This window comes from Pseudomonas sp. PS02302, assembly GCF_029959585.1.
Taxonomy (GTDB): Bacteria; Pseudomonadota; Gammaproteobacteria; order Pseudomonadales; family Pseudomonadaceae; genus Chryseomonas; species Chryseomonas aestiva.
This window is the reverse complement of the sequence record NZ_JASCON010000026.1, coordinates 1-56320: the sequence shown is the minus strand read 5'-3', so window position 1 is coordinate 56320 and position 56320 is coordinate 1. Positions and strand designations below refer to the sequence as shown.

General features: G+C 59.1%; 54 protein-coding genes, 1 tRNA gene, 4 pseudogenes and 1 riboswitch (1 of these 60 cut by a window edge). Of the genes and pseudogenes, 30 read left to right on the top strand and 29 right to left on the bottom strand.

The window, feature by feature from the left end; all coding sequences use genetic code 11:
- From copC to QMX82_RS11175, 5 genes are all read right to left on the bottom strand, one after another.
- Positions 1–111 carry the 5' portion of a copper resistance system chaperone CopC gene (gene copC / locus QMX82_RS11195; RefSeq protein ID WP_058786663.1) on the bottom strand. It extends 267 nt beyond the left edge of the window, so 111 of the gene's 378 nt are visible here — the first part of the coding sequence; its start codon is at positions 109–111; the stop codon falls past the left edge of the window.
- A gap of 53 nt (positions 112–164) precedes the next feature.
- A complete protein-coding gene (locus tag QMX82_RS11190; RefSeq protein WP_258196363.1) occupies positions 165–1034 on the bottom strand; it encodes a copper resistance protein B in 870 nt (289 codons plus the stop codon).
- 122 nt (positions 1035–1156) lie between these two features.
- Positions 1157–3001 carry a copper resistance system multicopper oxidase gene (locus tag QMX82_RS11185; protein ID WP_058786664.1) on the bottom strand — a complete coding sequence of 615 codons (1845 nt, stop codon included), beginning with the start codon at positions 2999–3001 and terminating at the stop codon, positions 1157–1159.
- A 127-nt stretch (positions 3002–3128) separates the two neighbouring features.
- The gene (locus tag QMX82_RS11180; protein ID WP_058786665.1) at positions 3129–3323 is read right to left on the bottom strand and encodes a co-regulatory protein PtrA N-terminal domain-containing protein; all 195 of its coding nucleotides are present in this window, start codon (positions 3321–3323) and stop codon (positions 3129–3131) included.
- A 316-nt stretch (positions 3324–3639) separates the two neighbouring features.
- Positions 3640–3906, bottom strand: coding sequence for a hypothetical protein (locus tag QMX82_RS11175; protein WP_241493296.1), 267 nt, complete (start codon positions 3904–3906; stop codon positions 3640–3642).
- A gap of 323 nt (positions 3907–4229) precedes the next feature.
- On the opposite strand from QMX82_RS11175, the pseudogene QMX82_RS11170 reads away from it, so the two are divergent.
- Positions 4230–5162 (top strand): annotated as a pseudogene (locus QMX82_RS11170) (ISNCY family transposase); the annotation flags it as partial.
- Between the two features lie 495 nt (positions 5163–5657).
- On the opposite strand, the gene QMX82_RS11165 reads toward QMX82_RS11170, so the two are convergent.
- The 4 genes from QMX82_RS11165 to QMX82_RS11150 form a co-directional block, all read right to left on the bottom strand.
- Positions 5658–5867 (bottom strand): hypothetical protein, encoded by a 210-nt coding sequence (locus QMX82_RS11165; protein WP_058786667.1) that lies wholly within the window; start codon positions 5865–5867, stop codon positions 5658–5660.
- A gap of 91 nt (positions 5868–5958) precedes the next feature.
- Positions 5959–9096 (bottom strand): CusA/CzcA family heavy metal efflux RND transporter, encoded by a 3138-nt coding sequence (locus QMX82_RS11160; protein WP_058786668.1) that lies wholly within the window; start codon positions 9094–9096, stop codon positions 5959–5961.
- A 9-nt stretch (positions 9097–9105) separates the two neighbouring features.
- Positions 9106–10374 carry an efflux RND transporter periplasmic adaptor subunit gene (locus QMX82_RS11155; RefSeq protein WP_391564147.1) on the bottom strand — a complete coding sequence of 423 codons (1269 nt, stop codon included), beginning with the start codon at positions 10372–10374 and terminating at the stop codon, positions 9106–9108.
- Between the two features lie 47 nt (positions 10375–10421).
- Positions 10422–11630 carry a TolC family protein gene (locus QMX82_RS11150; RefSeq protein ID WP_058786669.1) on the bottom strand — a complete coding sequence of 403 codons (1209 nt, stop codon included), beginning with the start codon at positions 11628–11630 and terminating at the stop codon, positions 10422–10424.
- A 265-nt stretch (positions 11631–11895) separates the two neighbouring features.
- Between QMX82_RS11150 and QMX82_RS11145 the strand changes: the two genes are divergently transcribed.
- Together QMX82_RS11145 and QMX82_RS11140 are read left to right on the top strand one after the other, a co-directional pair.
- Entirely contained in the window at positions 11896–12570 is a 675-nt protein-coding gene (locus QMX82_RS11145; RefSeq protein ID WP_058786670.1) for a heavy metal response regulator transcription factor, read from the top strand.
- 5 nt (positions 12571–12575) lie between these two features.
- Complete coding sequence (locus QMX82_RS11140) at positions 12576–14003, top strand: heavy metal sensor histidine kinase (RefSeq protein ID WP_184286725.1); 1428 nt, start codon at positions 12576–12578, stop codon at positions 14001–14003.
- A gap of 372 nt (positions 14004–14375) precedes the next feature.
- Here the strand turns inward: QMX82_RS11140 and QMX82_RS11135 are convergent, their stop codons facing one another.
- Positions 14376–16586 carry a heavy metal translocating P-type ATPase gene (locus tag QMX82_RS11135; RefSeq protein WP_425326784.1) on the bottom strand — a complete coding sequence of 737 codons (2211 nt, stop codon included), beginning with the start codon at positions 16584–16586 and terminating at the stop codon, positions 14376–14378.
- A gap of 292 nt (positions 16587–16878) precedes the next feature.
- On the opposite strand from QMX82_RS11135, the gene cadR reads away from it, so the two are divergent.
- Complete coding sequence (gene cadR / locus QMX82_RS11130) at positions 16879–17310, top strand: Cd(II)/Pb(II)-responsive transcriptional regulator (protein ID WP_442969383.1); 432 nt, start codon at positions 16879–16881, stop codon at positions 17308–17310.
- A gap of 265 nt (positions 17311–17575) precedes the next feature.
- On the opposite strand, the gene QMX82_RS11125 is transcribed toward cadR, so the two are convergent.
- A complete protein-coding gene (locus tag QMX82_RS11125; protein ID WP_241493298.1) occupies positions 17576–17827 on the bottom strand; it encodes a helix-turn-helix domain-containing protein in 252 nt (83 codons plus the stop codon).
- A gap of 234 nt (positions 17828–18061) precedes the next feature.
- Positions 18062–18691, bottom strand: a complete 630-nt coding sequence (locus QMX82_RS11120) for a recombinase family protein (protein WP_058786674.1) — start codon at positions 18689–18691, stop codon at positions 18062–18064.
- A 240-nt stretch (positions 18692–18931) separates the two neighbouring features.
- Between QMX82_RS11120 and QMX82_RS11115 the strand changes: the two genes are divergently transcribed.
- The gene (locus QMX82_RS11115; protein WP_153007513.1) at positions 18932–20539 is read left to right on the top strand and encodes a hypothetical protein; all 1608 of its coding nucleotides are present in this window, start codon (positions 18932–18934) and stop codon (positions 20537–20539) included.
- 8 nt (positions 20540–20547) lie between these two features.
- Here QMX82_RS11115 and QMX82_RS11110 read toward each other — a convergent pair whose 3' ends face one another.
- Together QMX82_RS11110 and QMX82_RS11105 are read right to left on the bottom strand one after the other, a co-directional pair.
- Entirely contained in the window at positions 20548–21816 is a 1269-nt protein-coding gene (locus QMX82_RS11110) for a Y-family DNA polymerase (protein ID WP_058786675.1), read from the bottom strand.
- Positions 21809–22243 (bottom strand): LexA family protein, encoded by a 435-nt coding sequence (locus QMX82_RS11105; RefSeq protein WP_282283398.1) that lies wholly within the window; start codon positions 22241–22243, stop codon positions 21809–21811. The genes QMX82_RS11110 and QMX82_RS11105 overlap by 8 nt, the downstream gene beginning before the upstream one ends.
- A gap of 287 nt (positions 22244–22530) precedes the next feature.
- Here QMX82_RS11105 and QMX82_RS11100 point away from each other — a divergent pair, with 287 nt between their 5' ends.
- Positions 22531–23649, top strand: coding sequence for an HNH endonuclease (locus tag QMX82_RS11100; RefSeq protein ID WP_058786676.1), 1119 nt, complete (start codon positions 22531–22533; stop codon positions 23647–23649).
- A gap of 162 nt (positions 23650–23811) precedes the next feature.
- Here QMX82_RS11100 and QMX82_RS11095 read toward each other — a convergent pair whose 3' ends face one another.
- Both QMX82_RS11095 and QMX82_RS11090 read right to left on the bottom strand, forming a co-directional pair.
- The gene (locus QMX82_RS11095; RefSeq protein WP_282283395.1) at positions 23812–24063 is read right to left on the bottom strand and encodes a hypothetical protein; all 252 of its coding nucleotides are present in this window, start codon (positions 24061–24063) and stop codon (positions 23812–23814) included.
- A gap of 176 nt (positions 24064–24239) precedes the next feature.
- Positions 24240–24629: a hypothetical protein gene (locus QMX82_RS11090; protein WP_058786678.1), complete on the bottom strand. Its 390-nt coding sequence runs from the start codon at positions 24627–24629 to the stop codon at positions 24240–24242.
- 504 nt (positions 24630–25133) lie between these two features.
- Between QMX82_RS11090 and QMX82_RS11085 the strand changes: the two genes are divergently transcribed.
- The 10 genes and pseudogenes from QMX82_RS11085 to QMX82_RS11040 all read left to right on the top strand — a co-directional run bounded on the left by QMX82_RS11085 (position 25134) and on the right by QMX82_RS11040 (position 34023).
- Positions 25134–25838, top strand: a complete 705-nt coding sequence (locus QMX82_RS11085; protein ID WP_153007514.1) for a methyl-accepting chemotaxis protein — start codon at positions 25134–25136, stop codon at positions 25836–25838.
- Positions 25839–26018: 180 nt separating this feature from the next.
- Positions 26019–26648: pseudogene (locus QMX82_RS11080) on the top strand (TIGR03759 family integrating conjugative element protein); the annotation flags it as partial.
- A pseudogene (locus QMX82_RS11075) lies at positions 26633–27138 on the top strand (transglycosylase SLT domain-containing protein). The pseudogenes QMX82_RS11080 and QMX82_RS11075, both read left to right, overlap by 16 nt.
- Positions 27135–27635, top strand: coding sequence for an integrating conjugative element protein (locus QMX82_RS11070; RefSeq protein WP_058786682.1), 501 nt, complete (start codon positions 27135–27137; stop codon positions 27633–27635). The pseudogene QMX82_RS11075 and the gene QMX82_RS11070 overlap by 4 nt, the downstream one beginning before the upstream one ends.
- An 8-nt stretch (positions 27636–27643) precedes the next feature.
- Entirely contained in the window at positions 27644–27901 is a 258-nt protein-coding gene (locus QMX82_RS11065) for a hypothetical protein (RefSeq protein ID WP_058786683.1), read from the top strand.
- A 2-nt stretch (positions 27902–27903) separates the two neighbouring features.
- Entirely contained in the window at positions 27904–30069 is a 2166-nt protein-coding gene (gene traD / locus QMX82_RS11060) for a type IV conjugative transfer system coupling protein TraD (protein WP_058786684.1), read from the top strand.
- Entirely contained in the window at positions 30066–30548 is a 483-nt protein-coding gene (locus QMX82_RS11055) for a hypothetical protein (protein WP_058786685.1), read from the top strand. Before traD ends, QMX82_RS11055 begins: the two co-directional genes overlap by 4 nt.
- Positions 30548–31294, top strand: coding sequence for a TIGR03747 family integrating conjugative element membrane protein (locus QMX82_RS11050; RefSeq protein ID WP_058786686.1), 747 nt, complete (start codon positions 30548–30550; stop codon positions 31292–31294). The genes QMX82_RS11055 and QMX82_RS11050 overlap by 1 nt, the downstream gene beginning before the upstream one ends.
- A 108-nt stretch (positions 31295–31402) precedes the next feature.
- A complete protein-coding gene (locus tag QMX82_RS11045) occupies positions 31403–32863 on the top strand; it encodes a UvrD-helicase domain-containing protein (RefSeq protein ID WP_058786687.1) in 1461 nt (486 codons plus the stop codon).
- Positions 32864–32985: 122 nt separating this feature from the next.
- Complete coding sequence (locus QMX82_RS11040) at positions 32986–34023, top strand: toxin-antitoxin system YwqK family antitoxin (protein WP_153007516.1); 1038 nt, start codon at positions 32986–32988, stop codon at positions 34021–34023.
- A 61-nt stretch (positions 34024–34084) separates the two neighbouring features.
- Here the strand turns inward: QMX82_RS11040 and QMX82_RS11035 are convergent, their stop codons facing one another.
- On the bottom strand, positions 34085–34396 hold the full coding sequence (locus tag QMX82_RS11035) for a hypothetical protein (protein WP_058786688.1): 312 nt from the start codon (positions 34394–34396) through the stop codon (positions 34085–34087).
- Between the two features lie 150 nt (positions 34397–34546).
- On the opposite strand from QMX82_RS11035, the gene QMX82_RS11030 reads away from it, so the two are divergent.
- From QMX82_RS11030 to QMX82_RS11005, 6 genes and pseudogenes are all read left to right on the top strand, one after another.
- A complete protein-coding gene (locus QMX82_RS11030) occupies positions 34547–34876 on the top strand; it encodes a hypothetical protein (protein WP_058786689.1) in 330 nt (109 codons plus the stop codon).
- Positions 34877–35040: 164 nt separating this feature from the next.
- On the top strand, positions 35041–35337 hold the full coding sequence (locus QMX82_RS11025) for an integrative conjugative element protein, RAQPRD family (RefSeq protein ID WP_241493299.1): 297 nt from the start codon (positions 35041–35043) through the stop codon (positions 35335–35337).
- A 45-nt stretch (positions 35338–35382) separates the two neighbouring features.
- Positions 35383–35733 (top strand): annotated as a pseudogene (locus QMX82_RS11020) (TraU family protein); the annotation flags it as partial.
- A gap of 17 nt (positions 35734–35750) precedes the next feature.
- The gene (locus QMX82_RS11015) at positions 35751–37124 is read left to right on the top strand and encodes an integrating conjugative element protein (protein WP_153007518.1); all 1374 of its coding nucleotides are present in this window, start codon (positions 35751–35753) and stop codon (positions 37122–37124) included.
- Positions 37125–37126: 2 nt separating this feature from the next.
- On the top strand, positions 37127–37489 hold the full coding sequence (locus QMX82_RS11010; RefSeq protein WP_153007519.1) for a hypothetical protein: 363 nt from the start codon (positions 37127–37129) through the stop codon (positions 37487–37489).
- 9 nt (positions 37490–37498) lie between these two features.
- Positions 37499–39055 (top strand): conjugal transfer protein TraG N-terminal domain-containing protein, encoded by a 1557-nt coding sequence (locus QMX82_RS11005; protein WP_058786701.1) that lies wholly within the window; start codon positions 37499–37501, stop codon positions 39053–39055.
- 39 nt (positions 39056–39094) lie between these two features.
- Here the strand turns inward: QMX82_RS11005 and QMX82_RS11000 are convergent, their stop codons facing one another.
- A complete protein-coding gene (locus QMX82_RS11000; protein ID WP_196411634.1) occupies positions 39095–39439 on the bottom strand; it encodes a DUF3742 family protein in 345 nt (114 codons plus the stop codon).
- A 262-nt stretch (positions 39440–39701) separates the two neighbouring features.
- On the opposite strand from QMX82_RS11000, the gene QMX82_RS10995 reads away from it, so the two are divergent.
- The 3 genes from QMX82_RS10995 (at position 39702) to QMX82_RS10985 (ending at position 42136) form a co-directional block, all read left to right on the top strand.
- Positions 39702–41072 (top strand): IS3 family transposase, encoded by a 1371-nt coding sequence (locus tag QMX82_RS10995; protein ID WP_081321763.1) that lies wholly within the window; start codon positions 39702–39704, stop codon positions 41070–41072.
- A gap of 151 nt (positions 41073–41223) precedes the next feature.
- Positions 41224–41284, top strand: a riboswitch (Fluoride riboswitch).
- A gap of 107 nt (positions 41285–41391) precedes the next feature.
- Positions 41392–41775, top strand: a complete 384-nt coding sequence (gene crcB / locus QMX82_RS10990) for a fluoride efflux transporter CrcB (RefSeq protein ID WP_058786702.1) — start codon at positions 41392–41394, stop codon at positions 41773–41775.
- A gap of 10 nt (positions 41776–41785) precedes the next feature.
- The gene (locus QMX82_RS10985) at positions 41786–42136 is read left to right on the top strand and encodes a DUF190 domain-containing protein (RefSeq protein WP_058786703.1); all 351 of its coding nucleotides are present in this window, start codon (positions 41786–41788) and stop codon (positions 42134–42136) included.
- A gap of 165 nt (positions 42137–42301) precedes the next feature.
- Here QMX82_RS10985 and QMX82_RS10980 read toward each other — a convergent pair whose 3' ends face one another.
- From QMX82_RS10980 to QMX82_RS10965, 4 genes are all read right to left on the bottom strand, one after another.
- Positions 42302–43465, bottom strand: coding sequence for a TDT family transporter (locus QMX82_RS10980; protein ID WP_058786704.1), 1164 nt, complete (start codon positions 43463–43465; stop codon positions 42302–42304).
- Between the two features lie 129 nt (positions 43466–43594).
- Positions 43595–43969 carry a COG4315 family predicted lipoprotein gene (locus tag QMX82_RS10975; RefSeq protein ID WP_027597935.1) on the bottom strand — a complete coding sequence of 125 codons (375 nt, stop codon included), beginning with the start codon at positions 43967–43969 and terminating at the stop codon, positions 43595–43597.
- A gap of 22 nt (positions 43970–43991) precedes the next feature.
- Complete coding sequence (locus tag QMX82_RS10970; RefSeq protein ID WP_206595560.1) at positions 43992–45455, bottom strand: YncE family protein; 1464 nt, start codon at positions 45453–45455, stop codon at positions 43992–43994.
- 5 nt (positions 45456–45460) lie between these two features.
- Complete coding sequence (locus QMX82_RS10965) at positions 45461–45814, bottom strand: DUF305 domain-containing protein (protein ID WP_058786705.1); 354 nt, start codon at positions 45812–45814, stop codon at positions 45461–45463.
- 130 nt (positions 45815–45944) lie between these two features.
- Between QMX82_RS10965 and QMX82_RS10960 the strand changes: the two genes are divergently transcribed.
- From QMX82_RS10960 to QMX82_RS10940, 5 genes are all read left to right on the top strand, one after another.
- Complete coding sequence (locus QMX82_RS10960) at positions 45945–46457, top strand: RNA polymerase sigma factor (RefSeq protein WP_081321764.1); 513 nt, start codon at positions 45945–45947, stop codon at positions 46455–46457.
- Between the two features lie 29 nt (positions 46458–46486).
- Positions 46487–47209, top strand: a complete 723-nt coding sequence (locus QMX82_RS10955) for an anti-sigma factor family protein (protein WP_153007520.1) — start codon at positions 46487–46489, stop codon at positions 47207–47209.
- Between the two features lie 193 nt (positions 47210–47402).
- A complete protein-coding gene (locus tag QMX82_RS10950) occupies positions 47403–48017 on the top strand; it encodes a LysE family translocator (protein ID WP_241493297.1) in 615 nt (204 codons plus the stop codon).
- Between the two features lie 138 nt (positions 48018–48155).
- Positions 48156–50021, top strand: coding sequence for a MobH family relaxase (gene mobH, locus QMX82_RS10945; protein ID WP_058786708.1), 1866 nt, complete (start codon positions 48156–48158; stop codon positions 50019–50021).
- A gap of 317 nt (positions 50022–50338) precedes the next feature.
- Positions 50339–51151: a site-specific integrase gene (locus QMX82_RS10940; protein WP_336619069.1), complete on the top strand. Its 813-nt coding sequence runs from the start codon at positions 50339–50341 to the stop codon at positions 51149–51151.
- Between the two features lie 176 nt (positions 51152–51327).
- On the opposite strand, the gene QMX82_RS10935 is transcribed toward QMX82_RS10940, so the two are convergent.
- The 7 genes from QMX82_RS10935 to tolA form a co-directional block, all read right to left on the bottom strand.
- Positions 51328–51403: transfer RNA gene (locus QMX82_RS10935), tRNA-Lys, on the bottom strand.
- Between the two features lie 60 nt (positions 51404–51463).
- Entirely contained in the window at positions 51464–52138 is a 675-nt protein-coding gene (gene queC / locus QMX82_RS10930) for a 7-cyano-7-deazaguanine synthase QueC (protein WP_208691960.1), read from the bottom strand.
- A gap of 2 nt (positions 52139–52140) precedes the next feature.
- A complete protein-coding gene (queE, locus tag QMX82_RS10925) occupies positions 52141–52791 on the bottom strand; it encodes a 7-carboxy-7-deazaguanine synthase QueE (protein ID WP_282283334.1) in 651 nt (216 codons plus the stop codon).
- A 71-nt stretch (positions 52792–52862) separates the two neighbouring features.
- Positions 52863–53690 carry a tol-pal system protein YbgF gene (gene ybgF / locus QMX82_RS10920; RefSeq protein ID WP_282283332.1) on the bottom strand — a complete coding sequence of 276 codons (828 nt, stop codon included), beginning with the start codon at positions 53688–53690 and terminating at the stop codon, positions 52863–52865.
- Positions 53691–53696: 6 nt separating this feature from the next.
- The gene (gene pal, locus QMX82_RS10915) at positions 53697–54218 is read right to left on the bottom strand and encodes a peptidoglycan-associated lipoprotein Pal (RefSeq protein WP_007160328.1); all 522 of its coding nucleotides are present in this window, start codon (positions 54216–54218) and stop codon (positions 53697–53699) included.
- A gap of 59 nt (positions 54219–54277) precedes the next feature.
- Positions 54278–55576 (bottom strand): Tol-Pal system beta propeller repeat protein TolB, encoded by a 1299-nt coding sequence (tolB, locus tag QMX82_RS10910; protein ID WP_282283309.1) that lies wholly within the window; start codon positions 55574–55576, stop codon positions 54278–54280.
- Positions 55573–56320: cell envelope integrity protein TolA (gene tolA, locus QMX82_RS10905; RefSeq protein ID WP_282283307.1), on the bottom strand; the 748-nt coding region annotated here is incomplete at its 5' end. The genes tolA and tolB, both read right to left, overlap by 4 nt.

The window sequence follows — 56320 nt, the reverse complement described above, 5'->3', positions numbered from 1 at the left end:
TTCAGCTCCTTCGGCAGGCGTCGAAGACACCAGCTTGGGATGGGCTTGAGCCAGGACGCTAAACAGCATTCCAGCGGCAAAGAGCGTTATGAAAGGTGCACGATTGAACATGCGAACTCCTACAGCCCAAGGGGCGTTCGTGGGGAATGAGATTTGGTGTCTGGTTAGAACCACATACGTACACCCAGGACCAGTCGGGCTTCGCTGCGGTCTTCCCCTTCCTCCCGGGCAAAATCGGCAGTGTTGCCATAGGAGCGGTTCCAGCTGACACCAATGTACGGGGCGAACTCTCGGTAGATTTCGTACCGCAAACGCACTCCGACTTCCGTCTCGGACAAGCCAGAGCCGATTCCGCGTTTTGGGTCGTTCTGCCCGTAAAAATTGGCTTCGGCGGTGGGCTGCAAGATCAGGCGATTGGTCAGCAGGATGTCGTAGTCGCCCTCCAGCCTCAACGCCGTTTGGCCACCCTCTCCGAGGAAAGCAGTCGCTTCGGCCTCGAAGTTGTATAAGGCCAGGCCTTGGAGGCCAAACGCGGCCCACGTCTGTGACGGTCCTGGTTTGAAGTCCTGCCGTACGCCACCAACCACGTCCCACCACGGGCCGATGGAGTGGCCCCACAACGCTTGTAGCTCGGCGGATTCGGTTTTGCCGTTGGAGCGCTCCCCCTCGGAGCGAATCCACAGCCGGTCAATATCCCCCCCTACCCAACCATTGACGTCCCAATTCAGCACACTGCCGTTATCAGCGTTCTGCCACTCAAGCTGATCGAACAACAGGAAGTAGTTGAGGGCATCGTCATGGACCGTATGACCTTTACCACTTTGATAGACGGCCGCCCGGTTGGCATCCGTAATGGGCGGAATAGGTGTGCGGCTTTGCGTGGGGGCTGCTGGCTTGCTGGGCGCCATGGTGGTCATTCCAGAGTCCATACCCTGCATCTGGCTGTGGTCCATGCCCTGCATCTTGGAGTGATCCATACCCTGCATCTGGCTGTGGTCCATGCCCTGCATCTTGGAGTGATCCATCCCCTGCATTTGGCTGTGGTCCATGTCAGAACTGACCGCTTCAGCAGCAAAGGCATAAACCGGTGCGATGGTGAAGCTGGTAACTGCAAGCAGCGAACAAACGTGGAGTCGATTCAACACGGTCACTGGCTTCACTCCTCTACCCGGACTTCGCGGAACATACCCATCTCCATGTGGTACAGCAGATGGCAGTGGTAGGCCCATCGCCCCAGGGCGTCGGCGGTGACGCGATAGCTGCGCTTGGATCCGGGTGGCATGTCGATGGTGTGCTTGCGAACCAGGAAGTTGCCTTCCTCGTCCTCCAGGTCGCTCCACATGCCGTGCAGGTGAATTGGGTGCGTCATCATCGTGTCGTTCACCAGCACGATCCTCACACGCTCCCCGTATTTGAGAACCAGAGGGTGAGCTTCGGAGAACTTGATCCCATCGAAGGACCAGGCAAACTTCTCCATGTGTCCTGTCAGATGTAGCTCGATGGTACGGCTTGGCTCGCGGCCATCAGGGTCTTCGAAAGTGCTTTTGAGGTCGGCGTAGGTGAGTACCTTGCGTCCGTTGTTACGCAGGCCCAGGCCGGGGTCATTCAATTTGGCGGTAGGCGTCATCGCCTGCATGTCGACCAGCGGGTTGTTCTTCTCACTCGCAGGATGACTTTGCATCGTCATGCCGCCCATTCCAGACATCGAACCATGGTCCATCCCCGCCATAGCGCTGTGGTCCATGCCCTGTACGGAGGACATCTTGCTGTGGTCCATGGCTGGCATGGGGCTGCCTCCCATGCTGCTCATGGTCTGCATATCATCACCGGCCGCCGAATTCGTACCCTTCATGCTGCCGTGGTCCATGCCGCCATGGTCCATACCGCCCATACCCATGTCGTCCATCGTGACCAAGGGGCGAGGATCAAGCGGAGGGACTGGAGCCACCAAGCCATCCCGCACGGCAAGGGTGCCGCGGGCATAGCCGGTACGATCCATTGACTGGGCGAAGACCGTGTAAGCCTCGCCTGTAGGCTCGACGATGACATCGTAGGTTTCGGCCACGGCGATACGAAGCTCGTCGACCTCAACCGGGTTCACGTAAAGACCATCAGACGCTACTACGGTCATTTTCAGGCCTGGGATACGGATGTCGAAGTACGTCATGGCGGAGCCATTGATGAATCGAAGCCGTAGCTTCTCACCAGGACGGAACAGGCCTGTCCAATTCATGTTCGGAGCCTGGCCATTGAGCAGGTAGGTGTAGGTTGCGCCGCTTACATCCGCAAGGTCCGTGGGATTCATCTTCATCTCAGCCCACATCTTGCGATCCGCCAGCGTCGCGGCCCAGCCCTTGTCAGCGACGTCGTTGACGAAGTCGCCAACGGTGCGCTTGTGGAAGTTGTAGTAGTCGGACTGTTTTTTCAGCGTGCGCATCAGCGAAGCCGGATCTTCATCCGTCCAGTCCGTCAGCATCACCACATGCTCACGATCGTATTTGAAAGGCTCGGGCTCCTTCGCCTCGATGACAAGGGGGCCGTAGACCCCTACCTGTTCTTGGAAGCCTGAGTGGCTGTGATACCAGTAGGTCCCGTTCTGTTGGAGCTTGAATTGATAAACGTACATCCCGCCCGGCTCAATGCCTGCGAAACTCAGGCCCGGCACCCCGTCCATGTTTGGCGGAAGGATGATGCCGTGCCAGTGAATCGAGGTGGCCGCATCAAGCTTGTTGCGCACGCGAAGCGTCACCGTGTCGCCCTCCTTCCATCGCAAAAGGGGCCCTGGCAATCCGCCGTTGATCACCATCGCTGTGCGACGCTTGCCGGTAATGTTCACTGGCATCTCGCCAATCGACAGGTCGAACTCCGTGCCCGTCAGAGTGCTGAGCGCCGTTGAGCCAGCTGCTGCCCAACTGGGAGAACGCCACAAGCCCAGTCCCCCCAGCATGCCTGCAGCCGCGAGGCCTTTGACGAAGGTACGTCGAGAGGTTCTTGATTCCATACGAGCAGGCCCTGGTAGGGAGGACGGCAGTGGCGCCGTGCACAGGAGTTAGAAGATTAGGCGGAAAGATGTCATAGCGCTTTGTAGGGCGCGATTACATTTCTGTAAGCATTAGGTGGCCGCTCCACTAGCAGCAAACCTTGCCGCCCTCATCCTTTTTTTCTTTAGACATCCCGGCTAGCCTCGGCTCGGCTTTTTCGCTTTGCGCTGCTTGTTGGGCGTCCATCATGCGAGTGAAGACGCGATCGGCGCCCCCTTCAGCAAAAGCAGACGAGGAAAGGGTGAAAGCAAGAGCGAGGAACACAGCTTTAGAAAGGTTCATGACGAAGCACCTCAGGCAAACACAGCGGCACATGCCGCGGACCACAAGGTAGCGCTGGAAAGCTTTCAGTAGACTGAGCCGAGGATTACAAAGTAGTCAGCTTTCGACCCGGAACCCTCGTATTCCAATGCCCTGTGCATACCTGTTGAGCGTATCGAGTGACCGAAATACCCTTACTACTTCGCGTCTAGAGCGGAGAGGAAAATGTCGGCTCTCTTTGCTGTAACGCACCTGCAATTGCCACCCATGGCCGTCGGGACCTGGAATTGCGCGCACGTCGTATGCGGCCCCGGCCGCTACAAGCGCACTGAGCCCTTCAGCGCTGATTGACTGACGCATGACGGCTACGCTTCGGAGGCCGGCTTTTATCGAGGGCAGCCACGATATCCTCCGGCATGAAATCTTTCGCCTTCTTCTTCGGCGGCTCTTGGCGCTGCGCTTTGGTTGGCTTTGGATTGCGAGGTACCGCTTGGGACCGACGGCTATCGCGCTGCTCTTGCATCCGCTGCGCGACCTGCAAGACGTGGCCCAGCCGCTTGTTTTCCACGATGGTGCCTTGGCTGACCTCAGGCAACTGATCCAACGTCTCGTAGGAAAAGAGAATCCCTGCTGAACGGACCTCAATCCGGCCGTCAGGGTAGTGATAGATCTCTGCGTATCGGCCTGCTAAAGCTCGTGCTTGTAGCGTGTCGTGCAGGACATAGAGACGTCTGTCGTACTGCAGCGTGAGGCTTTTCGATACCCGCCGCGGTTCCCGCCATGTGAAGGTTAGAGACAGGTCCTAGTCGTCGCGTACTGGCCGGTGTTACGGCCAAATAGTAATGTCGTGATCCAGCCAGATAGAAATGTCCCGATCACGTATGGCAGCTAGCCTAGCGGCTTTGCAGCCGATGCGGAGCGATCAGGATGTCAGCCTACGAGCGGATCACGATGAGCCTACGCGAAGTCGATCGCCTCAAGGTCATCCAGGCGGTGACCGAGGGTTTCCTTACGCCCACACGCGCCGCCCAGCGCCTGCAGCTGAGTACCCGGCAGGTTCACCGCCTGGTGCAGCGTTACCGGGACGCCGGCGTTTCGGGCCTGACCTCACGTAAGCGCGGCCAGCCCAGCAATCATCAGCTGCGGCCTGGCCTTGAGCAGCGTGCCGCCGCTCTAATCCGGCAGCACTACCAGGATTTCGGTCCCACGCTTGCGGCCGAAAAGCTCGTTGAATGTCACGGCTTACGCCTGGCCAAGGAAACCGTCCGGCGCATCATGATGGATGCCGGGTTATGGACGCCGCGTCGGCAGCGACCGCCCAAGGTGTACCAGCCACGCAATCGCCGGGCCTGCCTGGGCGAGCTGATCCAGATCGATGGCAGCGATCATCGATGGTACGAGGACCGAGCACCGGCATGCACCCTTCTGGTCTACATCGACGACGCCACCAGTCGCCTGATGCACCTAGCCTTCACCCGCAGCGAATCGACCTTCAGCTACTTCCAGGCTACCCGGGCCTACTTGGAGCACCACGGTAAGCCCTTGGCGCTCTACAGCGACAAGGCCAGTGTGTTTCGAGTCAACAGCAAAGATGCTCAGGGTGGCAATGGCCACACGCAGTTCGCCAGGGCCATGTTCGAGCTGAACATCGATACCTTCTGCGCCAACTCCAGCCAGGCTAAGGGCCGCGTGGAGCGAGCCCATCTCACCTTGCAGGATCGCCTGGTCAAAGAATTGCGACTACGAAACATCAGCACCGTCGACGCCGCTAACGCTTATCTGCCGCTTTTCATGGCCGATTACAATCGCCGCTTCGGTAAAATTGCCCGCTCGGATTTCGATGCGCACCGGCCTGTCAAGGCTAAATAGAAATGTCGCTCTGGTGACTAAGTAGAAATGTCTGTCTCACCGGCGCAGTAATCTTGTTGTGGACCGCTGACGAAAGTGCGCAGGCGCAAACGTCCACTGTGCAGGTCACGGTTGCAACGTTCAACGCGCTGGGTGGTGGTAGGTGGTGTTCGATTCGGGCTGCTCAACTTGCTACAAGGGGATGATGAGTGCCTGAAAGCAATCAAAACATTCGCCTCACCTACCTCCGCGTTAGGAGTTGAGCTGGACCGCAGCTTTTTCTAATGCTTTAGATTCTGGCTCGAGTTTTCCTTCTTCCTTCTGTCGCGCGCGGGGTGGGTGAGTAGGAAGTTGGAGCGCGGGCAAAAGGGGGGCAGGTGGTGCCTGTGAAGCTGGTTTTTTCTAGGGCAGTATATTTTTAGGTGTGCAGAAAGCGCCACAGGGCGCTTTCTGTCCGAGCCTCAGATGCGCGGCATCAATCGTCTACGGCCAAACAGACGCGTAGCCTCAGTTGGTCGCTTTGACGTTGGATGCTTTATCCGGCTGACGCCCTTCCTGCGCCAGCGTTTCATGCATCTCTCGATGCTGCTGGAGCGCCGCCTGGCTATCGCGGAAATCTTCGTTGTGCGAGATCGAGCGCTCGCTGCCATCTGCGGCATAGCTGAGGCCCGCAACGGCGAGGGTGGCGGCAAACAGGGCAGTTTTAAGGAACGTCATGGTGTTTCTCCTTCTAGAGTGCAGCGTGGGTATAAGAGCCACTCTAGAGGGGCGCGGCTAACGCCAGGATGAGCCGCCCATTACAATCCTGTCATCCTGCCGGGGGCTGTTCGCGACGGCGCAGGACGCTGTGGTAGAGCGCAGGCAAGACCAGCAGTGTCAGGGCAGTGGAGGACAGGATGCCGCCGATCACCACGGTCGCTAGCGGGCGCTGTACCTCCGCCCCGGTGCCTGTCGCCAGGGCCATGGGAATGAAGCCCAACGAGGCCACCAGCGCCGTCATCAGCACCGGCCGCAGGCGGACCAGCGCGCCCTCGCGCACGGCGATATCCAGCGGCTTGCCCTCCTCCAGCAGGCCACGGATGAAGGAGACCATCACCAAGCCATTGAGCACCGCGACGCCTGACAGTGCGATGAAGCCCACACCGGCCGAGATCGACAAGGGAATGTCCCGCAACCACAACGCCAATACCCCGCCTGTCAAGGCGAAGGGAATGCCGGTAAAGACCACGAGGCCGTCGCGCAGATTGCCGAACATCATGAACAGCAGCACGAACACCAGCAGCAAGGCCACCGGCACCACGAGTTGCAGGCGGGCGGCGGCGGCCTGTAGCTGCTCGAATTGGCCGCCCCAACTGGTCCAGTAGCCTACGGGAATTCGCACCTGGTCCGTGATGGCGGCAGTGGCATCCGTCACGAAGCTACCCAGGTCCCGATCGCGCACATTGGCACTGACGATCACCAGACGCTTACCGTCTTCACGGCTGACCTGATTCGGCCCCAGCACCGTTTCCAGGCGCGCCACATCGGCCAGGGGAATGAACTCGACGCGCCCTTCCACCGCCGGCAATGGAATGGGCAAGCGCGCCAGCACCGCCGGATCGCTACGCAGGGCTTCCGGGAGGCGGATCATCAGATCGAAGCGGCGATCGCCCTCGAAAAGCGTGCCGGCCTTGCGTCCGCCGAGCGCAGTTGCGACCACATCCTGGATGTCACCGACATTGAGGCCGTAGCGCGCGGCTCGCTCACGATCGATCTGCACGCTCAGCAGCGGCAACCCACCGGTCTGCTCTACCTTCACCTCGGCAGCGCCGGTGACCTTCTGCAACACCCTGGCGATGTCCGCAGCGGTCTTGTTCAGCACCGCCATGTCGTCGCCGAAGACCTTGACCGCCACATCGCTGCGCACGCCGGAAATCAACTCGTTGAATCTCAGCTGGATCGGTTGCGACAGCTCGTAATTGCTACCGGGTACACGCGCAGCCGCTGCTTCCAGCTCGGCCATCAGCTGCTCGCGGGACTTGCCTGGATCAGGCCACTGCGCCTTCGGCTTGAGCATCACGTAGCTATCAGAGATGTTCGGTGGCATCGGATCCGCGGCGATCTCGGCGGTGCCGGTACGCGCGAATACCCGCTCCACCTCGGGTACCTGATCCAGGATGGAGCGCTCCAGGCGCTGCTGCATGTCCACCGATTGCCCCAGGCCGGTACCCGGCACCCTGAGCGCCTGCAGCGCGAAATCACCTTCGCTCAAGCTGGGCACGAATTCACTGCCCAGGCGCAGGGCCAGCAACACCGTCAGCACCACGCTCAGGCCAGCGCCGGCGAACACCAGTGGCCGCCGACGCATGGCTGCATCCAGCGCGACGGCATACCCGCGCCGCGCCGCGCTCATCAGCCGATTGTCCTTCTCCTGCACCCGACCCGTGACGAACAGCGCCACGGCCGCCGGGACGAAAGTAATGGACAGCAACATGGCGCCCAACAGGGCGATCACCACGGTAAAGGCCATGGGATGGAACATCTTGCCTTCCACACCCGTCAGGGCGAACACCGGTAGATAGACCACCATGATGATCAGCTGCCCGAAGATGAGGGGTCTCCGCGCCTCGCGGGCGGCGGCGAACACTTCCTGGAAGCGCTCCCGGCGATCGAGCGCCCGACCGTGCCGTTCCTGGGCATGAGCCAGCCGGCGAATGGCATTCTCCACGATCACCACGGCGCCATCGACGATGATGCCGAAGTCGAGCGCACCCAGACTCATCAGGTTGGCGCTGACCCGATTCGCGGCCATGCCACTGAAGGTGAAGAGCATCGACAGCGGGATCACCAGCGCCGTGATCAACGCCGCGCGCAGATTGCCGAGGAAGACGAAGAGCACCGCGATGACCAGCAGCGCACCCTCTACAAGATTCTTGCGTACCGTAGCGATCGCCTTGTCCACCAGCGTGGTGCGGTCGTACACGGCGACCGCCTGCACGCCTTCCGGCAGGTTGCGGTTGATCTGCGCCAGGCGCTCGGCCACTGCCAGGGCCACCTCGCGGCTGTTCTCCCCCACCCGCATGAAGACGGTGCCAAGCACCGCCTCTTCGCCATTTTCGGTAGCTGCTCCGGAGCGTGACTCCTGCCCGACCCCGACCGTGGCCACATCCCGGATCCGTACCGGAGTACCGTCCACGGTAGCGAGCACGATGGTGGCGATATCCTCGACGGAGGCGAGCTGCCCCGGTACCCGAATCACCAGCTGCTCCCCGGCGCGCTCGATGAAACCGGCGCCGACATTGGCGTTGTTCCGCTCGAGCGCCATCGCCAATTGCTCTAGGGTGATGCGATAGCCTGCCAGCCGTTTGGGATCGGGCGCGATCTGATATTCCTTGGCATAGCCGCCAATGGTGTTGACTTCCGCCACCCCGGGCACGGTGCGCAACTGGGGTTTGACGATCCAGTCCTGGATCTCCCGCAGATCGGTGAGCGTATAGGCTTCGCCGTCAGCGCGGCGCGCCTGGGGCGCGGCCTTCACCGTCCAGAGGAAGATTTCCCCAAGCCCCGTGGACAGCGGACCCAGGTTGACCTCCACACCCTCTGGCAGGGCTTCGCGCGCACCCTGGAGGCGCTCGCTCACCTGCTGGCGAGCGAAGAACAGATCCGTCCCATCGGCGAAAATGACACTGATCTGGGCAAAGCCCGAACGCGACAACGAACGGGTCCGCTCCAGTCCCGGCAGGCCGGCCATGGCTGTTTCCAGCGGATAGGTGACCCGCTGCTCGACCTCCAGCGGCGAGGCGCCCGGTACTTCTGCATTGATCTGCACCTGGACGTTGGTGATGTCCGGCACCGCATCGATGGGCAGGTGGCGATAGCTGTAGATCCCGAGTGCAGCGATGCCGAGCGTGGCAAGCAGCACCAACCAGCGCTGCTCAATGGCGAAGCGAAGAATACGTTCGAACATGATGCGCCCTTAGTGGGAGTGCTCGGCCGAGCCCTTGCCCAGTTCCGACTTGAGAATGAAGCTACCGCGATCGGCCACCACCTGGCCGGCGCTCAAGCCCTGACGAATCTCTGTGCGCTCACTGTCCCGGACCCCGGTGACCACGGGTGTCGCCTGAAAGCCGTCTGCCGTCCGGACGAACACCACGGTGCGATCCTCCACGACATGCACGGCGCCATTGGGCACGCCAAGTACCTTGGCCCGTCGCTCGTCATCGAGCCGCACCGTAACGAACAGACCCGGGCGCCAGGCGCCCGCCGGATTGGCTAGGGTGACGCGCGCGGTCGCCGCCCGGGTCTGTTCGCCCAGCAGATTGCCAACATGCGCCACGGTGCCCTCGGTGCGGCTATCCAGCTCACCCGCGAGTACCTCCACCTTTCGGCCAACGGTGACTCGATCGAGGTCACGCGCAGGAACGGCGAACGTGGCCCAGACGCGGGACAGGTCGGTGAGCGTGAAGAGGTTGCTGGCTTCGTCCACCCGCTCACCCAGGACCAGGTGCTTCTCCACCACCACGCCGTCGAAGGGCGCGCGCAGCTGGTAGCGACTGCCGCCCTGAGCGGAGGCTGCTCCACCCAAGGCCTGTGCTTTTTGACGGGCGTTGCGTACAGCAATCTCGGCTTCCTGCAGTGTCTGCCGCGCCTGCAGTAGATCCTGCTCGGCGCTGATCCGCTCCTGCCAGAGGTTCTGCTCGCGGGCATACAGGGTGCGCGCCAGTTGCAGCCGCTGCTGCGCGGTCGCCAGCTCGCTGCGCACCTCGGAAAGCTGCTCGCTGGCAATGACTGCTAGCACCTGTCCCTTGCGCACCCGGTCTCCAAGATTCGCCTTCACCTCCTCGACGACGCCGGGCGTACGGGACACCACGTGAGCGGTACGATCTTCATCGAAGCGAATCTCGCCCGGAAGACTCAAAGAGGCGCCAACGCTCACCGGCGTGACCACCTGGGTTTCGATGCCGGCTGCTCGAATCTGCTCTGCGCTCAGCTCGACTTCGCCTTCGGCATGCGTCTCTTCGCCCTCGCCATGGGCGCCCTCGTTCGCGTCATGGCCGTCTTTGCCTTCGTCCAGAGCAGGGCGAGGCTGGGTCGCCTCAGCCTTGGCATCTGCCGATTTCATTAGGGGGGCAGCGGGTTCGGGGTGGTCGTGACCGGTGCCCGCCTGAATGGTACTGAATGGCAGCCCACCGCCAATTACTGCAATCAGCAGCGGCCGCAGCAGTCTCGGCCTGAATGAAGTCATGGTCATGCAAGAACTCCGCACCGGGTCTGATCCCGGGATCTGTAGCGTCATGGGGAGGTGAAGAGCGAGCCGTGGAGGCGTTCGAGGCGGGCCCAGGCATTGATCTGCGCACGTTGAGAGAGCAGGTACTGACCCCGAGCGGCAATGAGGGCGCGCTGGGCTTCCAGCACATCCAGCTGGGCAAAACGTCCCAGCGAGAAGCCGCGAGTTAGGTCATCGACCGTACGCTGGCCCGCCGGCAAAACCCGGTTGCGCAAGTCGTCGACGTCAGCTGATGCACTACGCCAGTCGCGCAGTGCCTGCAGGGTTTCGGCCTGGATCTGCAGCTCGGTCGCTCGCTGTAGATCCCGGGCCTGGTCAGCGCGACTGGACGCGGCGAGCAGGTTGCCCTGGTTGCGATCGAAGAGCGGTAGCGGGAGCGAGAAGCCCACCAGATTGACCCGCTCCCCCTCGAGCTCGTCGTATTGGCTGCCCAGGCTCACCCGCACGTCCGGATAGCGCTGGCTGCGCTGCAGATCGACGTCGGCATCCCCGGCGGCTACCTGCCGCCGCGCCTTGAGCATCGCCGGTGTCTGGCGGATCGCCTGCAGCAGTAGGGCTTCGCCGGGAGGTGCGGGCAGACGATCCAGGTCACCGACCGGCTCACCGAGCTCGGTCACGGAGACACCCAATTGGCGGGCAAGACTCACCCGCGCGTTGTCACGCTGCTGCAGTGCGCGTCTCAGCTCCAGCCGCTGGGTGACCTGTTCTACCTCCGCGCGGGTACCCGATACCGGTGAAATCTTGCCCGCTCGAATTTGCGCCCCTGAGCTGTCCAGGCTGCGCTGGGCCAGTGCCTGCGATTGCTCGGCGAGCCGCACCCCTTCAGCGGCCAGTAACAACTCGTAAAAACTCTGGATGACGTCCGCCCGGAGGGCATAGCGTCGCGCCTCGAGGTCCGCATTGACCACGCCAGCGTTGGCCTCGGCCACCGCCACCCGGGCGGCGCGCTTGCCACCCAGTTCAAAGGGCTGGGTGAGCGTGAGACTGCGCGTCTGACTGGCAGAGCGCGTGTCCTCGACCTCGAAGGCGAGTTCCGGGTTGGGCAGGAGGCCTGCCTGCTGCCGTGCACCTGCGGCCGCGGCGGTCTCCTGGCGGGCCGCCAGGTAGTCGGGATTGTCGCGCAGGGCCTGGGCCAGCGCCTGCTCCAGGGTCAGCGATGAGGCCTGGACCGGTCCGCCGGCGAGCAGCAGACCTAGCCCCAGCGCCAGACCCATCAGGCGCCATGGGGCGGGATATCGACATGGAAGGGATAACGGCACTGCAGCGACTCCTGTGCAGAAGGCGCGACGTTCGAAGAGATCGTCGCGTGATAGCGGAGCCGACTCTAGGGAGCGCCACCTATCGCTCCGGTGACGCCAACATTACAAAGCTGTAAGGAAGTTGCCGCCGTCCAGGTATACCGGCACGCTTGATCGCTTGACTCTCTAGCGGCTACAGGCTTCAGCCTCCGCAACATCCTCGACACGACTGATACAGACGATGCGCTTACTGATAGTGGAAGACGAAGCCCGCGCCGCGGATTATCTGCAGCAAGGCCTCACGGAGAATGGCTATGTGGTTGATCGCGCCGCGACCGGGATTGATGGTCTGCATCTGGCTGTGCAGCAGGATTACGACCTGATCCTGCTGGACATTAATCTGCCGACTATGGACGGTCTGGAGGTCCTGGAATTGCTGCGGCGACGCAAGCAGACCCGCGTGATGCTCCTAACGGGCCAGAGCCGAACCAGCGAGCGCGTCCGAGGACTGGACGCCGGCGCTGACGACTATCTGACCAAGCCGTTCGAGTTTCCGGAGTTGCTCGCCCGCATCCGCGCGTTGCTCAGACGCGGCGAAACGCGAGTGGTCAGTGATACCCTGCACCTGGCCGATCTTGAGCTTCATCCCTTTCGCCATCGTGCGTTTCGCGGGGACCAGCGCATCGACTTGACCAGCAAGGAATTCGCGCTACTTCACCTGCTCATGCAACGCCAGGGCGAAGTGCTCTCCCGCACCGAGATCATCTCGCGCGTTTGGGACATGAATTTCGACTGTGACACCAATGTGGTGGAAGTCGCCGTTCGACGCTTGCGGATGAAGGTCGATGAGCCCTTCGGGGAGGCGCTTATACATACAGTACGAGGCGTTGGCTACGTGATGGAGCGCCGTTCATGAGACCCATGAGCCTCGCCCTGCGCCTGGGGATGATCGTCACAGGCGTGGGCTTGCTGCTGGCTATCATCTTGGTCGTTATGGTGTACAGCGTTCTAGAGCGGGAGCTTGATAAGCGTGCTGTTGACCAGCTGCAAGCCAAATTAGGGCAGATCCAGCACAGCCTGGAAGAGCGTCCTGCAGATCCTACCAAAGCGCCTTGGCAGCACGTACTAGCTGACGCTCTGCTCGGCCACGATGAGCTGTCGGTCACCGTGCTTTCGGCGGAAGAGGACACACCCCTGTATGGGCTTGGCTCCCATGCCTATGCCGATGAGCTACGGCCGGGCCGTTGGCCAGACACCCAGACGTTGGCCTGGCATTCTGATGACGGCCACGATCTATTAACTATCCGGACTAGCCTGACCATCCCATCGCTGCCTCCACTACAGCTACTGCTCAGCCAGGACCGCAGCAGTGATAGATTTTTGTTGGATGCTTTCCTACGTGCAGCCTTGATAAGTCTGCCGATTCTGCTACTGCTGATTGGCGCCGCGGCGTGGTGGACGGGTTATCAGGGCCTTGCGCCGTTACGCCACTTCCGCCGTACTGCCCGTGCGATTACTACCCGGCAGCTGACATTGCGAGTGGATGACACCAATCTGCCTGCAGAAGTAGCTGATCTAGCCATCGCGCTGAACACGATGTTGGAGCGCCTCAATACGGGCGTGCAGCAACTAGACCGCTTTGCAGACGACGTTGCCCATGAATTGCGCGCCCCGCTCGGGATCCTCATAGGTCGAACGCAGATGGTACTTAGCCGGAAGCGTGACGAGGCCACGTATCAAAAGGCCTTGGAGGACTCCCTAGACGAACTGGACCGCTTGAGCCGTATTGTCGCGGACATGCTCCTCCTCGCGCGTCTGGACAGCCACGAACCGCTAACCTCACTGAGCCAAGTGGCCGTCGAGCAAGAGACACTTAAGGTCTGTAGCCTGTTTGAGGCTTATGCCGAAGCGCGCGAAATAGAGCTGGTAGTCAAAGGACAGCTTCAAGTCGAGGGCGACAAGTTGATGATCCAGCGTGCGCTATCGAACCTGCTATCAAACGCTATTCGCCACGCTTATCCAAGAACGGCTGTGATAGTAGAGCTTGCCGCGCAAGAGGAAGGTGGTGGATGGGCAGCTGTGATAAACCAAGGATCTCCCATAGATCCGGATGAGTTATCGAATGTCTTCAATCGCTTTTACCGGGCTGGCGATCAACCTACAGGCGGCAGTGGATTAGGGTTGGCGATCGTCCGCGCGATTATGATTTCTCACCGGGGCCTGGTGCATGCCGAATCTCATGAGGGAATGACGCGCTTCACGCTGACATTTCCTCCAGCAGTTACGCCCGTAACCAACTTTGATGAACAAGGCGAAGCGGAAGCGCTTTGTTCCCCCACCAATAGATAGGTGTGAGCACGATGCTGGTCGATATGGCAGCGTAGACATGTCAATAACTAACCCGGAGCTGTTATAGACAGGGCTGCATATGCAGGACTTCCCGACCAGCGTCTTTCTGCAGACGAACTACAACGTCTTCCAATGCAGCAAGCAGCGCGAGGATACTCGGGCAACCTGTTTATTCGTTTTTACGCATATACGAATGTACACATACCCCTGCCCATGAAGCTGCTTATCTCGCCCGAAACGATCGAGGTGCTGAAGCAGACCTTACGGCCTGCCCGAAGGCTGGGTAACCCAGTAACTGCAGTTGTGATTGGCGCGAGGATTTGCCGTGGGACACCTTTCAAACCCTCCCGGTCATCAACGAGGAATGCCAGCTTATTGGCGCAGCAACCTTAGCCCGTTGCCCACTACCAAGAGGCTGGCTCCCATATCGGCGAATACGGCCATCCACATGGTTGCTTGCCCAGTGAAGGTCAGCAGCAAAAAAGCGGCTTTTAGGCCAAGTGCAAGCACGATGTTTTGCAAGAGCACCTGAGCGGTGGCGCGAGAGAGCTTCACAAAGGTTGGAATCTTGCGCAGATCATCGTCCATGAGGGCCACGTCTGCTGTCTCGATGGCCGTGTCGGTGCCCGCAGCCCCCATCGCAAAGCCAATGTCGGCGCGTGCCAATGCCGGGGCATCGTTGATACCGTCTCCTACCATGCCGACCTTACTGGACTGGGCAAGCTGTTCGACTTCGCGCAGCTTGTCGGCCGGTAGCAGGTTACCTTGGGCGCGATCTATTCCGGCCTGAGCAGCAATCGCTTGGGCGGTATGTGGATTATCGCCCGTCAGGATCACGGTCTGGATACCCAGCGCATGCAGCTCGGCTATCGCATTGCGGCTGCTGTCCTTGATGGTGTCGGCGACAGCGAAGATCGCCAGTACATCGTCAGCCCCTACCAGCATCACCACGGTCTTGCCCTCGCTTTCGAGCGCCGTGATGCGCTGTTTCAGGTCCGAGGAGCACCCCCTCAATTCGTCGACCATTCGATGGTTGCCAAGATGATAGGTCTGTCCATCGATTACACCGCGTACGCCCTGGCCAGGCAGCGCGGCAAACTCCCCGACCTCTCGCAGCACCACACCGTCGCCAACGGCGGCTTTCGCGATGGCTTTGGATACCGGATGGTCAGAGCGGCTAGCGAGACTCGCTGCAATGCTGCGACTGCTATCGGTCAAGGCGCTGTTCAAGGAGATTGCGTCGGTCTGCTCGGGTTTGCCGTGGGTGAGCGTGCCGGTCTTGTCCAAGGCTAGCCACCGCAGCTTGCGACCATCCTCCAGATAAACGCCACCCTTGATGAGGATGCCTTGGCGTGCTGCAGCAGCCAGTCCGCTGACGATGGTGACCGGAGTGGAAATGACCAAGGCGCAGGGGCAGGCCACCACCAGCAGAATCAGGGCCCGATAGAGCCAATCCATCCAAGCTGCGCCCAGAAGCAGGGGAGGTAGTACCGCCACGGCAATTGCTAGCACGAAAACGGCAGGCGTATACCAGCGGGCGAATTGATCGACGAAGCGCTGGGTTGGAGCGCGGCTGCCTTGCGCCTCTTCCACCATTTGGATGATGCGTGCCAAGGTGGAGTTGCCGGCCACCGCCGTGACGCGATATTCGAAGGATCCAGACTCGTTGATAGTGCCGGCATAGACCGGATCGCCGGGGGCCTTTTCAACGGGAAGGCTTTCCCCAGTGATCGGCGCTTGGCTCACGGTGGAGCCGCCCTCTAGCAGCACACCATCGAGCGCGATGCGCTCGCCCGGCCGCACCCGCACCCGGCTACCGATAGCGACCTGCTTGGCCTCCACATCGAGCCAAGTACCGTCAGGCTGCTGCACCGTGGCTTGCTCGGGGGCTAGATCGAGTAGGTCCCGGATGGCATTGCGGGCACGATCCAGCGATTTGGCCTCAATGACCTCGGCGAGGGCGAATAACACCATCACCATCGCCGCTTCCGGCCAATGGCCGATCAACATGGCCCCGGTGACGGCAATCGACATTAGGGCGTTCATGTTGAGATTGCGGTTCTTAAGCGCTATCCAGCCCTTTTTGTAAGTGGACAACCCACCCAGGGAGATGGCAATCAACGCCAGTACCAGGACCGACCAATGATTGCCACCTAGATACCAGTACATGCCCTCAGCGGCTATTGCAGCAGCAAGAGAGAAGCCGAGCGGCAGCCACGGCGTCGAGTCGCTATAGGCCCTTGATGGTGGAGTGCGATAATTCTGGGTGTCCAGCTCCTGAGCTTCGAAGCCTAGCGACTGGATCGCATCGAGTACCTTGGCTAGCGCGCTGGCGGTATGACGCACAGTCAATGTGCGCTGCATCAGATTGAAGTCCAGATCAACTACACCAGGAAGAAGGGTGAGCTTTTTCCGAATCAGGGTCTCTTCGGTAGGGCAATCCATCTGGGCTATGCCAAGACGGGTAATCTGCGTGCTCGGGTCGTCTCCCTGACGCACCGCCTGCATACCGACCGCTGACAAGGCTTCTTCCAATGGGGTCAGCGAAGGCAGGTTGTGCCGTACGATCAGCGTGCGCTTCATCAGGTTGAATTCCAAGCCGACAACGCCGGACAAGCCCCCCAGCTTGCGCCGAATGAGCGCTTCCTCTGTGGGGCAGTCCATATTCTGAATAAGGTAGTGAGCTTCCCTAGCCTCGGCCAGGGCGCTGGCCGTCGGTTCGGGCGTAAGAAGAGGGCCTGACGCAGCCGAGCTGCAACCGCACCCCTTTGATCCGCAATCGCTCATGTCAGCCCCCACTTTCACCGTTGAATGGGGAGCATTACAATCCCTATAGTTACTATAGAGTCAAGCACTCAAGGCGGCCGAAGTGGACATGAGGATTGGGGAGCTAGCCCGGCTCACAGGATGCGAAGTTGTGACCATCCGCTACTTCGAGAAGGAAGGGCTGTTGTCGGAGCCAGCACGTAGCGCCGGGAATTACCGGTTGTACAGCAAGGCACACCTTGAGCAATTGCAGTTCGTTCTGCACTGCCGCACGCTGGACATGACGCATGCCGAGATTCGTGCCCTGCAGGGCCTGCGCGAAAACCCAAGGCAGGACTGTAGCGAGGTCAACGCGCTGCTGGATTCCCATCTCCAGCAGGTGGAGGCGCGGATCGTGGCATTACTGCAGCTAAAGCAGCACATGACTGCCTTACGTGAAAGGTGCGGTGGAGCGCGCCCCATCGAGTCCTGCGGTATTCTGCAAGGGCTAGCGGATTGTTCTTTCCATACCCAAGGGCCTATTAGGACTAGTGAGCCTTGAGCCCACATTGGATATATCCGAACTCTGCAGGGAGACACTGAGCAGCAGCATGAGCACCCATTTCAGCTTTCTACTCTGAAGCCCCGTATCCCAACGCTCTGTGCATACCTATTGAGCGCGTCGAGCGACCGAAACACTCTCACCAATTCGCGCCGGTAGCGGAGAGGAAAATGTCGGCTTTCTTTGCTGTAGCGTACCTGTAGCTGCCATCCATGCCCCTCAGGGCCTGGAGTAGCACGCACATCCCAAGCGGCCCCGGCTGCAACTAGGGCGGCCAGGCCCTCAGCGCTAATCGACTGACGCATGACGGTTGCGCTTTGGGACGCAACTGGTGATTGCTGGGCTGGCCGCGCGTTCTGGAGATCAGCCCTGATACGCCGGTGTCCCGGTAACGCTGCACAAGGCGGTGAACCTGCCGTGTACTCAGCTGCAGCCGCTGGGCAGCGCGGGTAGGCGTGATAAAACCCTCAGTCACCGCCTGGATGACCTTGAGACGATCGACATCGCGTAGGCTCATCGTGATCCGCTCGTGGGCTGACATCCTGATCGCTCCGCATCGCTAGCAAAGCCGGTAGGCTAGCGGCCACAGGTGATCGGGACATTTCTATTTGGCTGGATCGCGACATTACTATTTGGCCGTAACACGCCGACTTCCGATAAGTAGCCATTCTGGTAAATCGGCCCCGACACCTGGCCGGGGCCTGGTGGCCAGACCCTATGGGTGTGGCTACCAGATTGCCAGTGCCTGGCCCTACAGTGCCGCCTCCTGTGTCGCCCGGCACCGATTGACGGTGCTGGTCGAGCACTCCAATAGCCTGGCCGTCCCGCGCACTGACATACCTTTGGCCAGGCACTCGCGAATTCGCGCGTGCAGCTTCTCATCCCGCGGTCGCCCTTTGTAGACCCCCGCCTCTTTCGCCTTGCGGATTCCCTGGGCCGCCCTGGCCCTGCGGGTCTCATAGTCTTTCCGGGCTGTCGCTGCCAGGAAATCCAGCAGCATTTGCGAGAGCGCGCGCGTCATCCACTCTTGGTACCCATCGGCGCCGGCAGAGGCTGGCCGCAACAGAGCATGGGTCATCGGCAGGTCGAGCGACACCACGTGCAGGCCCGCTTGGGCGATCCGGTCCCGCAACTGGTCCCAGGTCGCGCGGTCGAGACGTGTCAGACGGTCCACCGCTTCCACCAGCAGCACGTCCCCAGGTTCGGCATCTGCCAGAAGGCGCAGCAGCTCGCGACGGTCCAGCAGAGTGCCCGAAGCGTTTTCGACATAGGTCGCGGCGATCCGCGTCCCGTGCTCGGCGGCGAAGGTGCGCAGGGCCTCCCGGGCGCGGGTGGCGTCTTGATCGTCAGTAGAGGCACGAAGGTAGGCGCGAACGAACATGGCGGGCTCCGGTGTAGTCGTTTGGCGTATCGAAATATACCCGTAGTCGTTTGGGTCTGTTTGACTACTTTTCGCCACGCCTTGGGCCAGGCCGATAGGTGTAGCGCGTGAGGTACACCCTATTCGATGCATTGGTTGGGATAGTAGGCTGTTCAGAAACTAATATTTCCTAGCTTTAACCTTCAACCTAGGCAGAAAGGCACTACACTTATCAATCCGAATTCAGACAGAAGAAACACTATGGGCAAAGCAAAAAAAGCAAAATTATCCAGACCAAAAAGGGATGACTTCACAGCCGCGACAATAAGGCTTCTCAAAGACATTTCCTCAAATATCTGTTCAAATCCAGAATGCAGAGTTCACACTCTAGGGTGCAAACAGCTAAACGATAGCCCTTTGAGCATCGGCGTTGCCGCACATATAACCGCAGCTGCAGAAGGAGGCCCACGGTACGACGCCAGCTTGACTTCAGCACAACGCAGGGACGCCAGCAATGGCATTTGGCTCTGTCAGAATCACGCCCGCCAGATAGATGTAGATCCAAACGCATTCTCGGTTGAACTCCTCCTACAGTGGAAGGCACAATCAGAAAGACGCTCTAGTCAAATGGTTGGGCAAAAGTCTTTCCTTGAGAGCGAAGTGAAAGACGAGATAAGAAAGGAAACAGGTCTTTTTTTAGAGCGATATATCCGCAGGGATGAGAGCCCAACCCAAACACCTCTTGCAACAGCAATATATGGGTACGAGCAAAGCCTGTCCAACTTAGACCCTAGATTCAATGTAAGAGTTTTTGCCACTAACAACGAGACCCGTCACGAAATTACAGCTGCTTGTGAAAATGCAACGGTAGAACTTCTCATCAAAAACATAGTGAACAACCCGGAATTTATTAATTCCGCAACTGCACTATTTGAGGAAGGCCGCGAACTAACAATAGAAAGCCCGAACTTCAACTTTAAGGGCTCAAAGCTTTTTGAGTCAATTATTGATAATTCAGCCCAGGGAAAGATAACAATTGGAGGCCATAAGAGGCGGATCCAGACCCATCTTATTGGTGTAGACGAGGAAGGGAAAGAATTTTTGATAGATTCATTTCAATCCTACTCGACCCATGGCAGCAAAAGGTTAATTGCGGAGGGAAGCGCCCTCGCAGGGCTTGTAAAAATCGAACTAAACCTCATTTTTGATACCGCATTTAGCAAGATAGACATACACTTCAGCGCAGCAGCCTGGACGGGCAAAGACTTACTTAAGATCCCATATTTTTCACGAATCCAAAAGATAGCGGACAGACTTCATCAAGGACATATACTTATAGATTACGATGTTGGAGATGACATAGCAAGATACGGTACAGACAGCAAGTCGATAGCTCAGGAATTCATCCACCAGCTCAACTCAATCATTAGGCTATTTGAGAAAGCTCGCTTGATAGCAAAGCAAATCAGCGAACCGATCATCATAAAGAATATAGATATAAACCCCGAGCTTGAAGAAAGACTCAATCAATACTCAGAGCTAATAACCGGCAGCACATCCAGCGAAAGGTCTCCAGGCCAAATTTGCGAAAGCGAGCTAGAAGCATGGGAAGATGGAGCTCTAAAAAATACTGGAATCCTAGAGGAAAACAATTCAATAATAAAAATAACAGAGATAGGAGGTGCTATTTTTGACCTGTTCGGCCAAAAAATTCAGGCTCCTCGCATTACCTCAACCATTAGCCACGTTGAGGCATCACCGTACTGCCTATTAGATGAGCAAAGTAAAATTAGAGTCAGCTTTACTAGCACAGAAAAATCAATAATAACCACGTCATTGGAAAACGAGAATTGGAAGAAGGTCAACTAGAGCAAAATCTAGATACTCCATACCTGATCAATATTGGTGGTGAAACCCTTACTCAGCAGCTCCCGCCTCATACTCCACCCCGGCGCTTCACGGATACGCGCAGCGCGCAAAGTGCCGCGGCCGTACTTGCGGTTCACCGCGTCGAGGGTGGCCATCAGTTGACCAGCGATAGCAGGCTGCTCCGGCGTGAAGAGATCACCAGTGATCTCGCCGCGCTGGCAGATTTCGGCCAGTAGGATTTCAGCCTTTGAATAGGCGTACCCCTCCCGGTAGATCCGGGCCAGGCCGAACTGGGCGTACTGAATCAGCACCCGAGTGTCATCAGTGGGATATGGCAGCTGTAGGGTCACACTGTTGGCATAGCGTGGCTGATCGGGATTGAACATGCCGGTCTGGATTCCCACACGGAGCACCTGGCACAGGGATTTCTGGGCTCTAAGCTTTTCTGCGGCGCGAGACGTGTAGCTGGCCACCGCCTCGGCTAGCGCTGAGAGGTTGTGCTGTCGGGTACCGAACATGCGGCTGCTGCAGATCATCTGCTTTGGGGGCTCGACCTCCTCAAGGTTGAGACAGCGCACGCCCCGAAGCTCCCGGGCAGTTTTCTCCAAGACAACACTGAATTGCTTGCGCAGGGACCAGGCATCGTACTGGGCGAGGTCCCAGGCCGTTTGGATCCCCATGGCCTCGAGCTTCACCTTCAGCCGGCGGCCAACGCCCCACACCTCGTCGACGGGCAGCTTGCGCAGCACCTTGTCACGTAGGTCTGGATCCCGGAGATCTACCACACCGCCAGTGCGATCGACCCAACGCTTGGCAGCATGGTTGGCGAGCTTGGCAAGGGTCTTTGTATTGGCTATCCCGACGCCGACCGGGATGCGTGTCCATTGAAATACCTTGTCCTTGATGGACCGACCGACATCGATCAGCGGCTCCGGTATACCCGTGAGGTCAGCGAAGCACTCATCGATGCTGTAGATCTCGTACGCCGGCACCAAGCTGCCGATCGTACGCATCACGCGGTCACTGACGTCACCATAGAGCGCGTAGTTGGAACTGAATGCCTGAACGCCATGCTGACGCGCAAACTCCCGCAGCTGGAACCACGGCGCCCCCATCTTGATCCCGAGCTGCTTGGCTTCGGCGCTACGCGCGATGACACACCCATCGTTGTTGCTGAGGACCACCACCGGCACGCCGTTCAGGTCAGGCCTGAACACTCGCTCGCAGCTGCAGTAGAAGCTGTTGCAATCGATGAGCGCATAAACCTGGTCAGGCATGACCGAGACGCCGCAGGCAATCGGTAGCGATGCCCCAAACCTCGAATTCGTCTTCCTCCCGCATAGGGATAGGTTTGTAGTGGCGATTGGCCGAGTGCAGCTCGTACTGGCCGTTGGCATTTCGCTGCAACGTCTTGATCAACGGCTCGCGGTTGAGCGCCGCGACCACAACATCACCGGGCACCGCTTCACGTGCCCGCGTGATGATCAGCAAGTCATTCGGGAAGATGCCGAGGCCCATCATGCTGTCCCCGGTAGCGCGGACGATGTAGGTGTGCGGAGCCTTGATGTTCAGCAGGTCATCAAGGGAGATGACCGATTCGAGATGGTCCTGCGCGGGGGATGGGAACCCGCAGGGGACACGGAAGAGGAAGACCGGTAGGGCCGTTTCAGACGGAGCCAGATTGGCAACAAATTCGATAGACATGGCAAGGCAAGCCTCCTTTCGTCAGACTGTGTATTTATACAGTTAGCAAATGGCCGGCTTCGCTGTCCATTGAGCATCGCTCGTCGCCGACGACCGGGGGTCACGTCACAGGGACCAGTGGCTACCCCTGGCATCAAAAGCGTGTGATTTGAAGCATGGCGTTTGGACGTCTAGCGTAACGGTTACATCGCTCAGGTCACTTGCGAGAGACAAGGCCGATGTAGCGGTAACCTTAGATCACATTAATTCATGGTTTTACCAACACAATATTTCTCAAGGACTATGGCATGAACTGCTATCTATGCAACGACCCATTAACACAACAAAATAATTCCGGCGAGCATATAATTCCGAACTCCATAGGTGGCATCAGAGAAGTCAAAGGCTTTATTTGCAGGGAGTGCAACGGAAAAGCCGGAGAGACTTGGGATTCGGATCTATCAAAGCAGTTTAATCAGCTGGCCTTATTTTTTCGCGTGGTGCGGGATCGAGGTGAAAACAAAGCAGAGGTGATTGAAACAACCTCAGGCGAAAAGCTGATCTACAACAAAGGCTCACTGAAATTTTATAGCCCTGAGCGAAACATCGAAGAAAAGGACGATGGCGTTCATATCAATATCAAGGCTAACGACATGAAACAAGCCCGGCAAATCCTGCAAGGCTTGAAACGCACGTATCCTTCATTAGACGTAGAAGAGCTATTATCCACAGCAAAACCAGAATCTATTTATCCCGAAGGGTACATGCACTTTAAACTCAGATTTGGAGGCGTGGAAGTAGGGAAATCTTTCGTAAAAACAGCTCTAGCCTTATTATCCGCGAACGGCATAAACCCAAGAATCTGCGAAAGGGCAAATGATTTCCTACTAACCAATGGAGAACCATGCTTCGGCTACTACTACCATCAAGACCCTCTGATCGATAGACCTGCCAATGTACCGATCCACTGCATCTGTGTAAAAGGCAACAAAACAAAAAGAACGATCCAAGCATACCTGGAGTACTTTGGGATATTACGGGTTGTCATGTCATTAAGTGCTGAATACGAGGGCGAGGATTTTGCCGTTTCTTATGCAATTGACCCTACCAAGGGAATCGAGTGCCCTATTGATTTTGATTTCAGCCTCGACGAAGTTGACATAAGAGGAGTCTACAACTATGAATTCATGGATCACCAAATGGTGCAAGACTGCTTCCACGCAGTCGTACCCAACGAACTTCAAAGACAAGAAGACCAGCACCTTACAGATGTTATAGAGTCCGCGAGCAAGGAAGTACAGGCCCGCTTTTCAGGCAAAGCCGACTTCAGTACTGATGAGTTCGTCGATGCGTATATGGAGAAACTCTTACCCTACATCGAGCATCAGGCAAGACGGAGAAACTTCTCAGATGATGAAACAGAATAGTGCGAGTTAATTACAAGCTGCCTTTAACGGTTGCCAGCCGCCATAGTGATTGGCAGGAGCCCTTCCGAACAGGCTCTAGCCAATGCACAATGGCGGCGTAATTTATCGATCCGACAGCTCATTGACTCCTTCTTGGTAAAGCAACTGGAATTGCTGCACCAGTTACTGAAATCCAGCCTGGTCAGACTCGTACTTTCTCTCTTCACCGTCCACATATGCTACGAAGACGAGACCACTTACACAGTCAAGAAGACCGACTTCATGCCAGCCCAGATAGTCGGCACGATACGGATTTTCTGTTCGGGTCCAAAAGTAAGATTTTGCATTCTCTCCGGACTGAGCAGGCACCACATACGACTGCTCACTGAATCCATCCTTCACGAACACCCGAAAGAACCTAGATTTTTCAGCCATTACAACTCCTTATAAGATGCTGAGGCCAGCATCTCGATATCGCCAACCTCATCGTAATATTCAGGCTCAGTATCCCCTGGATCTCGTCTGCCATACCGCCCGAAACCTAGATGTACAATCTGGGCTTTCCGGCTGCACAGGATTTTCTGTCCTGATAGCTTCCAAGCTCGGATCAGCTAGGTCCTATCAAGCAGCTCCAGCAGCTCCTGTGCAGAGTTACACTGAGGCGAGAGCAGAACCTGCCGCACCTTCTCATATGCGCGAGCGGCTTGCTCGTAGGGCAGGTGACTCTCGTCGTAGTGCCAGCCCGCTCCTGCCAGAGCTGCGCACTTCAACTGGCGTGCTGCACCCCATCCCTTCCAGCCTTCCCAACTGGGCTGTGATCTGATGACGCCTACGCCCCGTCCAAGCTTTTCCAAGAAGCCGGTGTTGGCTTTCGCTTCAGCCTCAGCTAGCTCTGCGATCGCGCGCTCCACGTGTATATAGCTCGGGAGAGGCCCTTCAATTCGGTACATTTCTGTGGCCGTGATCGGCCCGATGTCACGAAGCTCGTCTCTGAGTCGCATGGTTGAACATCCCGCATAAAGAAAGTGATGGCGTCTCGAATGGTAACCGGAGACGAATCAGATTCCGTCGAAGCTAGCGATCCTTGCCCGGAAGGGCTTCCACTCATTCTCCGGCGTACTAGGTAGGCAGATCGCCACGCTCACCTGCTGCCCAGCCTGTGGATCTGCCGGCTTTATCGCAACGTGACGATAAACGGTGAAATCGGGCCTATACATCGTCGAGCTCTGGCTCCGATGGTATTCCCAGATGCCGTACCCGTTCGAGGTACTTACCTGGCGCTCCAGATTGATCACGCCACCTTTTTCCAGCCGAATCACTAGCACCTTAGTAGCCCTCTCAGCCAAAGCACGCATCATAACCTGCCCGCCCTCAGCACCTGGTCAAAGGGCGACCTATAGGCTGCTGAACCCTAAAACCTAACCTCCTGAGACCTGGATAAGGTTTCCTACTGACCCCCTTCCGCGCTTCTGCGACCGTGCACGGCATCCTGTGCGAGGTCTCCTATGAAGCGCCCTTCCCTCTCTCAAACGCTTGCCGCTGTGGGCTTTGCTGCCTTGTCGGGTGCGTGCCTTTATCTCTACGTAGAGCTGTCTCACGTCAATCGTGACCTGAACGCGACGGCAGACCAGAACACGGTCCAAGCAATTACCCAGCGTCTGGACAAGATGCAGGACCAGATGGATGGCTTCGCCGGCGGCAAGCCTGTCCAAGACGCCGATTTCCGGGCAAGTCAGCAAGCGCTGTCTCAACGGATCGATACCGCCCAGGCCATGCTGGTGGAGATCCAGCGTGCCAATCAGACCGCGCTGCAGGGCATGGCCCAGGCCGGCGACCTGGTGGTGCTCGAGGCGAAGATCGAAGGCATGCAAAACGACCTTGGCGACTTGCGCAGAAAAGCAGTGGAGCCTGCCAAGGCACCGCCCCCGCTGATCGTTCCCAAGCAGCGCAGTGCTCCAGCAACCGCGCGCAAGCCCGAGCCACCCAAGCCGGTCGACACCCCTCCCCCCTTCACAGTGGTCGGCATCGAGTACCGCGGCGGCGAGCGTTTCCTCTCCGTCGCACCGCCCGGCAGCACCCAGCTCAGCGAGCTCTACCTGGTGCGCCCGGGCGACAACGTCGGCGGCACCCGCTGGCGGCTGGCCAATCTCGACGACCGCCAGGCGCAGTTCAGCGTCGACGGCGCGACCCGCTCCCTTCTCGTCAAGTAGCTGAGGCATCCCATGCGTCCCCTGTACTCCACCATTTCCGCTACCTTGATGCTCGCCTGCTTCTCAAGCCCGACGAACGTGTCTGCTGCGATGCCTTCGTACAAGGAGGTTGAAAGGTTCGAAAGGGAAAAGGGAACCGATGAGCGCAACAGCAACGTTCTTCAACCGAGGGAGATCCCCTCCACTGCGCATCAATCCTCGCTTCCACCTACGGATGAGGCCAGTGCGCGAGAATGGGGTCTCAGCAGCCAGGAATTCCGGCGCTACCGGACCCTGATGCAGGGCAGTCGTGGCGTCTACTCTCCCGGGCTAGATCCGCTCACCGCCCTGGGCATCGAGGCCCAGTCCGATGCGGAGCGGCGCCGCTACGCCGAGCTGCAGGTCCGCGCTGAGGCGCAGCGGGTACAGAAGGAGCTGGCCTACGACCAGGCCTACCGCGACGCCTGGAATCGCCTCTACCCGAACCTACAGCCGGTACAGGCCGGCGGCCAGGCAACGCCGCAAGCCAGCCCCGCAGTACGCGGCAACGGGCGACTCGCCGTGTTCGTAACGGACAGCTGCGCGGCCTGTACCGAGCGGGTCCAGGCCCTGCAGAGCGCTGGCCAGGCCTTCGATCTCTATTTGATTGGTAGCCAGAACGACGATGCCAAGATCCGCCGCTGGGCGGTGCTCGCCGGCATCGATCCGGCCAAGGTGCGGACCCGACAGATCACCCTTAACCACGACGCCGGGCGCTGGGTCCAGCTCGGCCTGGGCGGTGAACTGCCCGCGGCCGTACGCGAGGTGAATGGGCAATGGCTCAGGCAATGATCAAAGCGCTCGGCGCCGGTGTGATCCTGCAGGCCTTCGCGATCGGCGCCCAGGCTTCCGAGACACCGCCGCCCGCCTATCAGCTGGCCGCCTACCAGGCCGGCATCCCTTCCGAGGTGCTGTACTCGGTTGCTCTGCAGGAGAGCGGCACTCGCCTGCGCGGCCAGACGCCTGTACCGCACTGCTGGTCGCGCTCAATACCGCCGGCGCCAAACGCGTCGACGTCGGTATCGCCCAGGTCAACATGGGCTGGAACGGCCACCGCTTCGGCCGCGGCGTCTCGCCCTGTGAGGCGCTGAACCCCTACAAAAACCTGGAAGTCGCGGCCCGGATGCTCGCCGAGCTGCGCGCCCAGGGCGGCGACTGGATCAATGTCGCCGGCCGCTACCACCGCCCTGCCGGCGGGGCGCCTGCCGCCAAGTACCGCGAACTCTTCGCCAAACATCTGAGCCGGGTCACCGGCCTGAATCTCCTGGCCTCGAACCCATGAAGCAGATTCTCTCCCTCCTCACCCTCACCGTGACCCTTCCGCTGGCCGTCCAAGCCGCCAACCTCACCGTGGTCGAAGACCGTGGTGGCGTCTCCGCCCTGCCCTATTACCAAGGCCTCAATCCAGAGCCTGCGCAGACGCAGCACCAGGCACCGGTGCCACAGCCCACCCTGGCACAGGGTTTCCCGGTGCGATCGCAGCGGCTGACTCCCGGCACCGTCCAGGGGCGCGCGCTCAACGCACCCGGCCTGCAGCCCTTCTTCCTAGTCGGCGACGACGAGCTGTCTCGCCAATGGCTGGCCAGCCGCGGCGAAACCCTGCAGCGCCTCGGCGCCGTAGGCTTGGTCGTCAACGTTGCCAGCGCCGATCGCCTGGCGGTGATTCGCCGCTGGACCGGCGGCCTGGCCGTCAGCCCTGTCGTCGGCGATGACCTGGCCGCCCGCCTGGGCCTTACCCATTACCCCGTGCTCATCACCGCTACGGCACTCGAGCAATAGGAGCCCACATGCCCAGCCCCCAATCCATCTACCTGACCCTGGTGATCCGGATGCCCAATGGCCAGGCCGCCCGTGCGGCCCTGGCGGGGGATGTCGAGGTCCTGGTCGACCTCCATGGCGGCAAGGTCACTGGCCGGTCACTGGACGACAAACTGACGCTCTGCGAGCGCTTCGAGGCGGCGCTTTCACCTGGTGAAGCCGAGGCGATCCGCCAGGAGCACGCCGGTGGCCTGCCGCTGCCAGGCGCTGGCGAGGTGGGGCGCTGACCATGGCCCGAAATCATGCCTTGGATACGCTGTTGCGCCCTGCCGTTGAGCTCTACACGGTGCAGGTGTGCCTGGCCATGGCCTTCTTGTGCGTGTTCGCGCCCTGGGCCGTCGCGCTGACCCCGCTGTTCGGCCTAGTCACGGCCGTCGCCTTTCTTGGCTTCGGGATCTACCGCTTGCGCCAGGCGCTGCGCGTACTGCGCTACCGGCGCAACATCCGCCGCCTGTCGTTCTACAGCATGACCAGCAAGGAGATCCCGGTCAGCAATGAACGGCTGTTCGTGGGCAAGGGCTTTCGCTGGGAACAGAAACATACCCAGCGCCTGGTCGACACCTACCTGCCGCAGTACGCGCCCTATGTCGAGCCGTCGGAGTGGACCAACAAGGCGCGGCGCCTCGAGGCGCGCCTTGAGTTCGCCCCCTTCCCGCTCACCCTGCTGGCCAAGGCGACCGCCTGGGACAGGCCGTGGAATCCCGTCCGCCCTTTGCCCCCGGTGGGTGGCCTGCCGCGGCTGCACGGCATCGAGCCGGACGAGCACGATGTCAGCCTGCCGCTGGGCGAGCGGGTGGGTCACTCCATCGTCCTGGGCACCACCCGGGTGGGCAAGACGCGCCTGGCCGAGCTATTCATCACCCAGGACATCCGCCGCAAGCGGCGCGGCCAGCACGAGGTGGTGATCGTCTTCGACCCCAAGGGCGATGCCGACCTTCTCAAGCGCATGTACGTCGAGTGCGAACGCGCCGGCCGGGCCAACGAGTTCTACGTCTTCCACCTGGGCTGGCCAGACCAGTCCGCTCGCTACAACGCCGTGGGTCGGTTCGGCCGCATCTCGGAGGTGGCCACCCGCATCGCCGGCCAACTGTCCAGCGAAGGCAACTCAGCGGCGTTCAAGGAGTTCGCCTGGCGGTTCGTCAACATCATCGCCCGGGCCCTGGTCGCCCTTGGCCGGCGGCCGGACTACCTGCAGATCCAGCAGCACGTGATCAATATCGAAGGGCTGTTCCTGGAATACGCCCAGAAATACTTCGATGAGCACGATCCCAAGGCTTGGGAGAAGATCATCTTCATCGAGGGCAAGCTCAACGATAAGAACGTCCCCTTCAACATGAAGGGCCGACCATTACGGGTCATCGCTATCGACCAGTACCTGAACCAGACGCGAGTGCTGGATCCGGTCATGGATGGCCTGCGCAGCGCCGTGCGCTACGACAAGACCTACTTCGACAAGATTGTCGCCTCGCTGCTGCCGCTGCTGGAAAAGCTGACCACCGGCCGCATGGCCGAGCTGATCGCTCCGGACTACCACGACGTCAACGACCCCCGGCCGATCTTCGACTGGATGCAGGTGGTGCGCAAACGCGCCGTGGTCTACGTCGGCCTGGATGCCCTCTCTGACACCGAAGTCGCCGCGGCGGTCGGCAACTCCATGTTCTCCGACCTGGTCTCGGTCGCCGGCCACATCTACAAGTACGGCATCGATGATGGGTTGCCCGGGGAGGCCAGCAGCAAGGTGGCCATCAACCTGCACGCCGACGAATTCAACGAGCTGATCGGCGATGAGTTCATCCCCATGATCAACAAGGGTGGCGGCGCCGGCCTGCAGGTCACGGCCTACACCCAGACCCTGTCCGACATCGAGGCCAAGATCGGCAACCGTGCCAAGGCCGGGCAGATCATCGGCAACTTCAACAACCTCTTCATGCTTCGGGTGCGTGAGACGGCAACCGCCGAGCTACTGACCAACCAGTTGCCCAAGGTCCAGGTCTTCACCGCCACGCCGGCGAGTAGCGCCAGCGACGCCGTCAATGGCAAGACCGCCTTCACCTCTAACACCCATGACCAGCTCAGCGCCACCAGCGTACCCATGCTGGAGCCCGCTCATGTGGTAGGCCTGCCCAAAGGTCAGTGCTACGCACTGATCGAGGGCGGCAACCTGTGGAAGGTGCGGATGCCGTTGCCGGCGGTGGATCCGGACGAGGCGATGCCCAAGGACCTGCAGGAGCTAGCGGAGAAGATGCGCAAGGCCTACCAGGTGGGCCAGGCCACCGGCAGCGAGTGGTGGGAAGCTCCAGACCAGCGCCGGGTCGCAGACGACCTGCCCTTGGACCTGCAGGATGACTTCCGGCAGATGGCCCAAGGCGGATCCGAGGAAGGAGACGCTGCATGACCGCCGGTCCTGATCACGCCCGCCTCGTCAACCTGGGCGCCACCTGGCTGCGCCGGCAGGGCTTTCCCCTCGTTGCCACCGAGCTGCGCTGCTTCGGCTCGCGCGAACAGCCCGATGTGCTGGGCTTTCGCAGCAACTGCTCAACGCTGATCGAGGTGAAGACCTGCCGCGCCGACTTGCTGGCCGACCGGAACAAGCCTGAGCGCACGGCCGGCGGCCTAGGGCTCTATCGCTTCTACCTCTGTCCCGAAGGGCTGTTGCAGGCCGTTGACCTACCGCCGGGTTGGGGCTTACTGGTAGCCACCGGCCGCCAGGTAGCCGAGGTCGTGCGGCCCCGCGGCAACCTCTGGCCGCCGGCAGGGCGAGCCGGTGGCACTGAGTGGGAAGCCTTCCAGCATCAGCCGGATCTCGCCGCCGAGCGCCAGGCGCTCTTCTCCATCGCCCGGCGCGCCAGCGCCGCTCCTCGAGGACGCCGATAATGGCCGACGTCGCCCAGCGCGCTCAGCAACAGCAGGTCAAGGAGCAGACCTTTATCGGGTCGGTGCTCAGCTTCCCCTTTCACTTCATCGGCGTGATGTTCCTGTCCCTGGGCGGTGCCATCCTGGTTGATTGGCTTTGCCTCTACTTCTTCTGGCCGGAGGCTGGCTGGCACCACGCGAAAGGCATGCTTGATCACGAGCTGGGCTGGCTGTCCCAGGGATTTCTCTCCAGCGTCGTGGTTCAGGAGCCCGGGCAGACTGCGACCTGGCTGGTAGGGCTGCTCTACGACTGGCTCTTTGTGAAAACAGGACTGGTTCAGTGGCTGACCGGGATGCAGCAACTGGCGGCAGCCGGCCCGCGGAGCGAGCTCGATGTGCGCTACTTGGCCGCGCAGAGTGTCACGACGGTGCAGACCTATGGCCTCTCGGCTCTCTTCACCGTGTTGGTGTTCTGCGTGCGCCTGGTGATCCTGATCCTGGCGGTACCGCTCTTCGTGATGGCCGCCCTGGTCGGCTTCATCGACGGGCTGGTGCGGCGGGACATCCGCAAATTCAGCGCGGGCCGCGAGTCGAGCTACTTCTACCACAAGGCCCGCAGCACCATGCTTCCGCTGGCCCTGCTGCCCTGGTCGCTGTACCTCGCCTTGCCGATCAGCGTGAGCCCACTCCTGGTGCTGCTGCCGTGTGCAGCGCTGCTGGCCCTGTCGGTGAACCTTACGACCGCGTCCTTCAAGAAATACCTGTAGCCGCCGGCGTGCTCCGTGGCCGCGACCTGGCCACAAGGAGCGCCCTCACGCCAATCAAAATGCAGGGGTGGTATTGAATCCCTGTCTCAGCCGATCTGGAGTTACCCCATGCAGTGGACCCCCGAGCAAGCCCCCGCTATCGCGTCGAATGCACGCAAGCTGCTGATCCAGGCCTTTGCTGGTACCGGCAAGACCACCACCCTGGTGGGTTACGCCAGCGCCCATGCGGACGTCAAGATGCTCTACCTCTGCTACAACAAGTCGGTCGAGATGGCGGCCAAGAATCGCTTCCCGCGCAACGTCACCTGCAAGACCGCCCACGGCCTCGCCTATGCCGTCTATGGTATCCAGTACCAGCACAAGCAGGCCGGAAACCTGCGCATCACTGAGGTCGCCCGGGTCCTGGATACCCAAGATTGGGAGCTGGCCCGGGACGTGGTCAACACGCTCAACACCTTCATGGCCAGTGCCGACATGGCCCTGGACGGTCGCCATTTCGCCCGCTACGACGGCCGCGGCCTGACGCCGCTGCAGGAGCGGCGCATCACCCAGGTGGTGGGGATGGCCATCAGCGTCTGGAAGCGCATGATCGACCTGCAGGACGCCGGCGTGCAGATCACCCACGACGGCTATCTCAAGCTGTACCAGATGAGCCGCCCAGACCTGTCCAACCGCTTCGGCACCCTCCTCCTCGATGAGGGCCAGGACGTGAACCCAGTGATCGCCGACCTGGTGCAGCGGCAGCGCACCATCCAGGTCATGGTCGGCGATCGTCACCAGCAGCTCTACCGCTTCCGCGGAGCCCAGGACGCCCTGAGTGCGGCCTGGATGGCCGATGCCGAGATGCACTACCTGACCAAGTCATTTCGCTTCGGCCCGGCCGTGGCCCACGTGGCCAACGTCATCCTGTCGTTCAAGGGCGAGACGGTTAAGCTGCAGGGGCTTGGCCAGCGCACGCTGGTGAAGCGCTCGCTGCCCGAGGACCTCGCCCACCGAACCTGGCTGCATCGCACCGTAAGCGGCGTGATCGAGAACGCCCTGCGCCTGGAGAAACAGGGTGGCCAGCGCATGTTCTGGATTGGCGGGATCGACAGCTACTCGCTGCGCGAGCTCGAGGACCTGTTCCAGTTCAGCCGAGGTCGCAATGACCTGGTGCAGCAGAAGAAGCTCTTGCGCGACTACCGTGACTTCGAGCAGTACCAGGAGATTGCCAAAGCCACCCAGGATCCAGAGATGCAGCGCTCGGTGCGAATCATTGAGGCCTACTTCGACCTGCCCAAGCGCATCGAGCAGCTACGACGCTGTGCGGTGGCCAGCGAGCTGGTCGCCACCGTGACCCTGACTACCGCGCACAAGGCCAAGGGGCTGGAGTGGGACTTCGTAGGTCTCTACGACGATTTCAGCGCGGATCCATTGGCACCGGAGATTGACCGGGCCAGTCGTGACGATGAGCTTAACTTGCTATACGTCTCGGTGACCCGGGCCATGCGGATCCTGGCAGTGAACTCGTTGGTGGTTGACATCATGCAGCGGTACAAAGACTTAAACGGCAGCGCGTTTCACGCTTAGGGCACTATGCTTTCATTGTTGCGACAAGATCGAAACGCCCGACTTGCAGTTAGCCAAAATCATCCTCAAGCCTCCAAAAACTCGGCCGATATAGATTTTTTACTATCACATCTGGAGATGAAATGAAGGGAATCCTTGCTTTACAAGCTGCTACCTTGACCGCCGCACTAATACTAACGGGCTGCAAGCAAGACATAGACTACAGGCAAGTCGAAAACATAAACGGACTTATCTACAAGATTAAAACAAATGAGCCCTTCAACGGAGCCATTACCAATCAGCCAACGACGACCTTTGCGGCCCTACCTGGATCATGCGTCGTACCCATATCTAATGGACTGCTGGACGGAAATATCACCTGTAAAGATTCAGAAAATCGAAAAATCCTTGATTTTTCGATGAAGGAAGGTAAGAAAGATGGGACCGAAACTTACTACCTAGTCGAAACCGGAATCTCCTACAAGGAAATAAACTGGAAGAACGGTATGAGGGACGGCTCAGTGTCGCTACGTGACACGGACAACGGCCGCCTAGTCGTCCAGCAGCACTACGTGCAAGATAGGCTTGCTGGTGAAGAAAAGGTTTGGGATAAAAAAGGAGATTTGGTAGCAGATCTGATCTGGCGGAATGGCGAAAAATTCTCGGGCTACGATAAGCGGAATGCTCGCGAAGAGAACTATGAAGATGGCCAACTGAACGGACGACAGGTCAGATATGGCTGGAATAATAATAAGAATGCGTACTATATCTCCTCAGAAGAATTCTATAACCACGGCGTCAAGGTCGGCCGCTGGAGTCAGCACGACGAAAAAGGTAGAGAAACAAAAGTATCCAACTTCGAAAATGGCGTTCTTACTTCTGAAAATGAGACGCGCTGGGAAAATGACCGAATATCGTACCGTGCGAAAACCGTTCAAACAAATCCCAATGCCACAGCAGAAAATTACCACAAGACACTTAAAAGAGAAGAGCAAGTCTCAGCCTTTTCTAATCAAAATAGAACATTAGCTTTTAGCGAACTCATGAGTGACGTCCTTGACTTCGATCAAAGCTGCGTAGACAAGAAGGTCAAATCCGTACAAGATTCGGACGGCGAAGATGCCCTTGTGACATCCGACATGCTATCCGAGTTTGAAAACGAATGTCGGAAAAAAGGTTAGCACTGCAATCTATTTAATGGATCGCCTGAGAAGCATCTTGCGTTTAATATAGCCAAAAGCATTAGGCGCTCGTGCTGGAAGCTTTCTGACTTTTTGATATTCGATCTCCTACCGCGCCCGCTATACGGCGGCGCGGTTTCTGCTTGTGCTTCAAGTATTCAGATCTGCACTGCTCGAACAGGTCGGCTGCCGCCTTGAGCAACTGCTTGCCTTGCGGTGCGCTAACACAGCCGAGATCGAGCAAGGCAAGAATGTAGCCCTCAAGCTGACCATAGAACCGAGCCAGATGTCCTAGCCCCATAATGGCCATGGCACGAGTCAAGTCTAGCCACCGTTGTTTGGCTTCCTCGGGGAGAAACGCAATGTCGGTCATACGACCTCCCTTAATTTTTCTGATGACAGCATAGTTCAGCGTTTCGTTCGACCCACTGACCGTAACCTCATAAGACGTAGATACGGTTTCAGCTGTTGATAGCAGGTAGAAGGCCGCAACGATGGAGGTTCCATCGAACTGGAGCCTTCCATGTCCCCTGTCCGCTTCGAGTACCACACTGAATTCGCCCCCCTCACCTACCGCGTCCAAGAGCGCGGCTGGCTGCTGTTCAAGCACGAAGAGCAGACCGGCATACCTGACATCGCGGCTTTCCTGGCCGATCCAGAGCGGCAGGCCCGACTGCAGGCCCTCGGCGCCGACGGCTGGGAGTTGGTCAGCGTGCAGCCGGTGCTGGAAGGCCGGGCCCAGATCGGTCAGCAGACTGCCCAAGGCAACCAAGGCTGGGGCGTTGGCTACGCGGTGGCTACGGGCTTTCTGCTGTTTTTCAAGCGGCTTATCGCCCCGACGCAGAGTCAGTAACCAAGCGGGTTTGCAACCTATTTGGGTGCAGTAATGGTTTCCCGCTGACCTCGTCTACAGCCCTCGGCATCCTGTGCAGCATCAACCCGCTAGCCCAGGGCTCCGCTGTGAAACTGTCCTCCTACCCTCGCACGCCAACCCGCCGCTCTACCCTTGCTAGCAGTCTGGCTATCGCGCTCGGGATCCTGACGAGCCAGGCCCAGGCCGCAGGCACCGCCTCAGAGCAAGCCAACGTCGACGTGATGATCCGCCAGCTCAACGCTGTCGAGGCCGTCGCCCGTCGCAGCGCCGAGTTGCCCAGCGATGGCAGCACCCGCTACCGCCTGGACTACAACCGCCTAGCCGCTGACATTGCGCGAATCCGTCAGGGCCTGCAGGACTATCTGGCACCGAGCCGCGCGCAGCCACGCGATGCAGCCGAACTCTCCGGTCAGTACCAGCGCGAAGGCGCCCAGCCATGAGCATGACCGCTGCGCAAACCGCTGCCTTTCAGGCGGCGAGTGGCATATCCGCGCAGCGGCTTCCTGCATCAGCCCGACGACTACAAGGCCGCGGCGGTCATGGCCCAGCGCGCCGGGGATGTGGTCACGCGCTCTGGCCAGATCCACGTCTACCAGTCGCTGCTGGCCCAGCCAGAAGACGGCTACTGGCCCGCTGGCGAGCTGCTCGAGGGCGATGCCACCACCGGCAAGTGGCAGGAGCTCACGCCCACGCTGAGCCAGAGCTGCGCTGCCTTTCCCAACCCGGGCCCACACGTCCAAGACGCCGTGGGCGCCTATGCCTGGGCGCTGTGGCGCCCCTACAGCTGCTGCAAGCGTGAAGGCCAGTTCTTCCTGGGCAGCACCGACTTTCAATGATCAGGGAGCCGTCGATCATGAATACCTCTCGCCTCACCCTGCTGGCCAGCACCTGCCTGGCCGGGCTTCTTCTCGGCAGCGCTGTCCAGGCGGTCGAGCCCTACCGTGTGCAGTCGCAGGGCAGCGTCATCGGTGACGACGTGCTCTACAGCATCGGCGGCGGCAATGCCGTGTCGATGGGCAGCGTCGGCAATATGGACAGCATCCAGATTGGCGGTGGCTGGAACACCAACCTGATCTGCGGAAACATGAGCCTCACCAACACCCTGCAGAACCAACTCAACGGGGCCACTCAGGGCTTCCAGACCATCATGAGCTCGGTGCTGCAGAACGCCACCGGCGCCGTTGCATCCCTGCCCGGCTTGATCCTGCAGCGCGCCAACCCGGGCCTGTACAACCTCATCACCAACGGCATTGGCCAGGCGCGCCTGGACTTTGATCGCTCGAAAGGCACCTGCCGCGCGATCGCCGACAAGATGCTCGATGTCGCCGGCGGCCAGGTCGGCTGGAACAAGCTTGCCGAGGGTGAGGCGATGAAGTCGGCCGCCGCCGGCACTACTGACGCAGTCGCCGCGATCAATCAGGTCGAGCAGAAGAGCGGGAATGAGGGGGTGACCTGGGTCGGCGGAAGCAAGGCTGGGGGCAGTGGCCAGCAGCCCATCAAGGTGGTCAGCGACGTTACCAAGGCCGGTTACAACCTGCTCAGCGGCCGCGCGCCCACCGCCACCGGCTCGATCCCGGCCAGCAGCTGCAACGGCGGCCTCGTTTGCAGCACCTGGTCGTCACCGCAGGAGGCTGCGACCTTCGCCACCCGGGTACTGGGCGAGCAACAGCAGCAGACCTGCGACAACTGCCAGAAGACCGTGACCCAAGCCGGGGTGGGGCTCACCCCGCTGATTCAGGAGACCTACGACACCAAGCTCAAGGCGGTGAATGCGCTGATCGCCGGCACCCAGCCGATGACGGCTGAGAACCTGGCCGCTGCCGGCAGCAACTCTATCCCGATCACCCGCGGCATCATCGAATCGCTGCGTACCGAGCAGGACCAGGACGTGCTGGCCAAGCGGCTCGTGTCCGAAGTGTCCCTGGCCGATGTCATCGAGAAGGCGCTGTCGCTGGTCCGGACCTTGGCTGCTGGCCGCCAGGAACCCAACGTCGCCGCCAACCAGGTCGCCCAGACGCAGGTCGACCAGAACGCCACCAACCTGCAGGCCGAGATCCAGAACCTCAAAACCGAGCTGGACATGCGCCGGGAGCTGGCCGGCAACTCGCCGACCACCATCCTGCAGCGCGCCTCGATCCGCAAGGACGCCTCCAAGGGCATCTTCCAGGGAGATCCGCTGCCGAACCGGCTGGATCGCACCGAGAACCCGGCGAAGAAGGGCGAATGACCATGACAACTTCCTCCTGGTCTCGCCGCGCCCAAGCGGTACTCAGCTTCGGTCGGCGCGGTTTAGGCCTGACCTGGTCGCTGCTGTGGCCCTTCCTGCTGGCGGTAGCGATCGCCCTGGGCTTCGTGCTTGTGACGGCCTGGGGCTTCGGCGATCTGCAGAGCTATCGGCAGTGGCAGGCCGATCATCACATGCACTTTCTGGCATGGCGGATCTGCCTATACGCCGGCCTGGTGATTTTCTGGTGGCCCTGCCGGAAGCGGCTCACCGCACAGACCAATGATCGCGGACGCCTCTATCGCTGCGAAGTGATGGCCGTATTGGTCATCGGCCTCTTCGAACTGCGCAATGCCGGGATGCTGTAGGAGATCGCAATGCAGCTCTATACCAACGACTACCTTGAGTATTACCTGACCCTGGTGGGCTGGATCATCAATAGCGGTATCTGGGAGATGATCGGAGGGACCGGCCTATTCGCCGCACCCTTCGCCGCGATCGTTATCCAGGAATGGCTACGGGCCCGCGGCGAGGGCCAGGACGAAGGAAACAAGGGAATTCTCAGCTTGGCCAGGATCGAAAATCGGTTCTATACAGCCATCTTGGTCATCATGCTCGGGCTCATGCCATCCACAGCTGCAACCATCAGCTTCTCGACCATCCAGTACGACCAAACTCGCTCCAAGCAATGCCAGGTCGACGTGCCCAAGCCGGACGGAACGGGCTGGGCAACTTCCTTCAGCACCCTCAACGGCAAGAGCGCCCAGGTGCCGGTTTGGTGGATGGTGGTCCACGCCCTGTCGAAGGGCATGGCGGCGGGTGCGGTGGCCAGCATTCCCTGCGGTCAGGATCTGCAGCAGCTGCGCATGGAGGTTAACGCTGAGCGGATCGACAATCCCCTCCTCGCTCAGGAAGTCGCTGACTTCACCAACGACTGCTACGCCCGGGCTCGCGCCAAGCTGTTCATGACCCAGCCCACCCTCACTGACAAGCAATACTTGGACGTCAGCTGGATCGGCTCGAAGTACTTCCTCAACACCAGCGGCTACTACAGCGATGGCAGCTCGGGCTTCCGCTCCCATACCCCGCGTACGGCATGGCCCTACGATGCTACCCGGGACGCGGGTCTGGCACAGACTACTGGGGGCGGTGGCTATCCCACCTGCACTCAGTGGTGGTCGGACGGCTCCAAGGGCCTGAAGGCACGACTGTTGGCACAGGTTGAACCGGACACCCTGACCAAGCTGGCCAAGTGGGCAAGCTTCATGTCTCAGGACGAGGTGAATGACTCAGTGATTCGAGACCTGGTGTCCCCGAAGAAGCAGACGCTGACACAGGGTCAGGTCTACGGCGACTACGGTGGTCAGATCGGCAGCTCGTTGTACAACGACGCCGCCAGGGTCACAGCTGGCTTGGGACAGGCAGTGGGCTCGCTCGCGTACTTCCCGGCCATGGACAGCGTCCGGCAGGCTGCGCCGATGGTGATGGCCTTCCTGAAGATGGCGTTCATAATCTGCATCCCCATCGTGCTGGTACTGGGGACCTATGACCTCAAGGTGGCCATGACACTCACGTTTGCCCAGTTCGCACTGATCTTTGTGGACTTCTGGCTGCAACTGGCGAGGTGGGTAGACAGCACCATCATGGACGCGCTGTATGGCACTGGGATCTACAAGGTGAATAACACCGCACCCCACGCGAACTTCGATCCCATCATCGGCCTGAGCAACATGCAGGGAGACATGCTGCTGAACTACGTCATGGGAGCAATGTTTCTGATCCTGCCGGCGTTTTGGATGACTGCGATGACTTGGGCTGGCTTCAGGGTGGGAGGGCTAGCTGATGGTCTGACCAAAGGCACGCAGGACGCCAAGGCATCAAGTCAGAAGGGTGCGGATGTGGCTCAAAAAGTGGCTGCGAATGGTGCGAAGTGACGACTTCGTAGAACTGTAGATCTAGAAAAGATAGGCGGATCAAGAGATCCGTCTGCCACTCACCTCGCAATAGTAGCCGTAGCCTTCAGTACCGTCCCGGTAAACGTGAGAACTGAACAACTCAGTGGTGCCTGCTGGCAATTTGGAAAAAAACAATCCAAAGCCGACTACAAGCATGACCGGAAGTAGAAGGTACAGTGAGATGTAGGCCATGACCAAAATGGCGAGCGCCCTAACTGTCCAACGTAGGCCACCAGTCACAAAAGCTGGCAAGCCTGCTTTTCTAGCGACACGCCAGACAGATGCCTCTGCAATAAGAACAGCAGAAAGCAAACGCCCTATAGCATGACCGATTTGCGCAGGAATAGTGATGGAAGTGGCCATTACTTCTAGACCCCTCACAGAGATGTAGTGCCGGAATGACATCACTTATACGCCCCAGCTCACTAGCCTGCAACAGCTTTATCGTGCTAAAGCCCGTAGCAAATTGAGTTTTCTTTCACATCAATCAAGGGGTTAGGAGCGGAAACGGGCTGGAGCAAAGGAGGGAATGGAAGGGGGCTTTAAGGGTAAAAGCCCTACCAGAAAGGGCTCCGCCGTTGGTGAAATGACCCCCGAAAGTTGGACGCTGCCTTGAAGGCGTACCATGCCCAAGTACTCTCTAGCGTTCAAATTGAAGATCGTCGCTCAGTACCAAAAGGGCGATTGCAGCTACGGCCACCTCGCTAGGGCGCATGACGTCAGCGTGGTGCAGGTAAAGGCATGGATTGGCGCCTATGCCAATCACGGAAAAGCGGCTCTACAAACGCGTTATCGTTATCACAGTATCGATTTCAAGATCGAGGTGGTGCGACAGATCGTCGAAGGCCTATCAATCCGACGGGCTAGTGAGCGATTTAATCTCAATCGCTCCCAAATGCAGCGCTGGGTCAATGCGTGGCAGAGGTATGGTATCGAGGGGTTGGCCAGCAAACGCAGAGGTGACTCCTTGCCCCTTCTTCCCGTTCCAGATCCATCCGCTTTCAAGCCCCACATCGCAAACCCAGTCCGAGAGCTGGAAAAGCAGGTTGCCTATCTGCAGGTCAAAAACGCCTTTCTGCGCAAAGCCATGAGCTTGGGTCTCAAGGACAGTGACCTGGACAATCAGCAGAAAGCACTTATCGTGCAGGAGTTGCGGTCACGATATCCACTTGATGCGCTTCTTCAGGGAGCATGTCTTCCTCGAAGCAGCTTCTACTACCACCTCAAGGTCACTCGGCAACCAGACAAACAAGGTGCCCGCAAAGAGAGCATCCGGACGATGTTCACGCATCATCGGGGTCGCTATGGCTATCGCCGCATCACGCAGGCGCTACGCAATCAGGGGCAGCACATCAATCACAAGGCCGTACAGCGGCTGATGGGCGAAATGTCGTTAAAGTGCACGCTGCGACGCCGTCGCTATCGTCCATTCACAGGGCCGGAGTCCTGCGTGGCGCCTAACCTGTTGGACCGCCGCTTTACCGCACCGCAGCCCAATCAGCGGTGGGCGACTGATATAACCGAGTTTCGTGTCAATCAAAACCGGCTATACCTGTCACCGATTCTTGACCTCTTCAATAAGGAAATTGTGGCTTTCGAGATAAGTGAGCGCCCATCGTTCGAGATGGTCTTACGTATGTTGAAAGACGGATTGAAGACCCTTCGGCCTCATGAGAAACCGCTCATCCATTCCGATCAAGGCTGGCACTATCAATACCCTGCCTACCAACAGCTGATCCGTCAGCATGGACTGACTCAGAGTATGTCAAGGCGAGCCAATTGCCTCGACAATGCGGCAATGGAAAGCTTTTTTGCAGTACTAAAATCTGAGCTTTTCCACTGCAACAGGTTCTCAAGCGTAGAGGAGCTGGCAGTAGCAATTCGGGCCTATATCGACTATTACAATAAGGAGCGAATCAAATTGGCACTGGGTGGGCGTAGTCCAGCTGAATATCGTCTGGCAAAAGCGAAAGCTGTGAATACCTGTGACGAATAGGACGTTTGCCTCATAGTTACCGCAGAGTCGATCGGTTTCTAAACCCTCGGCGTTTGAGGAGTGCAGGCATGCTCCGGGTCTCAATAAGCAGTGGCAGGCATGTCGGCTTCAAGAACGAGCCATCTTCAAAGTAACCTGCTGCGCTGCTATGATCTGGTAAGGAGATGGCATTCCTCCTCAAACCGCCTCGTGCTGATGATGCCTACGTAACCCCTTGGCAGGGTGCGTAGGTGCGCCCTGTCTTTTTCGAGGACAGCGCTATGCACCGACCATATCCCTCCCCGGCCCCTAGTCTTCCATTCCCCTTGGGAGACATCCCATGCTGAAACCGCTCATAGCCATCGCACTCGGTGCGACCTTGGGTGCCTGGCTCCGTTGGATACTAGGCTTGAAGCTTAACGCCTGGTTCCCGTCGCTCCCGCCTGGGACGGTCGTTGCGAATCTTGTAGGTGGCTACATCATCGGAATGGCCGTAGCCATCTTCGCTGCTTGGCCCGGGCTTGCGCCTGAATGGCGGCTGTTTCTGATTACCGGATTTTGCGGCGGCTTAACCACCTTCTCGACGTTTTCTGCTGAGACACTGATGCTAATCCAGCATGGAAGGCTGCTCATGGCGCTGACCGCAATCAGCGTTCATGTCGTGGGGTCCCTGTGCATGACAGCCCTGGGTATCTTGACCATCAACCTGCTTCACCCACGCTAGAGGCAATCGCATGAACGACTATCTCGTTACGTTCTATACCGAACAAAATCGTCGCCATGAACATCAGCAGATTGGAGATTGGCTTCTGGATCTTGCTAAAGAGCTTCACCTAAGTGGCGCAACGTTGTCAGTGGCGGCTGAAGGCTTCGGCCAAGATGGAAAACGCCACTCCGCTCATTTTTTTGAGCTTGCCGATCAGCCCATCCAGGTGACGATGGCGCTGACTCAAATTCAACACGACATGCTGTTTCAACGCCTCGAGTCGGAAGACTTGGCACTGTTCTACATCAAGACGCCTGCCGAGATTGGCACGGTAGGACGCCACCGCCCTTCCCAAGAGACAGAGTCACTCTCGTCCTGAGCTGACGCACCTTTGAATCGGTTAAGGCGGCCGCGGTAACCAACGGCATCAAGGGATAGCTTTCACTGAGCCCCATTTGCGGACTCATCAGCTCACTCGTCGTAGAGAGTGGGCTGATGGTCCTGGCTTGGTGGCGTTGCTCAACGAGGCGCTACCTAACCGACCTCATTTGCGTGGTTGCAGATGAGCAATGCAAGGCGAGACGAACAGCGTCCCACGGTAGGCACCGGCCAGGGTGCGTCCCGCGACCACCGCCCACAGAGCAGTCAAGGCGACGACTAAAAAGGCACCGAAGACGGTAAAGAAGCCTGATCCAAGCGTGCTTCCCAGACGTAGCGTCGTGACGGCATAGACGCCCAATGGAAAAGTAAAACCCCACCATCCCAGGTTGAAAGGGATGCCGTGGCGCGCGTACTTCAACGTGATCAGTATGGCAAGGCTCATCCACCATAAGCCGAGTCCCCACAGTAGTATCCCGCCAATTACGCCTAGCCCCTGCGCGACCGCGCCAATTCCGGCCATACCGTGAGCAGCGAAGATGACCGGCGCGTCGCTGCCCATCACGAGCAGACCCAATGCACCTGTACCAATGGGGCCCAGCGATAACCAGCTCGATGCAGCCATGTTCTCGTGAGGCAGCTTGTGCAGTGCCATCCGCAATAGCAGGATCACGAGGACACTCAGGGCGACAGGTACCGAATAGGCCCAAAGCACATAGCTGGTCACCAGTACGGTAAATTGGTGCCCGCTATCGGCAAGGTGCGGCGCCAACAGCCCGCCACTGGCGGCAGCCACTTCGGCGGCCACCACAGGTAGCAACCATACCGCTGTCATTTGATCGATGCTGTGCTGCTGACGGGTGAACATCAGGTACGGAATCGCTACTCCGCACACCAGTGCCATGGCCGCATCGACCCACCATAGTCCGGTGGCAATCGTGACAGCCACCTCACCCCATCGTGGCAGCCCGAAGATCAGCATCCCGTTAATGATTGTTGCCAAGCCCATTGGAATGGTGCCGAAAAACATCGATACGGTAGAGTGGGCGAAAATTTGCTTGGCTTCGTTGTAGAACAAGATCCAGCGGGCGGCATACACGCCGCTGAATAGAACGAAAAGCAAGATATTGAACAGCCACAGTCCTTCAGCGATCAGACGCAAGCCAGGTACCGACACGGGAAAGCTCGCTAAGGCGATTGCCAAGATACCGGTGCCCATCGTTGCCGCAAACCAGTTGGGGGTGAACTGGCGAACGACTTCGAGTGGCTGCTTGAGCTGGCTGAGCGGCTTGCCGCCGGTGCGCAGGGCTATAGCATCTTTTAAGGTCATGAGGTGAGCTCCGCTGAGGAATGCAATCAGTCTAGCTCGGCTCGATTATCCGCAAAATTGAATATAATTTAAAAAGTAATCTACCGAGCAGATAAGCAGCCCCTGTTGTCCGCAGGGACTGCTCCACGATCAAGGCTTCGCGACGTGCCAGACTTGATTGACACCTTCACCGGTCGTTTCACCGGGCTTGCTGTCCTTTACCCAGGTATAGAGTGGCTGCCCCTTATAGGCCCATTGCTGGCTACCATCCTCACGCTGTACTACGGTATAGCCGTCACCGCTCTTGGCCCCTGCCGGTGCCATCAGCGGCGGCCAGTTCTTGGCGCACGGGCCGTTGCAGGCGGACTTACCCTCGCTGTCCTTGGTGAAGGTGTAAAGCGTCATACCCTTTTCATCCACAAGCACCTTACCCAAGGTGGTGTCGCCAACCTTGGCGGGCGTGGCCGCCACGGCCAGCCCTGTCATGGAGAAAATGGCAGTGGCAATCAACACTTGTCTGAGCATGCTGGACCTCGATGGTTATTGGTTATTGGTATTTCGATTGGAGCACTTGCACTTGCACGGGAGCACCTGGCGCATCGGCTGCACCAGGTGCGATGACGAGGTAGCGCTGTTCATCCGCCTGGGATTGCTGAACCAGTTGGCGTATCGGTCCTACCGCATTCACGATAGCTGCGCCGGCGGGATTGGTTTGAAAAGCGGCGAGAGACTCAAGAGCGCCGCTACCGTCTGCATGACGAGCCAACGCTAGTACATAGGGCTGCTTAGCCACCAGGCCCGTAACCGAGGCCTGCAGGACCTGAGTCAAGCCCTGGTCGAAAAGTGTCACCTGAGTGGTATGACGTTCGTGTTGACCCGGCGGAGCCAGGGCGATCTGAATACTCTTGGCGGCGCTCCCTAACGGCTTAAGATTTGCCAGCCCAGCGCCCTGGGTAGCGGCGCGGGGAACGTAGACCAAAGCCTGGGGCGCCTGCCCCACGGGTACAGTGGTTTCAACGCTATTGGTCAGCGTATTGATGACGGCCACACTGTCAGCATTCTCTAGTCCCACGTACAACCGCGTGCCATCTCCTGACGGCCAGAGACCGTGGGGCAAAGCGCCAACAGGAATGCTGGCGACTTGGCTGAAATCATCGGTTCGGAAGACCTTGACTCGATTTTCTCCGCCTACCGTTACATAGGCGAAGCTTCCGCGGGCATTGCGAACCAAGTTGACGTGATTAGTGATCGCGCCAGTATCAAGCGTCTTAATCAAGCTGAACGGCGGTTTGGCTGCGAACACCTGGGTCTTACCGACATCTTTTAGGGTGAACCAGACCTGTTGGCCATCTGCAGACGCAGCGATGTTGGGGCAGAAGGGACTCGCCTGAGCGACGCGGCCAACAATTCGATGCTCGGCAACCGAAACCACTACGGTTTCCGGAGTGAACGAGGAGCAGACGTAGCCATAGCGGCCATCAGGGGAGAAGATCTGCATGCCAGGGCCTGGCGGTACGCCAATTCGCGTCTTCTCTTTGAAAGTCACCGGGTCGATCACGGCGATATAGTCCTCGCCCCGTACCGTGACCCAGAGCTCTTTGCCGTCAGGGGTGAAAAAGGCTTCATGAGGCGCGCGACCCAGATAGGTTTTACCCTTCACCTGGTTGTTTGCGGTGTCGATGAAGGACACGGAGTTCGAGCCTATCGCTACGACGGCCAAGGTTCGCCCATCTGGCGAAAATCCCAAGCCATGCACCAGTAGCTCGCCCTTGTACAAAGGACTCAAGTTCTTGGGTTGGCTGTCGCCTAGGGTGATGACGCCGAGCAATTTTTCCGTGCTGGGATCAATCACCGATACCGTGTTGGAGAACTGCTCCGCCGTATACACACGGTCTTGGGAACTAATCGTGATGTCCGGTTGTGCAGCAGCACGCGGAACTTGACCGGCTGAAGCGGTGCAGGAGATTACTAACAACACAGCGGCGAGCGGGGTGAGCGACAATCGAGGCATGAGGATTACCGAGTTGGAGAGGCGGGCAATTCAGAAAGCGCCTGCTGCATGACGGCGATTTCCTGTTGTTGGGTGACAATGATCTCTTGGGCCAGACGGCGTAGGCGTTCGTTATGGCCATACCGCAATTGGATCCGTGCCATGTCGATCGCACCCTGGTGATGTGCCGTCATCTGGGTCACAAAGTCGCGGTCTACGTTGCCACTGCTGGGCTTGTGCATCGCGGCCATCATCTGATCCATGGCCTGGCGGTTGTCGGCCTGCGCCGTGGCGGCGCTGCTATCAGGTTCGGCCCAGGCAATGGGAAGCACGAGCACCAGAAGGGTGACTGCCAACAACGGGTGTTTGACTGAAAACACGTGGCGCTCCAGCAGACTGGTGAGTTTCCAATGCAGACGTTTGTACGGTCTGGGTTATTCCATACCTACAAAAATAAAAATTGTGGGGAATAAAAGGTCAGCTCAAGCGTCTGTCAGCGATACCAGGGGAATGTCCATGCTTGATGACGCCATGCTTTCTCAGCTACTACCGTCTCTGCGTCGCTTCGCAAGATCGCTTACTCGTCACGAAGCCAGCGCCGATGACTTGGTCCAGAGTTGTCTAGAACGGGCGCTTACGCATGGGAACACGCGCTGTCCCGACGGTGATGTGCGAGCCTGGCTCTTCACCATTTTGTACCGCCAATTCGTTGATGGCCGACGTCGTGAGCGTCGCTATGGTCGTCTGCTGGAGTGGCTGGGATTCCAAGAGGTCCCGGTTGAGCCTTCGGCTGAGACGATCTATCTGGATCAAGAAGCGTTGACGAATCTTGAGCAACTCAGTGATGAACAGCGTGCTCTGCTGCTGTTGGTCGCGGTGGAAGGCATGAGCTACCGAGATGTATCACAGGCGCTTGGCATTCCACTGGGAACCGTCATGTCTCGTTTGGCGCGGGCACGCGCGGCCTTGAGACAGATCCACGAAAGTCCTTCAGTTACCGCCGCTCTGCGAGTATTGAAATGATGTATCGACCTCCTACTCCTGAAGAGTTGATGGCTTATGCCGACAATCAGTTGGATGCGCTGCGGCACGAGGAGGTGATGCGCTATCTTGCAACCCATCCGGAAGCTGCCGAACGAGTCGCTGATATCCGCGAGCAGAATCGTCGGCTACGGCTGATTTTTTCTCCCGTGCTTGAGCCTTTACCGACACACCTTATGCCAGCAGTCGTGCGACACCGGATAGTCGCCAGACGTAAAAGACGTATGACCTATCTCGCTTCGCTAGTGCTGACGTTAGGCCTAGGTAGTGGCTTAGGGTGGCAGGCACGGGAATCGATGCTGCGGCAGGCGTACGTTCCAATGGCGGATGCCGTCGAGGCTTATCGACTATTTGCGAGCGCTGAAGGGAAACCGCCAGTCGATGTAACCGGCCAGGACGGTGCGATTCAGCATTGGCTTGAAAAGACATTTGTGCAGGCGCCCGCACTCCCTAACCTGGAGCGCTTCGGCTTGATCCCAGTGGGTGGTCGTCTCATGGCCACGGACACCGGCGCCGCCGCGATGGTGCTCTACCGCGACACGAAAGGGCGCCAAGTGATCTTCTATGTACGGCATCCCAACAGCCAGCGCGACGTTGGTCAGGGTTCTCGTAGGGAAAGTGATGTCACGGCTGACTACTGGTCAGGACAGGGCTATAACTTCGCGTTGGTAAGTCCTAGCGAAGCATCATTTGATGCCTTGCGCGAGGCGATCTCGCAGAGGCCAATTCTGTAGTTCCCGTTCAGACCAGTGCCCATGACTTGAAATCAACCCTGTCCAACATTTGGGGGTCATTTCATGGCTGCGAAGAGCAAAGGGTACTGCGCGTGCCCTGCTGGGAGCCTGAACCCCTAGCCCAAGCTTTGAGTTACTGCATTCTTGGCAGAATCACCAGAATGATCGGACTACACTGCAACGCCATCTGAAGATGACCAAAGCGATGGATCTGAACCTACTCGGCCTGTTTGCTATCGCTTTTACGGCCGCGGTCGCGGTACCCGGGCCAAATGTTGCGTTTGCCATAGGACAAGTGCTGCGCCATGGCCGGAGCACTGCTCTGCCAGGAGCGGTTGGGTTCGCACTAGCGACAGCGATTCATGCTGGAACTGTATTCGCCGGCTTGGGCGTGCTGCTGCAGGAGCATAGGGAAAGCTTGCTGTACCTACGCTGGGCGGGAGCGATTTATATGGTCTATCTAGCGGTACGCACACTGGGCCGCTCCGGCACTACCACCGCGACCACCACGAACGCGCCGGTAGCCAGACGGCTTTTCGTAGACGCGCTGATCATATCCTTGAGCAATCCAAAAGGCTGGCTAGCTAGCCTACTGACCTATCCCGCATTCATTGATCCGCAGCGCTCTTATGCGCCCCAGGCGCTTGTTCTGACGCTAACTGCCATGGCCATATCGCTGTCGGTCTACGGCGGCTACATGCTTCTTGCAGATCGAGCACGGGCAGCATTCGCAAATGAAAAAACGCTAAACCGGGTATCTGGCGTCATGTATTTCCTAGTTGCAATAGGCCTTATTTTTCTTCCGTAGCGCCGCTCCGGGTCGGCACCTTGGAAACGCACATGGCGATACGCCGCCCCAACCTCCTGAGCCGTGATAGCGGTTTACCATTGTCCAGCCGACCGTGCTGATCGACAACGCAGGCCCAAGAACTACCAAGGGCATGCCATGTTCGATCTCTTTTTCAGGAAGAAAGCCCCACCCTCCGCGCCTGCAGGGCCCAGCAAACAGGGCTTCATTCAGCCGTCTGTAGGCCAGGATCTCCTGGCGCTCCCCCGCCGGCAGAAGCTCATCGAGAACATCTGGCAGCGGACGTCGCTGTCCCGCGAGCAGTTCGCCTCACTCTATCGGGATCCTCTCGAGCGCTACGCTGACCTGGTTCAGCAGCTTCCAGCTTCGGAAAATCACCACCATGCCTATCCCGGGGGCCTGCTCGACCATGGGCTGGAGATCGTCGCCTACGCACTGAAGATCCGGCAGAACTACCTCCTCCCCATCGGCGCACCGCCCGAGTCACAAGCAGCCCAGGCCGAAGCGTGGTCAGCAGCTGTAGCCTACGGCGCCCTCCTCCACGACTTGGGCAAGATCGCCGTCGACATCGAGGTCGTCCTCGAAGACGGCAAGCCATGGCACCCCTGGCATGGTCGCATTGAGAAGCCCTACCGCTTCAGATACGTCAAAGGTCGCGACTACCAGCTTCATGGCGTTGCTTCAGCACTCGTCTATTTCCAGGTGCTGCCGCCCCACGCGCTGGACTGGCTCAGTGGCTACCGCGAGCTATGGTCATCGCTGATCTTCGTCTTGGCCGGGCAATACCAGCATGCCGGCGTACTCGGCGAGATGATCGTCCAGGCCGACCAGGCGAGTGTCGCCCAGGAGCTTGGCGCCAATCCGCAACGTGCGATCGAGGCGCCTAAGAACACGATTCAGCGTCAGTTGGCCGATGGGCTACGCACCCTGGTCATGGAGAAGTTCAAGCTGAATCAGCCAAATGGGCCATCTGATGGATGGCTGACCCAGGATGCGCTATGGCTCGTCAGCAAGCCTGCCTCAGACCAGCTGCGGGCACTGATGCTTTCCCAGGGAGTGGAAGGTATCCCCACCTCCAATGCACCGTTCTTCAACCTGATCCAGGACCAGGCCATCATCCAGGTCAACGCTCACGACAAGGCTATCTGGAAGGCAACGATCGACACCGGCCACGGCTGGAAGAACACCTTCACCTTACTCAAGATCTCCCCCGCGTTGATTTGGCCAGATCCTGCAGATCGACCAGCTCCATTTACTGGGACATTTAAGCTCGAGCAGCCGGAAGACATCGAGCCAGGCCAGCTGCGGTCTGAACAAGTTAGCAATATCGAAACGCCATCACTTCCGATAGCACAAAACGTGACGCATGTCACACCTTCACAAGAGGTGCCTTCTTCCGAAACACTGCCGCCGTACGCATTCCAGACCGGTTTGGACCCCATGGACGAGACCCTCGCACTTGCAGATGAACTCTTTGGTCAAGCCACTTCATCTGCAGAAATTCCATCCCTCCCGCTACTCCCTGACGTCACTGCAGACAGCTTCACAGACCACACCACCGAGCCCTCAACTAAGACGGACAATCCGTCCACCAACACAGCTGATCTTGGTCAAGCTTTCATAGCCTGGGCACGGCAAGGCGTGCTTTCACACACACTGGTAATCAACGATGCTAAAGCACTGATTCACACAGTGGATGGCACTGCCTTTCTTGTCAGCCCCGGATTATTCAAGCGCTATGCCCTGGAGCATCCACGCTTGCAGCAGGAAACCAAGGGGCGTGGAATTGAAGCCTGGCAGTTAGTTCAACGAGCATTTGAGAAGCTCAAAATTAATCGCAAGACCAGGGACAATCTCAATATCTGGACATGCGAGGTCATAGGCCCGCGAAAATCAAAACTGCTCAAAGGCTATCTCTTAGACGACCCAGCCACGATCTTCACACATCCGCCATTCGACAACATTAATCTCCGACTGCAAGTCACAGGAGCTAGCGAAAGTTGAATATCATTGATATCGCTAGCGAATACAACGACACGCACGATCTCAGGCCAGCGACTAAAATTATATATTTAGCAGCGGCCCGAGCGTTAAATCGAAGATTCGGCGATGACACCGAACTAGAGAAGCTACATCATCGAGACATTCTGATCTGGCGCAAAGAGGCCTTGGACTCAGGCCTAACTAAGCGCAGCTGGAATACATACGCGAGTCATCTCAAAACTCTTTTCAGGTACGCTATTTCTCAGGATTTGTTGATCCTTCGTAAAAATCCCTTCACTGACACCTCTGTAGTTCCACCTAGAAAGCGGAAGAAAACTGTGCCTCACGAGGCCATTAATCAGGGTCGCAACCAGCTCATCAGGCTACAAGAGATAGAACGGGTGTCTGGCGAACGCAGCAGCATAACCCCTGCCTGGTTCTGGCTAACTGTCTACGAGACGTTTCACCACACCGGGATTCGTCTAAATTCCCTGTTAAGCATACAGCGTCGAGACATCTGCCTAAGACGTAGAACAATTAAGATTAGAAGCGAGGGGGACAAGACTCACAAAGAATTTCTTCTACCGATTCCGGGCCCACTATACGAACACATAGATCGCCTTACAGCGTGGGCAGACTCTTTACACTTTAAAGCTACAGATCAACTATTTAACGTCAATAGGTTCTCCTCGCACTACAGGCGAGAAACTATGGATATAAATCAGATCGAAGCCATGTATAGAAAGCTCACGGCAATAGTAGGGACTCGGATGACTCCCCACCGGTTCAGGCACACCCTAGCGTCTGACCTAATGCGACAAGCTGATCGCAACATTCACGTAGCCAAAGCCTTGCTGAATCACTCCAGCATCGCTACCACCATGGAATACATCGAGACGGATCCGCATCAGATGCGTCATGTCTTGGAGGAACGCGCTGACAAGGTACCGAAGAGCCTAATAGCCCGCATTGATCACTGCCCCCGGCAACGCGAGGAGAATCGACCGGACACACTCAAGCAATCTTCTCCTCTGCTCTCACGGCAACCGGCAAGCCTCCCCGCACCTTCCACTCTCGAAGCGTTTGATCAACTCGCAGAATGGATTAGCAATGGGGCGCGACCGCTAACATCGGCAGCGAAGCGTGAATAGCCGCGCAGTGGAGATGAAGACGAAAATGCGCCCAGGCCAGGCGGTGTAGGGCTCAGGGCGCCTGCTGATTCAGTTTGACATCACCAAATCGCGAGGCTAGATTCCGCCACAGACGGCTGCTTGTCTGAGCTGGGAGAACGCAAAAACCCTCCATTGCGGAGGGTTTCTGGTGAAGATGGTGGGTCGTGTGGGATTCGAACCTACGACCAATTGGTTAAAAGCCAACTGCTCTACCGACTGAGCTAACGACCCGTTAGTGGGCGCCATTCTAGCGATTTTCTCAGGAGAATCAACACCCTAGATGAAAATTTTTTACTGGTAGCGCGTGGGGTCGGAAATTCCCGCCGCCTTGAAGCCTTCGGCACGCAGGCGGCAGCTGTCGCAACGGCCGCAGGCCTTACCTTCGTCGTCGGCCTGGTAGCAGGAGACGGTCAGCCCATAGTCCACGCCCAGCTGGCTGCCAGCCTGGACGATCTGCGCCTTGGAGAGGAACTGCAGCGGGGCTTCGATCTTGAAGCTATCCCCTTCCACGCCCGCCTTGGTGGCGAGATTGGCCAGGCGCTCGAAGGCTTCGACGAATTCGGGTCGGCAATCCGGATAGCCGGAATAGTCCACCGCGTTCACCCCGATGAAGAGATGACGGGCACCGAGCACCTCGGCCCAACCCAGGGCCAAGGACAGGAACACGGTGTTGCGCGCCGGCACGTAGGTGACGGGGATACCCTCGCCCGGGGTTTCCGGGACAGCGATATCCGGATCGGTAAGCGCCGAGCCACCGATGCCATTGAGATCCAGACCAATCACCTTGTGCTCGACGACCCCCAGCTGACGCGCCACGCGCTCGGCGGCCTGCAGCTCGGCCCTATGGCGCTGGCCGTAGTCGAAGCTCATGGTGTAGCAGGCGAAGCCCTGGGCCTTGGCCATGGCGACAATGGTGGCGGAATCCAGGCCGCCAGAGAGAAGGATGACCGCTTTAGGCTGATTCATGCTCAGTGTCCCGGCTCGTCGTTCCAGAGAATCTTGTGCAACTGCAACTGGAAGCGCACCGGCAGATTGTCCGCCACGATCCACTCCGCCAGCTCGCGCGGCACCACCTGGCCATGGCTGGGCGAGAACAGCACCTCGCCTGCCCGTTGATCAAGGCGATACTCGATCAGCTTGGAAACCGCCCAGTCATAGTCCTCGCGGGAGCAGATGACGAACTTGACCTGATCGTTGGGCGTCAGGTGGTCAAGGTTGGCGTACAGGTTGCGCCCCACCTCCCCCGACCCTGGCGTCTTGAGGTCGACGACCTTGCTCACGCGCACATCCACGCCACTGACATCCAGGGCGCCACTGGTTTCCAGGGACACCAGGTAGCCGGCATCGCACAGTTGTTCGAGCAGCTTGATGCAATTGGGCTGGGCCAGTGGCTCGCCGCCGGTCACGCAGATGTGCCGCGGCCGGTAGCTCGCGACCTGCTCCAGGATGGCATCCAGATGATGGATCTCGCCGCCGGTGAAGGCATAGGCCGTGTCGCAATAGTGACAGCGCAGGGGACAGCCGGTAAGGCGGACAAAGACGGTGGGAAGACCGGCGGTGCGGGCTTCACCCTGGAGCGAATAGAAGATTTCGGTAAGACGTAGGGTATCTTTTTGCATGAAAGCCACGGGCGTGACGGCTACACAGGCCATCCGCCTCCGTTGCGGTAGATAGAAGAAAAAAGCCTGCGCTAGGGCAGGCTTTTCAGATCCCGCTGCGCCAGTTGCGCAGCGGAGGTTCCGGGATACTGGCTGATGACCTGCTGGTACATGCCCTTGGCCCGATCGGTGCGGCCGAGCTTCTGCTCGACGCCACCCAGTTTGTACAGCGAATCCGGCACCTTGTTGCTGGTGGGATAGGCCTGACTGACCTTGGCGAAAGCCTGGCCCGCAGCCTGCAGATCGCCCTTGGCCAGATTCACCTCACCCAGCCAGTATTGGGCGTTGCCGGCGTACTGACTATTGGGATACTTGCGCAGAAAGGCGTTGAACGCCTGACTGGCCTTGTCGAAATCCTTGGCCTTGATCAGATCGAAGGCAGCGTCGTAGTACAGCTTTTCCTTCGCCGGATCGCCCGGTTCGCTGCTGGCGGCCGGTGCCCCTGCGGAAGCAGGTGGGGTCGGCGTACTGTTGGCTGCGATGGCACCACCCTGGGCGGCACCCGCAGCGGCTCCGGCACCTGCACTGGCAGGGGCGGAAGAAAGCTGGGAAATACGGCCATCCAGATCCTGGTAACGATCCAATCCTTCCTGCTTGAGCTGGCGGATCTCGTTTTCCTGAACCTCGACCTGGCCACGCAGGCGCGCGATATCGTCCTGCATCTGCTGCAATTGCATGAACAGTTGACCCATGCCGGAAACGGGAGCCCCGTTTCCGGCAGTGGCCGCGCCTGCGTTGCCATAACCTTGCCCAGCGGACTGGGCAACGCCATAACTACCATCCTGTACGGGAACCTGAGCCCCGGCGACAACCGGTACACCAAGGGTCAGGGCGATCAAGAACTGCAGGCGCTTGGACATCGTTTATTACTTCTTCAGCTCGACGCGACGGTTCTGAGCCCAGGAAGCTTCGTCATGACCGACGGCAACCGGACGCTCTTTACCGTAGGACACCAGCTCCAGCTGAGCCGGGGACACGCCCTGCAGCACCAGGTAGCGCTGAACGGCCTTGGCACGACGCTCGCCTAGCGCCAGGTTGTACTCGCGGGTACCGCGTTCGTCGGTGTTGCCTTCCAGAACGACGCGCTGGCCGCTGGCCTTCAGGTCACGGGCATGAACGTCCAGAGCGCGCATGGCTTCCGGCTTCAGGTCGGAGCTGTCGTACTCGAAGTAGAAGGTGGTGATGGCGCGCAGAGCGGCTTCGTCACCCATGCTGCCGTCGACGGCACCCGAGTTAGCGCCGTAGCCAGCGTTCGGGTCGACAGCACCAGCGCCAGCGCCAGCACCAGCGCCTTCACCGGAGGCGTCGCCGCCCTTGGAGGAACAGCCCACGGCCACGGCCATGGCCAGAGCCAGTGCAGCGAACTTGCCGAATTTCAGCATTTCCATCATGTAACTCCTAAAAGAACCGCAATGTTGGTGTAACTAAGGACTTTTCTAATTAGCCGTCAGTTCAGGTAAGGAGACCAGGAAGGCTCGCGCACGTCACCCTGGGCGGTGGGAATAGGAATCCGGACGCGACCATTGATGGAGACAAGCATCAGTACGCCTCGGTCCTGCTGGCGGGTGGCGTAGATTAGCATGGTGCCATTGGGCGCGACAGTGGGCGAATCGTTGAGGCTGGTGTTGGAAAGTACCCGCACAGAGCCACGCTGGAGGTCCTGCGCAGCGATCTGGAAGTTGGTGAAACCTTCCTGACGATGCACCATGACCAGGGTCTTTTCATCCGCCGAGAGTTTCGGATTGGCGTTGTAGTTACCGACGAAAGTCACGCGCTCAGCACCCCCGCCATTGGCGCTGGTCTTGTAGATCTGCGGCTTGCCGGAGCGATCGGAGGTGAAATAGATGGTCTGGCCATCCTTGCCCCAGAAGGGCTCGGTATCGATGGCGGAGTCATTCGTCACACGACGAATGGCACGCGAGCCGAGATCCATCACATAGATTTCCGGGTTGCCATCCTTGGACAGCACGAAGGCCAGGCGATTGCCATCGGGTGAAAACGCCGGCGCGCCGTTCAGACCTTCGAAATTGGTCAGCTGCTCGCGGCGACCGGTGTCGATGTACTGCATGAAGATGCGCGGGCGCTGCTGCTCGAAGGAGACGTAGGCGATGCGCTTGCCGTCCGGCGCGAAACGCGGCGACAGGATCGGCTCGCGCGACTGCAGCAGGGTAACGGCACGCGCACCGTCGTAGTCGGCACGCTGCAGGGTGTAACGGGTGTTGGTGGCGGAGAAGCGCTCGGCGGTCACATAGAGGATGCGCGTCGAGAAGGCCCCCTTCACTCCGGTCAGCTTTTCATAGGCCTGGTCGGAAATGAAATGCGCCATGTCGCGCAGCTGGTCGGTACTGCCACCGACGTTGCCGGTCAGGACCTGCTGCTCGGTGGACACGTTGAACAGGGCGTAGCTGATCTGCAGCCGGCCACCGTTGGGCACGACATTGCCTACCAGCACGTAATTGGCGCCCAGCGCCTTCCAGTCACGGAAGATGACTTCGCTGGCCTGGCTCGGCTGACTCAGCATGTTCTGGCGCGGAATCGGCGAGAACACCCCGGAGTTGCGCAGGTCGTCGCTGATGATATTGCCCAGGTCTTCCGGCAGCGGCTGACCACCCTGCCAGCCGAAGGGCACGACGGCGATCGGAATGGCACGATCACTACCGCTGGAGATCACCAGCGGATCGGCCGCCTGGGCGGAGCCCACCACCAGGACCAGGCCCAGCAGGATGTAACGGATCAGGGTGTTCACAGACTCAGGTCCTCCGGTTTGAAGATCATGCGGCGCTGACGGTACAGCTGATCGAAGGTCTTGCGATCCAGCTGCTGCAGCTCACGGATACGACCGACGTTACGTACGGCCGATACCGCTGAATTATCGAATTCCTTGTTGCCACTGGAGCGGGTCACCGTCGCGCTGGTAATGGTGCCGTCGGGCAGCATGTTGATCTGCACCTCGACGCTCATGCCGTTGCGCGCCGACTGCGGACGCGTCCACTGCTCGCTGACCAGACGCACAATCAGGTCATCGAAGCTCGATGCCACCTCGTCGCCCTGCTCTTCGGCCAGTGCCTGTTGCCGCTGGGTATCATCGGACAGCAACTCGGCCAACGCCTGCGCCTTCTTGTCTTCCGCCGCCTTGCGTGCAGCTGCCTGGGCAGCCTTCTTCTTGGCGTCGTCCGCTGCTTTCTTCTTGGCAGCCTCGGCCGCAGCCTCTTTCTTGGCTGCTTCGGCCGCCGCCTTCTGCTTGGCCTCTTCCGCCGACTTCTGCTTGGCCGCTTCGGCCGCCGCCTTCTTGGCCGCTTCGTCAGCGGTCTTCTGTTTGGCGGCTTCGTCAGCCTTCTTCTTGGCGATGTCGGCCTGCTTCTTCTGTTCGACAGCCTGCTTGGCTTCCGCAGCCGCCTTGGCGGCCTCGGACTGTTTCTCGGCCTCAGCCTTGGCCTCGGCGGCTTTGGCCGCCGCTTCCGTTTGCTGCGCCTTTCGAGCGTCGTCGGCT

Bases quoted from the DNA above. Each gene is read 5' to 3' on its own strand.
- QMX82_RS11190 (WP_258196363.1), bottom strand. From the start codon at position 1,034: ATGCAGGGGATGGATCACTCCAAGATGCAGGGCATGGACCACAGCCAG.
- QMX82_RS11185 (WP_058786664.1), bottom strand. From the start codon at position 3,001: ATGGAATCAAGAACCTCTCGACGTACCTTCGTCAAAGGCCTCGCGGCT.
- QMX82_RS11180 (WP_058786665.1), bottom strand. From the start codon at position 3,323: ATGAACCTTTCTAAAGCTGTGTTCCTCGCTCTTGCTTTCACCCTTTCC.
- QMX82_RS11165 (WP_058786667.1), bottom strand. From the start codon at position 5,867: ATGACGTTCCTTAAAACTGCCCTGTTTGCCGCCACCCTCGCCGTTGCG.
- QMX82_RS11160 (WP_058786668.1), bottom strand. From the start codon at position 9,096: ATGTTCGAACGTATTCTTCGCTTCGCCATTGAGCAGCGCTGGTTGGTG.
- QMX82_RS11155 (WP_391564147.1), bottom strand. From the start codon at position 10,374: ATGACTTCATTCAGGCCGAGACTGCTGCGGCCGCTGCTGATTGCAGTA.
- QMX82_RS11150 (WP_058786669.1), bottom strand. From the start codon at position 11,630: ATGGGTCTGGCGCTGGGGCTAGGTCTGCTGCTCGCCGGCGGACCGGTC.
- QMX82_RS11145 (WP_058786670.1), top strand. From the start codon at position 11,896: ATGCGCTTACTGATAGTGGAAGACGAAGCCCGCGCCGCGGATTATCTG.
- QMX82_RS11140 (WP_184286725.1), top strand. From the start codon at position 12,576: ATGAGCCTCGCCCTGCGCCTGGGGATGATCGTCACAGGCGTGGGCTTG.
- QMX82_RS11135 (WP_425326784.1), bottom strand. From the start codon at position 16,586: ATGAAGCGCACGCTGATCGTACGGCACAACCTGCCTTCGCTGACCCCA.
- cadR (WP_442969383.1), top strand. From the start codon at position 16,879: ATGAGGATTGGGGAGCTAGCCCGGCTCACAGGATGCGAAGTTGTGACC.
- QMX82_RS11125 (WP_241493298.1), bottom strand. From the start codon at position 17,827: ATGAGCCTACGCGATGTCGATCGTCTCAAGGTCATCCAGGCGGTGACT.
- QMX82_RS11120 (WP_058786674.1), bottom strand. From the start codon at position 18,691: ATGTTCGTTCGCGCCTACCTTCGTGCCTCTACTGACGATCAAGACGCC.
- QMX82_RS11115 (WP_153007513.1), top strand. From the start codon at position 18,932: ATGGGCAAAGCAAAAAAAGCAAAATTATCCAGACCAAAAAGGGATGAC.
- QMX82_RS11110 (WP_058786675.1), bottom strand. From the start codon at position 21,816: ATGCCTGACCAGGTTTATGCGCTCATCGATTGCAACAGCTTCTACTGC.
- QMX82_RS11105 (WP_282283398.1), bottom strand. From the start codon at position 22,243: ATGTCTATCGAATTTGTTGCCAATCTGGCTCCGTCTGAAACGGCCCTA.
- QMX82_RS11100 (WP_058786676.1), top strand. From the start codon at position 22,531: ATGAACTGCTATCTATGCAACGACCCATTAACACAACAAAATAATTCC.
- QMX82_RS11095 (WP_282283395.1), bottom strand. From the start codon at position 24,063: ATGGCTGAAAAATCTAGGTTCTTTCGGGTGTTCGTGAAGGATGGATTC.
- QMX82_RS11090 (WP_058786678.1), bottom strand. From the start codon at position 24,629: ATGCGACTCAGAGACGAGCTTCGTGACATCGGGCCGATCACGGCCACA.
- QMX82_RS11085 (WP_153007514.1), top strand. From the start codon at position 25,134: ATGAAGCGCCCTTCCCTCTCTCAAACGCTTGCCGCTGTGGGCTTTGCT.
- QMX82_RS11070 (WP_058786682.1), top strand. From the start codon at position 27,135: ATGAAGCAGATTCTCTCCCTCCTCACCCTCACCGTGACCCTTCCGCTG.
- QMX82_RS11065 (WP_058786683.1), top strand. From the start codon at position 27,644: ATGCCCAGCCCCCAATCCATCTACCTGACCCTGGTGATCCGGATGCCC.
- traD (WP_058786684.1), top strand. From the start codon at position 27,904: ATGGCCCGAAATCATGCCTTGGATACGCTGTTGCGCCCTGCCGTTGAG.
- QMX82_RS11055 (WP_058786685.1), top strand. From the start codon at position 30,066: ATGACCGCCGGTCCTGATCACGCCCGCCTCGTCAACCTGGGCGCCACC.
- QMX82_RS11050 (WP_058786686.1), top strand. From the start codon at position 30,548: ATGGCCGACGTCGCCCAGCGCGCTCAGCAACAGCAGGTCAAGGAGCAG.
- QMX82_RS11045 (WP_058786687.1), top strand. From the start codon at position 31,403: ATGCAGTGGACCCCCGAGCAAGCCCCCGCTATCGCGTCGAATGCACGC.
- QMX82_RS11040 (WP_153007516.1), top strand. From the start codon at position 32,986: ATGAAGGGAATCCTTGCTTTACAAGCTGCTACCTTGACCGCCGCACTA.
- QMX82_RS11035 (WP_058786688.1), bottom strand. From the start codon at position 34,396: ATGACCGACATTGCGTTTCTCCCCGAGGAAGCCAAACAACGGTGGCTA.
- QMX82_RS11030 (WP_058786689.1), top strand. From the start codon at position 34,547: ATGTCCCCTGTCCGCTTCGAGTACCACACTGAATTCGCCCCCCTCACC.
- QMX82_RS11015 (WP_153007518.1), top strand. From the start codon at position 35,751: ATGAATACCTCTCGCCTCACCCTGCTGGCCAGCACCTGCCTGGCCGGG.
- QMX82_RS11010 (WP_153007519.1), top strand. From the start codon at position 37,127: ATGACAACTTCCTCCTGGTCTCGCCGCGCCCAAGCGGTACTCAGCTTC.
- QMX82_RS11005 (WP_058786701.1), top strand. From the start codon at position 37,499: ATGCAGCTCTATACCAACGACTACCTTGAGTATTACCTGACCCTGGTG.
- QMX82_RS11000 (WP_196411634.1), bottom strand. From the start codon at position 39,439: ATGGCCACTTCCATCACTATTCCTGCGCAAATCGGTCATGCTATAGGG.
- QMX82_RS10995 (WP_081321763.1), top strand. From the start codon at position 39,702: ATGCCCAAGTACTCTCTAGCGTTCAAATTGAAGATCGTCGCTCAGTAC.
- crcB (WP_058786702.1), top strand. From the start codon at position 41,392: ATGCTGAAACCGCTCATAGCCATCGCACTCGGTGCGACCTTGGGTGCC.
- QMX82_RS10985 (WP_058786703.1), top strand. From the start codon at position 41,786: ATGAACGACTATCTCGTTACGTTCTATACCGAACAAAATCGTCGCCAT.
- QMX82_RS10980 (WP_058786704.1), bottom strand. From the start codon at position 43,465: ATGACCTTAAAAGATGCTATAGCCCTGCGCACCGGCGGCAAGCCGCTC.
- QMX82_RS10975 (WP_027597935.1), bottom strand. From the start codon at position 43,969: ATGCTCAGACAAGTGTTGATTGCCACTGCCATTTTCTCCATGACAGGG.
- QMX82_RS10970 (WP_206595560.1), bottom strand. From the start codon at position 45,455: ATGCCTCGATTGTCGCTCACCCCGCTCGCCGCTGTGTTGTTAGTAATC.
- QMX82_RS10960 (WP_081321764.1), top strand. From the start codon at position 45,945: ATGTCCATGCTTGATGACGCCATGCTTTCTCAGCTACTACCGTCTCTG.
- QMX82_RS10955 (WP_153007520.1), top strand. From the start codon at position 46,487: ATGGCTTATGCCGACAATCAGTTGGATGCGCTGCGGCACGAGGAGGTG.
- QMX82_RS10950 (WP_241493297.1), top strand. From the start codon at position 47,403: ATGACCAAAGCGATGGATCTGAACCTACTCGGCCTGTTTGCTATCGCT.
- mobH (WP_058786708.1), top strand. From the start codon at position 48,156: ATGTTCGATCTCTTTTTCAGGAAGAAAGCCCCACCCTCCGCGCCTGCA.
- queC (WP_208691960.1), bottom strand. From the start codon at position 52,138: ATGAATCAGCCTAAAGCGGTCATCCTTCTCTCTGGCGGCCTGGATTCC.
- queE (WP_282283334.1), bottom strand. From the start codon at position 52,791: ATGCAAAAAGATACCCTACGTCTTACCGAAATCTTCTATTCGCTCCAG.
- ybgF (WP_282283332.1), bottom strand. From the start codon at position 53,690: ATGTCCAAGCGCCTGCAGTTCTTGATCGCCCTGACCCTTGGTGTACCG.
- pal (WP_007160328.1), bottom strand. From the start codon at position 54,218: ATGGAAATGCTGAAATTCGGCAAGTTCGCTGCACTGGCTCTGGCCATG.